The organism is Serratia sp. Res13-Sevr-LER1-36-b (assembly GCF_015673035.1).
Classification (GTDB): Bacteria; Pseudomonadota; Gammaproteobacteria; order Enterobacterales; family Enterobacteriaceae; genus Chania; species Chania fonticola_C.
Map to the genome: position 1 here is coordinate 173015 of NZ_JADACK010000044.1, position 57671 is coordinate 230685.

The 57671-nt window shown below is 54.9% G+C and carries 54 protein-coding genes and 1 other RNA gene (1 of these 55 cut by a window edge); 14 read left to right on the forward strand and 41 right to left on the reverse strand.

Features of this window, described 5'->3' with window-relative positions; genetic code table 11:
• A protein-coding gene (gene fldB, locus IMQ33_RS24625; RefSeq protein WP_021179810.1) for a flavodoxin FldB crosses the window boundary here: on the forward strand, nt 1-456 show its 3' portion. The gene continues 63 nt to the left of window position 1, outside the view; only the last 456 of its 519 coding nucleotides appear in the window; the start codon falls outside the window, past its left edge; the stop codon is at nt 454-456.
• 35 nt (nt 457-491) lie between these two features.
• On the opposite strand, the gene creD is transcribed toward fldB, so the two are convergent.
• The 5 genes from creD to sdhE form a co-directional block, all read right to left on the reverse strand.
• Entirely contained in the window at nt 492-1880 is a 1389-nt protein-coding gene (gene creD / locus IMQ33_RS24630; RefSeq protein WP_065684479.1) for a cell envelope integrity protein CreD, read from the reverse strand.
• 103 nt (nt 1881-1983) lie between these two features.
• Complete coding sequence (gene creC, locus IMQ33_RS24635; protein WP_065684480.1) at nt 1984-3402, reverse strand: two-component system sensor histidine kinase CreC; 1419 nt, start codon at nt 3400-3402, stop codon at nt 1984-1986.
• Nucleotides 3399-4094: a two-component system response regulator CreB gene (gene creB, locus IMQ33_RS24640; RefSeq protein WP_065684481.1), complete on the reverse strand. Its 696-nt coding sequence runs from the start codon at nt 4092-4094 to the stop codon at nt 3399-3401. The genes creC and creB overlap by 4 nt, the downstream gene beginning before the upstream one ends.
• Nucleotides 4094-4516, reverse strand: coding sequence for a protein YgfX (locus tag IMQ33_RS24645; RefSeq protein WP_065684482.1), 423 nt, complete (start codon nt 4514-4516; stop codon nt 4094-4096). Before IMQ33_RS24645 ends, creB begins: the two co-directional genes overlap by 1 nt.
• Nucleotides 4497-4763, reverse strand: coding sequence for an FAD assembly factor SdhE (sdhE, locus tag IMQ33_RS24650; RefSeq protein ID WP_021179805.1), 267 nt, complete (start codon nt 4761-4763; stop codon nt 4497-4499). Before sdhE ends, IMQ33_RS24645 begins: the two co-directional genes overlap by 20 nt.
• A gap of 300 nt (nt 4764-5063) precedes the next feature.
• Between sdhE and ygfZ the strand changes: the two genes are divergently transcribed.
• Nucleotides 5064-6056 carry a tRNA-modifying protein YgfZ gene (gene ygfZ / locus IMQ33_RS24655; protein WP_196062851.1) on the forward strand — a complete coding sequence of 331 codons (993 nt, stop codon included), beginning with the start codon at nt 5064-5066 and terminating at the stop codon, nt 6054-6056.
• Between the two features lie 39 nt (nt 6057-6095).
• Here ygfZ and IMQ33_RS24660 read toward each other — a convergent pair whose 3' ends face one another.
• Nucleotides 6096-6593, reverse strand: a complete 498-nt coding sequence (locus IMQ33_RS24660) for a DUF2165 family protein (protein ID WP_021179803.1) — start codon at nt 6591-6593, stop codon at nt 6096-6098.
• 230 nt (nt 6594-6823) lie between these two features.
• Nucleotides 6824-7498 (reverse strand): hemolysin III family protein, encoded by a 675-nt coding sequence (locus IMQ33_RS24665; protein ID WP_065684483.1) that lies wholly within the window; start codon nt 7496-7498, stop codon nt 6824-6826.
• A gap of 236 nt (nt 7499-7734) precedes the next feature.
• Here IMQ33_RS24665 and IMQ33_RS24670 point away from each other — a divergent pair, with 236 nt between their 5' ends.
• The gene (locus IMQ33_RS24670) at nt 7735-8343 is read left to right on the forward strand and encodes an HD family hydrolase (protein ID WP_065684484.1); all 609 of its coding nucleotides are present in this window, start codon (nt 7735-7737) and stop codon (nt 8341-8343) included.
• Between the two features lie 339 nt (nt 8344-8682).
• Here the strand turns inward: IMQ33_RS24670 and IMQ33_RS24675 are convergent, their stop codons facing one another.
• The 8 genes from IMQ33_RS24675 to IMQ33_RS24710 form a co-directional block, all read right to left on the reverse strand.
• A complete protein-coding gene (locus tag IMQ33_RS24675; RefSeq protein WP_196062839.1) occupies nt 8683-9429 on the reverse strand; it encodes an SDR family oxidoreductase in 747 nt (248 codons plus the stop codon).
• 172 nt (nt 9430-9601) lie between these two features.
• Nucleotides 9602-12481, reverse strand: a complete 2880-nt coding sequence (gene gcvP, locus IMQ33_RS24680; protein ID WP_196062840.1) for an aminomethyl-transferring glycine dehydrogenase — start codon at nt 12479-12481, stop codon at nt 9602-9604.
• An 85-nt stretch (nt 12482-12566) separates the two neighbouring features.
• Nucleotides 12567-12953 carry a glycine cleavage system protein GcvH gene (gcvH, locus tag IMQ33_RS24685; protein WP_098929864.1) on the reverse strand — a complete coding sequence of 129 codons (387 nt, stop codon included), beginning with the start codon at nt 12951-12953 and terminating at the stop codon, nt 12567-12569.
• 29 nt (nt 12954-12982) lie between these two features.
• The gene (gene gcvT / locus IMQ33_RS24690) at nt 12983-14080 is read right to left on the reverse strand and encodes a glycine cleavage system aminomethyltransferase GcvT (RefSeq protein WP_196062841.1); all 1098 of its coding nucleotides are present in this window, start codon (nt 14078-14080) and stop codon (nt 12983-12985) included.
• Nucleotides 14081-14589: 509 nt separating this feature from the next.
• On the reverse strand, nt 14590-15792 hold the full coding sequence (gene ubiI, locus IMQ33_RS24695; protein ID WP_098929862.1) for an FAD-dependent 2-octaprenylphenol hydroxylase: 1203 nt from the start codon (nt 15790-15792) through the stop codon (nt 14590-14592).
• 177 nt (nt 15793-15969) lie between these two features.
• On the reverse strand, nt 15970-17148 hold the full coding sequence (gene ubiH, locus IMQ33_RS24700; protein WP_173408783.1) for a 2-octaprenyl-6-methoxyphenyl hydroxylase: 1179 nt from the start codon (nt 17146-17148) through the stop codon (nt 15970-15972).
• Nucleotide 17149: 1 nt separating this feature from the next.
• The gene (gene pepP / locus IMQ33_RS24705) at nt 17150-18463 is read right to left on the reverse strand and encodes a Xaa-Pro aminopeptidase (RefSeq protein WP_021806207.1); all 1314 of its coding nucleotides are present in this window, start codon (nt 18461-18463) and stop codon (nt 17150-17152) included.
• Nucleotides 18464-18553: 90 nt separating this feature from the next.
• The gene (locus IMQ33_RS24710) at nt 18554-19132 is read right to left on the reverse strand and encodes a YecA family protein (RefSeq protein ID WP_196062842.1); all 579 of its coding nucleotides are present in this window, start codon (nt 19130-19132) and stop codon (nt 18554-18556) included.
• Nucleotides 19133-19427: 295 nt separating this feature from the next.
• On the opposite strand from IMQ33_RS24710, the gene zapA reads away from it, so the two are divergent.
• From zapA to IMQ33_RS24725, 3 genes are all read left to right on the forward strand, one after another.
• Nucleotides 19428-19757: a cell division protein ZapA gene (gene zapA, locus IMQ33_RS24715; RefSeq protein ID WP_021179791.1), complete on the forward strand. Its 330-nt coding sequence runs from the start codon at nt 19428-19430 to the stop codon at nt 19755-19757.
• Nucleotides 19758-19798: 41 nt separating this feature from the next.
• A non-coding RNA gene (ssrS, locus tag IMQ33_RS24720) (6S RNA) lies at nt 19799-19982 on the forward strand.
• A 52-nt stretch (nt 19983-20034) separates the two neighbouring features.
• A complete protein-coding gene (locus IMQ33_RS24725) occupies nt 20035-20643 on the forward strand; it encodes a 5-formyltetrahydrofolate cyclo-ligase (RefSeq protein ID WP_161712853.1) in 609 nt (202 codons plus the stop codon).
• 45 nt (nt 20644-20688) lie between these two features.
• Here IMQ33_RS24725 and serA read toward each other — a convergent pair whose 3' ends face one another.
• Both serA and rpiA read right to left on the reverse strand, forming a co-directional pair.
• The gene (gene serA / locus IMQ33_RS24730) at nt 20689-21927 is read right to left on the reverse strand and encodes a phosphoglycerate dehydrogenase (protein WP_196062843.1); all 1239 of its coding nucleotides are present in this window, start codon (nt 21925-21927) and stop codon (nt 20689-20691) included.
• 415 nt (nt 21928-22342) lie between these two features.
• A complete protein-coding gene (rpiA, locus tag IMQ33_RS24735; RefSeq protein WP_074029717.1) occupies nt 22343-23002 on the reverse strand; it encodes a ribose-5-phosphate isomerase RpiA in 660 nt (219 codons plus the stop codon).
• Between the two features lie 216 nt (nt 23003-23218).
• Between rpiA and IMQ33_RS24740 the strand changes: the two genes are divergently transcribed.
• Nucleotides 23219-24112, forward strand: coding sequence for a LysR family transcriptional regulator ArgP (locus tag IMQ33_RS24740; RefSeq protein WP_196062844.1), 894 nt, complete (start codon nt 23219-23221; stop codon nt 24110-24112).
• 37 nt (nt 24113-24149) lie between these two features.
• On the opposite strand, the gene IMQ33_RS24745 is transcribed toward IMQ33_RS24740, so the two are convergent.
• The 3 genes from IMQ33_RS24745 to IMQ33_RS24755 all read right to left on the reverse strand — a co-directional run bounded on the left by IMQ33_RS24745 (nt 24150) and on the right by IMQ33_RS24755 (nt 26280).
• Nucleotides 24150-24881, reverse strand: coding sequence for an oxidative stress defense protein (locus tag IMQ33_RS24745; RefSeq protein WP_021806211.1), 732 nt, complete (start codon nt 24879-24881; stop codon nt 24150-24152).
• A gap of 144 nt (nt 24882-25025) precedes the next feature.
• Complete coding sequence (gene argO / locus IMQ33_RS24750; protein ID WP_024530749.1) at nt 25026-25649, reverse strand: arginine exporter ArgO; 624 nt, start codon at nt 25647-25649, stop codon at nt 25026-25028.
• A 124-nt stretch (nt 25650-25773) separates the two neighbouring features.
• A complete protein-coding gene (locus IMQ33_RS24755; protein WP_074029715.1) occupies nt 25774-26280 on the reverse strand; it encodes an Rrf2 family transcriptional regulator in 507 nt (168 codons plus the stop codon).
• A gap of 230 nt (nt 26281-26510) precedes the next feature.
• On the opposite strand from IMQ33_RS24755, the gene IMQ33_RS24760 reads away from it, so the two are divergent.
• On the forward strand, nt 26511-27710 hold the full coding sequence (locus tag IMQ33_RS24760) for an NAD(P)/FAD-dependent oxidoreductase (protein ID WP_186529125.1): 1200 nt from the start codon (nt 26511-26513) through the stop codon (nt 27708-27710).
• 48 nt (nt 27711-27758) lie between these two features.
• Here the strand turns inward: IMQ33_RS24760 and mscS are convergent, their stop codons facing one another.
• Nucleotides 27759-28625: a small-conductance mechanosensitive channel MscS gene (gene mscS / locus IMQ33_RS24765; protein ID WP_021806216.1), complete on the reverse strand. Its 867-nt coding sequence runs from the start codon at nt 28623-28625 to the stop codon at nt 27759-27761.
• Nucleotides 28626-28855: 230 nt separating this feature from the next.
• On the opposite strand from mscS, the gene IMQ33_RS24770 reads away from it, so the two are divergent.
• Nucleotides 28856-29524, forward strand: coding sequence for a DUF1345 domain-containing protein (locus IMQ33_RS24770; RefSeq protein WP_196062852.1), 669 nt, complete (start codon nt 28856-28858; stop codon nt 29522-29524).
• An 84-nt stretch (nt 29525-29608) separates the two neighbouring features.
• On the opposite strand, the gene fbaA is transcribed toward IMQ33_RS24770, so the two are convergent.
• From fbaA to epd, 3 genes are all read right to left on the reverse strand, one after another.
• A complete protein-coding gene (fbaA, locus tag IMQ33_RS24775) occupies nt 29609-30688 on the reverse strand; it encodes a class II fructose-bisphosphate aldolase (RefSeq protein ID WP_021179781.1) in 1080 nt (359 codons plus the stop codon).
• A gap of 155 nt (nt 30689-30843) precedes the next feature.
• The gene (gene pgk / locus IMQ33_RS24780) at nt 30844-32007 is read right to left on the reverse strand and encodes a phosphoglycerate kinase (RefSeq protein WP_196062845.1); all 1164 of its coding nucleotides are present in this window, start codon (nt 32005-32007) and stop codon (nt 30844-30846) included.
• A 72-nt stretch (nt 32008-32079) separates the two neighbouring features.
• Nucleotides 32080-33096 (reverse strand): erythrose-4-phosphate dehydrogenase, encoded by a 1017-nt coding sequence (gene epd, locus IMQ33_RS24785; RefSeq protein ID WP_065684492.1) that lies wholly within the window; start codon nt 33094-33096, stop codon nt 32080-32082.
• A 459-nt stretch (nt 33097-33555) separates the two neighbouring features.
• On the opposite strand from epd, the gene IMQ33_RS24790 reads away from it, so the two are divergent.
• Nucleotides 33556-33843 carry a putative quinol monooxygenase gene (locus IMQ33_RS24790; RefSeq protein WP_021806219.1) on the forward strand — a complete coding sequence of 96 codons (288 nt, stop codon included), beginning with the start codon at nt 33556-33558 and terminating at the stop codon, nt 33841-33843.
• A gap of 86 nt (nt 33844-33929) precedes the next feature.
• Here the strand turns inward: IMQ33_RS24790 and IMQ33_RS24795 are convergent, their stop codons facing one another.
• From IMQ33_RS24795 to IMQ33_RS24820, 6 genes are all read right to left on the reverse strand, one after another.
• Nucleotides 33930-34889 carry a hypothetical protein gene (locus IMQ33_RS24795; RefSeq protein WP_196062846.1) on the reverse strand — a complete coding sequence of 320 codons (960 nt, stop codon included), beginning with the start codon at nt 34887-34889 and terminating at the stop codon, nt 33930-33932.
• A 42-nt stretch (nt 34890-34931) separates the two neighbouring features.
• Nucleotides 34932-35441, reverse strand: a complete 510-nt coding sequence (locus tag IMQ33_RS24800) for a fimbrial protein (protein WP_065684494.1) — start codon at nt 35439-35441, stop codon at nt 34932-34934.
• 8 nt (nt 35442-35449) lie between these two features.
• On the reverse strand, nt 35450-35977 hold the full coding sequence (locus IMQ33_RS24805) for a fimbrial protein (RefSeq protein ID WP_196062847.1): 528 nt from the start codon (nt 35975-35977) through the stop codon (nt 35450-35452).
• A gap of 17 nt (nt 35978-35994) precedes the next feature.
• Complete coding sequence (locus tag IMQ33_RS24810; RefSeq protein WP_196062848.1) at nt 35995-36720, reverse strand: fimbria/pilus periplasmic chaperone; 726 nt, start codon at nt 36718-36720, stop codon at nt 35995-35997.
• 16 nt (nt 36721-36736) lie between these two features.
• Nucleotides 36737-39253 (reverse strand): fimbria/pilus outer membrane usher protein, encoded by a 2517-nt coding sequence (locus IMQ33_RS24815; RefSeq protein ID WP_196067770.1) that lies wholly within the window; start codon nt 39251-39253, stop codon nt 36737-36739.
• Nucleotides 39254-39533: 280 nt separating this feature from the next.
• Nucleotides 39534-40043 (reverse strand): fimbrial protein, encoded by a 510-nt coding sequence (locus tag IMQ33_RS24820; RefSeq protein WP_065684498.1) that lies wholly within the window; start codon nt 40041-40043, stop codon nt 39534-39536.
• Nucleotides 40044-40475: 432 nt separating this feature from the next.
• Between IMQ33_RS24820 and IMQ33_RS24825 the strand changes: the two genes are divergently transcribed.
• From IMQ33_RS24825 to IMQ33_RS24835, 3 genes are all read left to right on the forward strand, one after another.
• Nucleotides 40476-41276: a transcriptional regulator gene (locus IMQ33_RS24825; RefSeq protein WP_065684499.1), complete on the forward strand. Its 801-nt coding sequence runs from the start codon at nt 40476-40478 to the stop codon at nt 41274-41276.
• A gap of 6 nt (nt 41277-41282) precedes the next feature.
• Nucleotides 41283-41762, forward strand: a complete 480-nt coding sequence (locus tag IMQ33_RS24830) for a hypothetical protein (RefSeq protein WP_196062693.1) — start codon at nt 41283-41285, stop codon at nt 41760-41762.
• A 304-nt stretch (nt 41763-42066) separates the two neighbouring features.
• Nucleotides 42067-42675: a LuxR C-terminal-related transcriptional regulator gene (locus IMQ33_RS24835; protein ID WP_196062694.1), complete on the forward strand. Its 609-nt coding sequence runs from the start codon at nt 42067-42069 to the stop codon at nt 42673-42675.
• A gap of 85 nt (nt 42676-42760) precedes the next feature.
• Here IMQ33_RS24835 and IMQ33_RS24840 read toward each other — a convergent pair whose 3' ends face one another.
• The 4 genes from IMQ33_RS24840 to tkt form a co-directional block, all read right to left on the reverse strand.
• Nucleotides 42761-43831 (reverse strand): ABC transporter ATP-binding protein, encoded by a 1071-nt coding sequence (locus IMQ33_RS24840; RefSeq protein ID WP_196062695.1) that lies wholly within the window; start codon nt 43829-43831, stop codon nt 42761-42763.
• Nucleotides 43824-45593, reverse strand: coding sequence for an iron ABC transporter permease (locus IMQ33_RS24845; RefSeq protein WP_065684503.1), 1770 nt, complete (start codon nt 45591-45593; stop codon nt 43824-43826). Before IMQ33_RS24845 ends, IMQ33_RS24840 begins: the two co-directional genes overlap by 8 nt.
• A gap of 308 nt (nt 45594-45901) precedes the next feature.
• Entirely contained in the window at nt 45902-46990 is a 1089-nt protein-coding gene (locus IMQ33_RS24850) for an ABC transporter substrate-binding protein (RefSeq protein ID WP_196062696.1), read from the reverse strand.
• 252 nt (nt 46991-47242) lie between these two features.
• Nucleotides 47243-49237 (reverse strand): transketolase, encoded by a 1995-nt coding sequence (gene tkt / locus IMQ33_RS24855; RefSeq protein WP_098929850.1) that lies wholly within the window; start codon nt 49235-49237, stop codon nt 47243-47245.
• A gap of 235 nt (nt 49238-49472) precedes the next feature.
• Between tkt and IMQ33_RS24860 the strand changes: the two genes are divergently transcribed.
• The gene (locus IMQ33_RS24860; RefSeq protein ID WP_065684505.1) at nt 49473-50225 is read left to right on the forward strand and encodes a M48 family metallopeptidase; all 753 of its coding nucleotides are present in this window, start codon (nt 49473-49475) and stop codon (nt 50223-50225) included.
• A 56-nt stretch (nt 50226-50281) separates the two neighbouring features.
• On the opposite strand, the gene IMQ33_RS24865 is transcribed toward IMQ33_RS24860, so the two are convergent.
• The 7 genes from IMQ33_RS24865 to IMQ33_RS24895 are packed head-to-tail and all read right to left on the reverse strand — an operon-like array spanning nt 50282 to nt 57666.
• The gene (locus IMQ33_RS24865; protein ID WP_173410111.1) at nt 50282-51919 is read right to left on the reverse strand and encodes a thiamine pyrophosphate-binding protein; all 1638 of its coding nucleotides are present in this window, start codon (nt 51917-51919) and stop codon (nt 50282-50284) included.
• 36 nt (nt 51920-51955) lie between these two features.
• The gene (locus tag IMQ33_RS24870) at nt 51956-53425 is read right to left on the reverse strand and encodes an aldehyde dehydrogenase (protein ID WP_196062697.1); all 1470 of its coding nucleotides are present in this window, start codon (nt 53423-53425) and stop codon (nt 51956-51958) included.
• Between the two features lie 16 nt (nt 53426-53441).
• Entirely contained in the window at nt 53442-54236 is a 795-nt protein-coding gene (locus tag IMQ33_RS24875; protein ID WP_024528295.1) for an aspartate dehydrogenase, read from the reverse strand.
• A 13-nt stretch (nt 54237-54249) separates the two neighbouring features.
• Entirely contained in the window at nt 54250-55044 is a 795-nt protein-coding gene (locus IMQ33_RS24880; protein WP_024528296.1) for an SDR family oxidoreductase, read from the reverse strand.
• Nucleotides 55041-55859, reverse strand: a complete 819-nt coding sequence (locus IMQ33_RS24885) for an alpha/beta fold hydrolase (protein WP_196062698.1) — start codon at nt 55857-55859, stop codon at nt 55041-55043. Before IMQ33_RS24885 ends, IMQ33_RS24880 begins: the two co-directional genes overlap by 4 nt.
• The gene (locus tag IMQ33_RS24890) at nt 55859-56383 is read right to left on the reverse strand and encodes a cupin domain-containing protein (protein ID WP_021179767.1); all 525 of its coding nucleotides are present in this window, start codon (nt 56381-56383) and stop codon (nt 55859-55861) included. Before IMQ33_RS24890 ends, IMQ33_RS24885 begins: the two co-directional genes overlap by 1 nt.
• 20 nt (nt 56384-56403) lie before the next feature.
• Nucleotides 56404-57666: an MFS transporter gene (locus IMQ33_RS24895; RefSeq protein ID WP_021806229.1), complete on the reverse strand. Its 1263-nt coding sequence runs from the start codon at nt 57664-57666 to the stop codon at nt 56404-56406.
• Between the last annotated feature and the right edge of the window lie 5 nt (nt 57667-57671).

The following is a 57671-nucleotide window of genomic DNA, read 5'->3' on the forward strand; positions in this document are numbered from 1 at the left end:
CGTGAGATTCTGGGTGAAGACCTGGTCGACCTGCACAACCTGAAAGACGTTTCTCCCAAGCTGATGGAAGACTATTCCATCCTGATCCTGGGTATTCCAACCTGGGATTTTGGTGAGCTGCAAGAGGATTGGGAAGCGATCTGGCCGCAACTGACTGAACTAGACCTGAAAGGCAAGATCGTCGCCATGTACGGGATGGGCGATCAGTTAGGTTATGGCGAATGGTTCCTGGATGCGCTGGGGATGTTGCACGACCAGCTTGCCCCGCAGGGCGTACAGTTTATCGGTTTCTGGCCGATTGACGGGTTTGAATTCACCAGCCCCAAACCGCTCAGCGCCGACGGCAAACACTTTGTTGGCCTGGCGCTGGATGAGGTGAACCAGTACGATCTGAGCGAAGAACGCCTGCAACAGTGGTGTGAACAGATCCTGCTGGAAATGGAACCGCTGCTGTAACGAAATTGGGCGCGATATCGCGCCCAACAAAGTCCTTATTTCCACAACCTGAAACGGCTCTCGCCATTACTGGCTGGCGTCTCAGCGGTTTCTGGCTCAGCAGCGTTGCCCTTCAAGCGAGCCGGGTCGGCCACCTGATACCAGTCCAGTTTACGCGTCAGCAGCATAATGCCTGCCAGCACCCCGAACAGCAGCACCGAACCTAAAACCAGCGCGTTATCTTCCGACTGCAACAGCATATACAGAATGCCATACAGCAGGAGCAGACTGGCGGCGAACAGCATGCCACGGCGCATCCCGCGCAGCACGGCGCTGAGGTAGAAGGCAATCAGTCCACTACAGGCCACGCTTGCCAGCAGGTAGGCCACGTCGAATCCCAGATGTTCCGAGAAAGCCAGCAGGATCAGGTAGAACAGCACCAGCGCCGCCCCCACCAGCAGATACTGGATCGGGTGTACCCGCAGCCCGGTCAGGGTTTCGAACAGGAAGAACGCCATAAACGTCAACCCCAGGAACAGCACCGCATACTTCACCGCTCGCTCGGTCAATTGATAGTGATCGACCGGTTCGATCAGGCTAGTCGTGAAGGTCGGCAGCTTTTCCTCTTCCATAATGCCGTTGTCATACATGAAGGCGCTATTAATGTTGTTGGCAAACCAGGTGCTGCGCCAGCGGGCAGAGAAGCCTTTATCGGTCACCTTGCGCTCATCCGGCAGGAAGTTGCCGAGGAAGTTCGGGTGCGGCCAGTTGCTTTGTAATAGCAACTCGGAACTGCGCCCTACCGGCACCAGGGACAAGCTGCTGGTCCCTGCCAGGTTCAGTGTGAAATCCGCCGTCAGCCCTTCTTTCTGCAACGAGGCCAGGGCCAGCGGTGCATGGATCCCCTGAGAAAGCCCGCTGACCAAAGTACCCGGTTCAAACTTGGCCTGCTGTTGAATGCCGTTGAGGGCAGAGATGCTTTTGATACCACGAGAATCGCTTAATGACAGCATCAGGAAGGGTTGGCCGACCGTAATGTTGCTATGCTGCAAATCCTCCAGATCGGGTTGGCCGAATTTCACCTGGAAATCCAGTGGCCCCTGATACACCTGAGTCTGGTAGATACCCAGCTTGCGGATCTCAACGTTGGGCCTGCCATTCACCACCAAGGATTCGGGCAAGACAAAGCGTTGATAGCGGCTGGTCTCTATCTTGATTTCACCTTTTTCGTTTTTCTTCTCTTCGCGCAAGGTGTACGGGATCACGATCACTGGCCCAAGAATACGCTGCGCCCGGCTGGTGCTTTCACTCACTTGCCCCACCACGCTCTGGCGATAGCCGCTGCGCTCCTGTACCACATCCATGAGCATGCCCACCGGGATCATCATTAGGATCATCAATCCCAGCAGGGTGGTTATTTTCCAAAACAGTACCGATTTAAACATCGTGGCAGACTCCTTGTAGGTAATGTCGCTACGATAAAGTCGGCAAGTGAAATCAGAATGTGGTTATGTGAAGAGAAGGTGAAGTGCGGAAAATAAGTTGTAATCAGAGAGGTAAAGTGAGAACGGCCTTCGCGCCGGTGGGTTGCAGGTTTTGCAAACGGATGGTGCCACGATGCAGGCGCGCCACTTCCTGCACGAAGTTCAGGCCCAGACCGCTGCTCTTGGGTTTATCTTCCCGCGCCAGGGAATAGAAGCGTTCAAACACTTTATCCAGCGCATAGTCGGGTATGCCGCTGCCAGTATCGCAAAGGGTGATTTGGTAATGATGCTCTAACCGCTCGCCATCAATGCTAACCGAGCCACCCACCGGGGTGAAATCCAGGGCATTATCCAGTAGGTTGCTCAGCGCCTGCCCAAGTAAAAACGCATCTCCAGTCAGCGATGCTTCCGCCAACGCCCCCAACTCAATCGTGACACCACGCTGCGCCGCCTGTGCTTCTTTACCCGCGACAATCTGCCGGATTAACGGCACCATCGCTACCGCAGCCAGTTCCAAACCGGGCCGGCTTTCTAACTGCGCCTGCACCAACAGCTTATCGACCAATTGCTGAATGCGGGCGCTCTGCTGTTCGATGTTGGTCAAAAAGCGTTTTGCCGTCGCCGGAGGCGGTGACTCCTGCAATAGTTCCGCCGCGCCACGGATCGCCGCCAGCGGGCTTTTCAGTTCATGAGTCAGGGTATGCACATACTGTTCAATGTAAGCCTTGCCTTCCAGCTTCATACGCATGCTTTCCAGCGCTTGCGCCAGTTGGGTAAGTTCAACGCTGCCCATGCGTGGTAACGGCACCGCCTCGCCGTGCGCCACTCCGTCGGCATAACTCACCAGGCGGTTGATCGAGCGATTAATCCACCAGACGAAGCCCAGCCCGATCGCCAGCGCAATCCCCAGCAACACAGCACCCGCCAGCAAAATACGCCGCTCACTGCGGCGGATCACCGGTGCCATGGTGCTGTTAGGCTTGCCGACGCTCAACACGCCGATAATCTGCCCTTGCTCCACTACCGGTGCGGCCACGTACATCACCGAACTGCTCTCATCATCGGCAATCGTCCGGGTACTACGCGCACCGTATTGGCCACGTAATGTCAGATAAACATCGTTCCAGCGGGAGTAATCCTGCCCCAGCGCCTGGCCTGATGAATCGAAAATCACCTTGCCGCGCCCATCGGTAAGATAGACGCGATATTCGTTACGATCTTTACGGATCCCGGCAATATTGGCCCCGATCGGCCGCTGATTTAGTTGGGCGATAGCCTGTGCCAACTGACCTTTTGCCGCATCCCCATGTCTCATATCCAGCCGCGCCACCTGTGCCAGCAAGTTGGCGGTATCCACCAGCGTGCCTTCAGTGGCACGCCGTACGCCAGGTTTGACCTCCTGCACGAAAATGCTCAGTACGAAATAGCCCGCCACCGCCACAATCAGGAAATAGCCCAACAGCAGGCGCAGGCCAATCCTCATGGCTGGCGGCTCACGCTATAGCCTAAGCCGCGATGGGTATGGATCGGGGGTTCTGCGGCGTCGATTGCCCGCAGTTTGGCCCGCAGCGTTTTGATATGGGTATCAACGGTACGATCCAGGCTCTCTTCCGCCTGTGCCCAAACGATGTCCATCAACTGCTGGCGGGAGAACACCCGGCCAGGCGCTTGCAACAGGGTTTTCAGCAACAAGAATTCATAGCGGGTCAGCGGCAACGGCTGTTGGTGGTAGCAGATCGTGGCCCCCTCTTCATCCAGGCTGAAGGCACCAAAATGATAAAGGGCAGGCTGTTGCAAGCGCTGCTGCTTGTGTAAACGCCGTAGGATCGTGCGCACGCGGGCGCTGACCTCACGCGGGGAAAAGGGCTTGGCGACATAGTCATCGGCACCGATTTCCAGCCCGATCAGGCGATCGAGCTCGCCGCTACGGGCAGTAAGAAACAGGATCGGTAAATCCGCCGCCTGCGCCAGCAGCCGACGGCAAAGCTCAAAACCGTTGATATCGGGCAGGCCGACGTCGAGGATCACCAACGCCGGTAAGCCCTGTTGCAAAGCCTGCAAAGCAGGCTCGCCACGTTCAAACCAACGCACCTGAAAGCCTTCGCTCTCCAGGGTATAAATCAGCGTATCCGCAATGCTGGGCTCGTCTTCTACCAGCCAAAGCAGCGGTTTCATTATACGTCCTCGTCGGTAGCGGATTGTTCAAACAACAACCGTTGACGCAGTTGGCGCCAATCCGCTTTGCTCATGGAATCCGAAGCCAACCACAGCCGATGGCGTTTCTTGCCATCGATCTGTTGAAGCGACAGCAAAATACCGAACCCAGGCATCCAGGGCTTGTTCACCATCAGCCATTCCTGGCCATGCCACTCAATCCGGCGTTCAGCCAGCAACCGCAGTTCTCCCTGCCTGGATGCAATGCGCTTTTGGCTGCGAATGCACTCAAACACCACCAACGTCAACAGCACTAACCAGATCGGGCCATAGCCTTCCGGCCACGGGGCGATCAGGATCAGCAAAATGAGCAGGCCGTGAGTCAGCAATGAGACTAACTGGGTACGCCAGGAAACGCGGACATCACATCGCCACTGGGCCACGGGCTTTATTTCGCATTTGGATCAGGGACACCATTCTCTGCAGATCTTGATCCTGCGGAGCGCCATGATTCATCAGCCAGTTGAACAAATCGGGGTCGTCACATTCGAGCAAGCGGATGAATACGGCCTTGTCTGCATCACTCAGCGTATCGTATTCATGTTCGAAAAACGGCATGATCGAGATATCCAACTCGCGCATGCCGCGGCGGCAGGCCCAGTGAATACGTGCTTTATTATTAATATCCATGTTGTTATGACTAACCTCTTTTCGGCATGGCTTGCCATGCTCTTGGGCAACCGACACTTGGTATGGCAACGCGCGCGCAATTTAATTCCGTCAGCCAACGATTTGGGTGCAATTGGGTCTCGTTGGCCGTAAGCGCCTAGAGTAACAATTTGACATACTCGCCGGGAAGGGCGTTCACCCAACAAAACGTAAAATGTCAAAAAAAGCGCTGCCTGGTAATAACTGTTTGCAAAGCCAGCCACCTCTTTTACCATGGTAGCAACCCCAACAGGTATGCTAAACATGCAGCAGGAACCGATTATGGCGTTCAATATTCCTTTTCCACCCCGTCAACCTTCCGCCTCTTCCTATTTGCCACTGACGCTGATCTCACTGGAAGATTGGGCCATGGTGCAGTTGAGCGGGCCAGACACGGTAAAATATCTTCAGGGCCAGGTAACGGCTGATATCGACAAACTGGCGGCCGATCAACACGTGCTGTGCGGCCATTGCGATGCCAAAGGCAAAATGTGGAGCAACCTGCGTTTATTCCACCGAGGTGAAGGCTTTGCCTATCTTGAGCGCCGCAGCGTGCTGGAAAGCCAACTGGCGGAAATAAAGAAATACGCGGTGTTCTCCAAAATCACCATCGCGGCAGACAGCAATGCGGTGCTGCTGGGCCTCGCTGGCCTTGAGGCGCGGGCCGCATTGGCGAAGGTGTTTAGCACCCTGCCGGATGCAGAACATCAAGTGGTGCAAGATGGCGATACCACCTTGCTGCACTTTGCGCTGCCAGCAGAACGTTTTGTGCTGATTACCACGGCAGAAACCGCCGCTCTGCTAGCTTCCAAGCTGGAAGGACAGGCTGAGCTGAACGACAGCCGCCAATGGCTGGCACTGGATATCGAGGCCGGTTATCCGGTGATTGATGCAGCAAACAGTGCGCAGTTGATCCCTCAGGCGACCAATCTTCAGGCGCTGGACGGGATCAGCTTCAGCAAAGGCTGCTACACCGGGCAGGAAATGGTGGCTCGCGCCAAGTTCCGAGGGGCCAACAAACGTGCCCTGTACTGGCTGGAAGGTAAAGGCAGCCAGGTTCCACAGGCGGGTGACGATCTGGAGTTGAAGCTGGGTGACAACTGGCGCCGCACCGGCAGCGTGCTGGCGGCAATCTCGCTGGCTGACGGAACGCTGTGGGTACAGGTGGTGATGAATAACGATCTGGAAGCGGACAGCGTGCTGCGCGTACGCGATGATGCCAGCAGTCAGCTCGCCATCAAGCCTCTGCCTTACTCACTGGCGGAAGAAAAGTAAGTGGTTTGGCCGCAGGCATCGCGCCTGCGGCCAGACGAGCTATTCGTCCAATTCCCCATCACGCGGCACCAGATAAATCAGCACCAGCAAAATAGTGACAAAGAAGCGGAAGGCATCGGGCACCCCGTTCCACTGTTTTGACATCCACATGCCAAACCACTCGCCCCCAACCGACATAAAGGCCACCTGCCAGGTGAGGAAGCCTAACGTCAACCCTGCGATGGCAAAAGTCTTGGCCCGGTTAAAGCTGGCCGCAGGCAATTTCAGGCCGCACAGCAGGCGGATCCCCCCAATCCAACACAAAATAGCGGTAAGGGTTTCCAACGCAATAATGCCGATATATCCCACCTGATGCAGCCATGGCGACTGAATGGAACGATAGGTGATAGTGGCATCAGGGAAGATCGTATCCATCATAAAAACATGGCGTACGAAAGCGAAGTTGGTGTCGTAATCGGTGATATTGCCAAAGGCCACCAGTGAGGCAAATAGCGCGATAGCGCAAACCAGCAGGGCTTTGGATAAACGAACGATCATAGTGAAGAGTCCTGGGTAATGATTAAAGGCACCGGAAGGTGCAAATACCCCATAGATCTCAAGATGCAGGTCAGCCAGCAGCAAGCGCAGCCAACCCCCTGCGACTTGAAAGCAAGAGGTTTGGCGGGCTCAGAAATAAAGCTAAGGCTTGCTGGATACCCGAAAGAAACAAGCGTCTCTTTTTAACCCAAAAGAAACGCTTTGGCAATATATCGACAACAGATGGGGGGTTATACGTAAAGGTAGATCGCCATGAAGTGGCACACACTGCCGCCGAGCACAAAACCGTGCCAGATCGCATGGCCAAAACGGAAGCGTTTCGAGGCGTAGAAAATCACCCCTAGCGTATACACCACGCCGCCCACCGCCAGTAAAGTGACTCCACCGACGTCCAGGCGCATTGCCAACTGGTAGATCACGATCAGCGACAACCAGCCCATGGTTAGATAGGTCACCAGCGACAGCACCTCGAAACGGTGTGCAAATGCCAGTTTGAAAATCACGCCGAACAGCGCCAGCCCCCAGATCACCACCATCAGCCCTCGTGCCAACGGTGAGTCCAGACCCACCAGCAGGAACGGCGTATAGGTTCCGGCGATCAGCAGGTAGATGGCGCAGTGGTCAAATTTTTTCAGCCAGTGCTTGGCTCCCTGATGTGGAATAGCATGATACAGCGTAGAAGCCAGGTACAGCAGGATCATACTGCCACCATACAGGCTATAACTGGTGATGGCCGTTACCCCAGCGCCGTCGTTTACCGCCTGAACCAACAGCAGCACCAGGCCGACAACCCCAAACACCAAACCGATACCGTGGCTGATGCTGTTGGCAATTTCCTCTGCCCATGGATAAGCCGTGGCGGGCAACTGGTCTGCCCCGACTTTCACTTCGTCCTTTTTCCCCATAACGCGCAACCCCTCAAAACAACGCATATTGTGCGAATTAACTGCAAATGAGATTAACTGAGAACGATTCCAGTGTACACGTGTACGCTAAAATAAAACTGTGTACGCTTGTAACACCACGCTAACATCGAAATCCTCAGCCCGCTGGGCTACAATCGATATGCTTTGCACCCTATGGATTTCAGTTACGGCTGGAAGACGGCGGGTACCCCATCATTCACCTCGAGGTTCGTACCATGTCATCCGCTGTACCCGCGTTAGACTTTGGCTCCATGACTCAAACCATCCAGTTTCTGATGGAAATCGACAAACTTAAAAGCGTGCAACGCCGTACCAAGGTGATGGGCACCCAACGTCAGGAAAATTCGGCCGAGCACAGTTGGCACTTTGCCATTGCGGCCTTGAGTCTGGCTCCTTATGCCAGCGATGAAGTGAATATTCAGCGCGTGATCCAGATGGCTCTGCTGCACGATATCGTCGAGATCGATGCCGGTGACGTCATGGTTTACGATCTGGCGGCACGGGCGGCGATCCACGATCAGGAAGTGGCGGCGGCAAAACGGCTGTTTGGGATATTGCCGGAACCTCAACGTGGCGTTTTCACCGCGCTGTGGCAGGAGTATGAAGCAGGCGAAAGCGCCGATGCCCGCTTTGCACTGGTGCTGGATCGCTGCATGCCAATGCTGATGAACCTGCACAACGGCGGTCAGAGCTGGGTAGAGAATGATATCAGCCTGCAACAGGTATTGGACCGAAATACGATGATTGCCGATATCCATCCCGAGCTGTGGCAATATTTGGAGCAGCATTTGCAGGATGCACAGCGTAAAGGCTGGCTGAAGTAATGCCCCTCACCCTAACCCTCTCCCACAGGGAGAGGGGACCGATCGAGTTGCTATCAGTTACAGAAACCTGCCCAACCAACCTCCTGAATCAGTTTCCTTTTGCACCGGGAAGCAGAGTGATCACGGCACCTGACCACCACACTTAACTGGCTCCCTCTCCCTGTGGGAGAGGGACCGATCGAGTTGCTATCAGTTACAGAAACCTGCCCAACCAACCTCCTGAATCAGTTTCCTTTGCACCGGGAAGCAGAGTGATCACGGCACCTGACTACCACACTGAACTGGCTCCCTCTCCCTGTGGGAGAGGGTCGGGGTGAGGGGACTCCGCGATTGCCGTACTTAACGTCCGCCAGCGGCTTCGATAAAACTGCCAGTGACATAGGACGCCGCATCGGAAAGCAGCCAGGCAACAGCTTGCGCCACTTCCTCTGGCTGACCACCTCGCTGCATTGGCAACGCAGACTTCACACGATCTACCCGCCCCGGCTCTCCTCCGCTGGCATGCATCTCGGTGTAAATACAACCTGGCCTAACACAGTTGACGCGTATCCCCTGTGCCGCCACTTCCAACGCCAGACCGGTAGTCAACGTATCCACCGCCCCTTTTGAGGCCGCATAGTCGATATATTCCCACGGAGCCCCAAGTCGCGACGCTGCGGAAGACACGTTGACGATCGATCCGCCCTGCCCACCATGCCGTAGCGCCATACGTTTTACCGCTTCGCGGCAGCAGAGAAAATACCCGGTGACGTTAGTCGTCAGCACCTTATTGATCCGCTCGGCGGTGAGTTGCTCAATGCTCGCCTGTTGGAACAAAATGCCTGCGTTATTGACCAGAGCACTGATTGGCCCCAACGTGGCTTCCAGTTCGGCAAACATCGCCACCACCTCTGCTTCCTCGGCGATATCTGCCTGCAGAGCCAGTGCCTTGCCACCCTGTTGGTGGATCTTCGCCACCACTAACTCAGCAGCAGCACTATCACGCAGATAATTGACACCCACCGCATAGCCCTGCTGAGCTAGCAATAACGCCGTCGCACGGCCTATGCCCCGGCTGGCACCGGTCACTAACACTACTTTTGTCATTACGGTTCCTTGCTGTTGAGATCAGAAATAATAGCGGGTACTCACGAGGGCAAGCCAGACAACTGCTGCTCAAAGATAGGTTAATCAGTGAACAGCAATCGCTGCGGTGCTGCAATAAAAAAGGGACACGGCATCATGCAGTGTCCCTCGATCATCGTTTTGGCAGATGGTGTTATTCGTAGTCGCTCATCGGTACGCAAGAGCAGAACAGGTTACGATCGCCGTAGACATCATCCAGGCGCTTCACGCTCGGCCAGTATTTGTTCTCACGCACACCCGCTATCGGGAACACTGCCAGCTCGCGGCTGTAAGCATGCTGCCAGTCGTTAACCAGTTCCGCCTGCACGTGCGGTGCGTTGACCAATGGGTTGTCTTCCAGTGGCCATTCGCCTTGCTGCACGCGGTCAATCTCGCTGCGGATTGCCAGCATCGCATCAATAAAGCGATCCAGCTCCACCTTGTTTTCCGACTCGGTTGGTTCAACCATCAGCGTGCCTGCCACCGGGAACGACATGGTCGGCGCATGGAAACCGTAGTCGATCAGGCGCTTGGCGATATCCATCTCGCTAATGCCAGTCTCTTCTTTCAGCGGGCGGATATCCAGAATACATTCGTGCGCCACGCGGTGATCGCGGCCGGTATACAGCACCGGATAAGCGTCTTTCAGGCGGGTTGCGATGTAGTTGGCATTAAGGATCGCCACCTGGCTGGCCTGCTTCAGCCCTTCCGCGCCCATCATGCGGATATACATCCAGCTGATCGGCAAGATAGAGGCGCTGCCAAACGGTGCGGCAGAAACCGCGCCCTGCTGGGTGGTGACGCCATCAATCTGTACTACGCTGTGGCCTGGAACGAACGGTGCCAGGTGAGACTTCACGCCGATAGGTCCCATGCCTGGGCCGCCACCGCCGTGAGGAATACAGAAGGTTTTATGCAGGTTGAGGTGCGATACGTCCGCGCCGATATAGCCCGGTGTGGTGATCCCCACCTGCGCATTCATGTTGGCGCCGTCAAGGTAAACCTGGCCGCCAAACTGATGCACGATCTGGCACACTTCGCGGATGGTTTCTTCATACACGCCATGGGTTGACGGGTAGGTCACCATGATGCAGGACAGGGCTTCCCCGGCCTGCTCGGCTTTCACCCGCAGATCGTGCAGATCGATGTTGCCGTTCTTGTCACAGGCCACGACCACCACGCCCATGCCCGCCATCTGGGCAGAAGCCGGGTTGGTACCGTGCGCCGAGCTTGGGATCAGGCAGATATTACGCCCTGCCTCATTGCGGCTTTCATGATAGCGGCGGATCGCCAGCAGACCGGCATATTCACCTTGAGCGCCCGAGTTAGGCTGCATGCACACCGCATCGTAACCGGTCAGTTGCACCAACCATTGAGAAAATTGCCCAATCATCACTTGATAACCTGCGGCCTGCTCTGGTGGGCAGAACGGGTGCAGTTCAGAGAATTCAGGCCAGGTGATCGGGATCATTTCCGCAGCGGCGTTCAGCTTCATGGTGCAGGAACCCAGCGGGATCATCGCCTGATTCAGCGCCAGATCTTTACGCTCCAAACGATGCATATAGCGCATCATCTCGGTTTCGCTGTGATAGCGGTTAAACACCGGATGCGTGAGGATCGGATCTTTACGCAGCATGGCCGCCGGGATCGACTGGCTGTGTTTGCTCACGGCTGCATCCAGCGCATCAATATCCAAACCGTGGTTATCGCCTGCCAACAGGGCAAACAGCGTCTGCACATCTTCACGGGAAGTGGCTTCATCCAGCGTGATGCCAACTGCCCCGTGGATATCGGTACGCAGGTTGATGCCAAAGCCCAGCGCGCGTTCCAGCACCGCCGCCTTGTCTTTCACTTCCACGGTCAGCGTGTCGAACCAGGTTTGATGGCGCAGTGTCAGACCCGCTTGTTGCAGGCCCGCGGCCAGAATATCGGTCAGGCGATGGATACGCCCGGCGATACGTTGCAGGCCTTGTGGACCATGGTACACCGCATACAGACTGGCGATATTGGCCAGCAGCACCTGCGAGGTACAGATATTCGAGTTGGCCTTTTCACGGCGGATATGTTGCTCACGGGTTTGCATCGCCATACGCAGCGCAGTATTGCCGGCAGCATCGCGGGACACCCCGATAATACGGCCAGGCATCGAGCGTTTGAATTCGTCACGGCAGGCGAAGAACGCCGCGTGTGGGCCACCGTAGCCCATTGGTACGCCAAAGCGTTGTGCAGAACCGAATACCACGTCGGCCCCTTGCTTGCCCGGTGCCGTCAGCAGCACCAGCGCCATAATATCGGCTGCCATGCTGGTGATGATTTTGCGCGTTTTCAGTTCTGCCAACAGGGCGCTGTAATCGTGCAGCTCACCGGTGGTGCCAACCTGTTGCAGCAGTACGCCAAACACGCCTTGCAGCTCCAACACCTTTGCCGGTTTGTCGACGATCACGTCAAAGCCAAAGGTTTCGGCACGGGTACGCACAACGTCCAGCGTTTGTGGGTGCACATCATCAGCCACAAAGAAGCGGTTGGCGTCTTTCAGTTTGCTGGCACGTTTGGCCAACGCCATCGCTTCTGCGGCAGCGGTAGCTTCATCCAGTAAGGAGGCAGAGGCCAGATCCAGCCCGGTCAGATCGAGAGTCAGCGTCTGGAAGTTGAGCAGCGCCTCAAGGCGGCCTTGCGACACTTCCGGCTGATAAGGGGTATAAGCGGTATACCAGCCTGGGTTTTCCAGCATGTTGCGCAGGATCACCGGCGGCGTCAGCACCGCGCTGTAACCCATACCGATATAGGATTTGTAGCGCTGATTCTGTGAGGCAATCGCCTTCAGTTCGGCCAGCGCCTGATGTTCCGTGGCCGCATCGCCTACCGGCGGAGGCCCTGGCAATTGGATATCGGCTGGCACAATCTGCTGGATCAGCGCGCTGAGCGAGCGAGCGCCCACGGCTTCCAGCATCTGCTGCTGTTGCTCTGCGGAAGAGCCGATGTGGCGCTCGATGAACGCTTCGCTGTGTTCAAGTTGGCTGAGTGTCTGAGTCATTGCTACAAATTCCTGAATGCTTGCGGGGTACGGGATATAGCCTGAACTGCAAAACGCCCCACAGGGTAGTGGGGCGTGATAGTAATTATTCGTCGATGGAGGCCTGGTAAGCACCCGCATCTAGCAGCTTGTCTAGCTCTGACGCATCGGATGCCTTGATGCGGAACAGCCAACCTTCACCGTATGGCTCGCTGTTGACCAGCTCCGGGGAGCTTTCCAGTTCGCCGTTAACCGCGATGATCTCACCGCTGATTGGCGCATAAATATCGGAAGCGGCCTTGACCGACTCTGCGACGGCACAGTCATCACCCGCGGAAACCGTGGTGCCGACTTCCGGCAGATCGACAAAGACCATATCGCCCAGCAGTTCCTGCGCGTGTTCGGTGATACCGACAACGTATTCGCCGTTGCCTGCATCACGCACCCACTCATGGGAGGTGGCGTATTTCAATTCTGTTGGCACATTGCTCATTGGCCTGCTACTCCTTCGAAGAATAAAAACTAATTGATCAGTGACTTACCGGCACGAACAAAACCTGGCTTACAGACTTTCACCGGCATTTCACGGTTACGGATCTGTACGATGGCCTGCTCACCGATACCGGCCGGAACCCTCGCCAGCGCAATGCTGAAGCCCAAGGTCGGTGAGAAAGAACCGCTGGTGATCACCCCAATCTGAGGTTGACCGTTAGCATCGGTGAAATGTACCGGCAGCTCATTACGTAATACGCCTTTTTCCGTCATGATCAAGCCGACCAGTTGTTCGGTGCCATTTTCGCGCTGCTGTTCCAACGCGTCACGGCCGATAAACTGACGATCCTGCGGTTCCCAGGCAACGGTCCAGCCCATATTGGCAGCCAGTGGTGAAACGCCTTCGTCCATTTCCTGGCCGTAGAGGTTCATACCGGCTTCCAGGCGCAGGGTGTCGCGAGCGCCCAGCCCGGCAGGTTTTACCCCAGCGGCCAGCAGTTTCTGCCAGAAATCCACCACCTGCTCTTTCGGCAGGGCAATTTCATAGCCCGCTTCTCCGGTATAGCCGGTGGTAGCAATAAACAGATCCCCCGCCTGCACGCCGAAGAAAGGCTTCATGCCTTCTACAGCCTGCTTCTGTTCTGGGGTAAATAAGGTGGCGACGCGCTCTTTGGCCTGTGGGCCTTGCACCGCAACCAGCGCCAGATCGTCACGCACCGTCAGCTCAACGTTGAACGGAGCCGCATGCTGTTCGATCCAGGCCAGATCCTTTTCACGGGTGGCGGAGTTCACCACCAGGCGGAAATAGTCTTCGGTAAAGAAATAGACGATCAGATCGTCGATCACGCCGCCGGACGCATTCAGCATGCCGGTATACAGCGCTTTACCCGATTGAGTGAGTTTGGCGACATCGTTCGCCAGCAGGTAACGCAGGAATTCACGGGTACGAGCACCGCGCAGATCCACGATGGTCATATGGGAGACATCGAACATGCCGGCATCCTGACGCACGGCGTGGTGTTCATCAATCTGGGAGCCATAGTGCAGCGGCATCATCCAGCCATGAAAATCAACCATGCGCGCACCGCACGCCACGTGCTGGTCGTACAGTGGGGTTTGCTTTGCCATCTTTTCCCTCTTTCCACTCAAGTAGCCGAAGACAGGGTGTTATTACGCAATAAGGCGGGTGTAGCTCGCGGGCCTGATTGCGCGAAACACGCTGGCTGCTCAACACAATTGCCTCGCCAATGGTTAACGACGCAAACGATACCTTTGCCCTGACGTTAACACCGAACGCCCCTATTAACCATAAGTTAAAATAGGTTCGACCGAGTTCAGGGTCAGTAAAATGCCGCGTTAGTTTGCAGAGTTTTTCACTGGAAAAATGCGCTTTGAGGCACAAAATTAACAATTAAAGCGGCAAAAATCCGAAGTTATATAACAAACAGGGGCTGGGATAGAGAATTTCGGTTTTTGATAACCGACCATGGAATTAGAAAAAGTAATGAGAAATTCTGCCTTAAATTAGAATTTCTCAAACGAAGGGAGATATAAGGGAAATCGATGACGGGTAAACATGCAGATTCGCGGGCGCAGTATGTGGCGCCCCATAGTGAGGTTTGTCAGCTCCAAGCTGACTAGGCGAGCCAGTCCGGCAAATCGTTAAGCCCCATGGCCTGGCGCACCAGTTTCGGCTTCACGCCCGGCAGACTGTCGGCCAGCCTTAAGCCCACGTCGCGCAGCAGCTTCTTCGCCGGGTTATGGCCTGCAAACAGTTCGCGGAACCCTTGCATACTCGCCAGCATCACTGCGGCACCGTGCTTGCGGCGGCGTTCATAACGGCGCAGATACAGATGCTGGCCGATATCCTTGCCCTGACGTTGCAGGCGTTTCAGCTCGGATATCAGCTCGGCGGCGTCCATAAAGCCCAGGTTCACCCCCTGTCCGGCCAGTGGATGCACGGTATGTGCCGCATCCCCCACCAGCGCCAGACGATGGGCGGCAAAGCTGCGAGCGTATCGCCCGGTAAGCGGGAAGGTCAGCCGCTCGCTTTCAAGCTTGCAGTTGCCCAGACGCATATCGAAGGTCATTGCCAGCTCGCGGTTAAAGGCTTCCGGTTCCAGCTGTTGCAGCCGTTCAGCTTCTTCTGGCGCAACCGACCAGACGATAGAACTCAAATGCGGATCGCTAAACGGCAGGAAAGCCAGGATCCCTTCGCCATGAAACACCTGGCGGGCCGTAGCCAAATGGGGCTCTTCGGTGCGAATAGTGGCCACCAGCGCGCTGTGGCGGTAGTCCCAGAAGGTCAACGGGATATCGGCGTGCTGACGCAGCCAGGAGTTGGCTCCGTCGGCACCGATCACCAGCCGGGCGGTTAACATACGGCCATCTTCCAGCGTGACGAAGGCGTCGTTTTCCCCCCATGCCACCTGTTTCAGCGCAGCCGGGGCGAGCAGCGTCACATCGGCCAAGGTGGCCGCCTTGTGCCACAGCGCCTGCTGGATCACCTCGTTTTCTATGATATGGCCAAGATGGCTGAAACCACATTCGTCGCCGCGAAACGCGATCTTGCCGAAGCTGTCACGATCCCAGACTTCCATCGCGTTATACGGGCTAGCGCGCAGGTTGCGGATCTCATCCCACACGCCAATGCTTTGCAGCAAGCGCTCGCTGGCGGCGTTAATGGCAGATACGCGCAACGCTGGCTGTTCTGGCAGCGGTGATAAATCTGGCTGCCGATGTTCCAGCACCGCTATGCGCAGGCCACTGCTCTGCAAACCGCAGGCCAGTGCCAATCCCACCATACCGCCACCGGCGATAATCACATCAAATGATTGCATGCTGCTTGAGTTCCTTAAATTTGCCCCTCACCCCACCCCTCTCCCACAGGGAGAGGGAGCTGATTCGGTGACTTTTATCAAAATATTGCCCTACTTCGGCAAGGCAGGTAGGGCAAAAATTAGTGTTCATCCCAACTTCGACCCAACCCTCTCCGACAAGGAATATGAGGGAATAAATCAGCGTTCAACCCAGCCTAACGTGCGTTTGGCAAAGGCATCGCGCATGGCCGGTAGCTGCTCCATTGCCATCAGCCCCAGATTACGCCCGGCGACCAGCGGCGCGTAGCTATTGGCAAACAGGCGGATCAAACCGTCGGTGACGCCGATGGTCGCCTGCTGATCCTGTTGCCGACGTCGCTGATATTGGCTCAATAGCGCATAGTCACCCAGATCGGTGCCAGCCTGCGCGGCTTCTGCCAGGGTTTCCGCCAGCGACATCACGTCTCGCAAACCCAGATTGAATCCTTGCCCGGCGATCGGATGTAGCGTTTGCGCCGCGTTGCCAACCAGCGCCAGACGATGGCTAACGTGCTGATTGGCCCTCAGCAGGCTAAGGGGGTAACTGTGGCGCTTACCCGCCTTCAGCATCTTGCCCAGCCGCCAGCCGAAGGCCTGTTGCAGCTCACTGAGAAAACGCTCATCACTCCAGCTATCGACCTGCTGACGAGCTTCCCGAGCGTGGCACCACACCAGCGAGCTACGCCCGCCAGACATCGGCAACAGCGCCAACGGCCCGTAGCGGGTGAAACGTTCGAACGCCCGCCCTTGTGGAGCCTCGGCCGTCGAAACGTTGGCAATGGTGGCAAACTGCGGGTAATCACTCTGCTGCCACTGGATATTGCAGGCCTGCGCCAGCGCCGAACGTGAACCATCCGCCGCTACCAGCAACTGGCCCGTCAGGCGCTGCCCGTTATCCAACTGCACTTCAGCGCGATCGACTGTACGCAGCACATCGACCACTTTAGCCGGGCAATGCAGGGTGATCCCAGGGGCCTTTGCCAGCAGGGCGAATAACCGCTGCCCAGCGTCGTGCAGTTCAATCACCTGCCCCAACGCCTCCACCTGATAGTCCTGCGCATGCAGGTTCACGAAACCGGCATGCCCGCGATCGCTGACGTGGACGTGAGTGATCGCCGTGGCACAGTCCCGCAACGCAGCCCAAACGCCGATACGCATCAGCTGTTGGCAGGTTCCCTGCGCCAGAGCAATAGCCCGTGCATCAAAGCCAGGATGCGCACGATCGTCTGGCAGGGTTGCCTCCACCAGATCGACGGCCACCTTGCCCTGAGTCAAAGATGAAATCGCCAGCGCCAACGTAGCGCCCGCCATCCCACCGCCCACAATGATTACGCTCATGTTATCTGGCCGCCGCCATCAGGGCTTCAATCGCGTCGGCATCCTTCACCACGCTGGCGGTCAAATTCTCATTACCGTCCTGGGTGATCAGGATGTCATCTTCGATACGGATACCGATACCGCGATACTCCTGCGGCACATCAGCATCCGGTGCGATATACAAGCCAGGTTCTACCGTCAACACCATGCCTGGCTCCAGCACGCGATCGCGGCTCGCTGAGCCATAGTGGCCCACGTCATGCACATCCAGCCCCAACCAATGGCTCAGGCCGTGCATAAAGAACTGGCGGTGTGCCTGCTCGGCAAACAGCTGTTCCACGTCGCCCTTCATCACGCCCAGCTCAACCAATCCGGCGATCATGATGCGAACGACCTGATCGTTCACTTCGCGAATGCTGATACCCGGTTTAAACATTTCCAGCGCCTTGTTGATCGACGCCAGCACGATGTCATATACCTCACGCTGCGGCTTGCTGAACTTGCCGTTAACCGGGAAGGTACGGGTAATATCGCCAGCATAACCACGATATTCACAACCGGCATCAATCAGCACCAAATCACCGTCACGCATTTCACATTCGTTTTCGGTGTAATGCAGGATGCAGCCATTTTCTCCGCTGCCGACGATGGTGTTATAAGACGGGAAGCGGGCGCCCAAGCGGTTAAACTCGTGCAGGATCTCCCCTTCGAGCTGATATTCGAACATGCCCGGGCGGCACTTTTCCATCGCACGGGTATGCGCCATGGCGCTGATTTCACCGGCGCGGCGCATAACGGCAACTTCTTCTGCCGATTTGAACAGGCGCATGTCATGTAGCCACGGACGGTAATCCGTCAGGGTTGCGGGGGCTTCCAGATTCTGGCGGAAGCCTTTACGCAGTTTATCCAGCGCGCCGAACAGGATTTCATCGGCATAGGCATATTGCCCCTGCGCGTGATACACCACGTCCAGGCCGTTGAGCAGCAGGTGCAGTTGATCGTTGATTTCGTCGAAGGCCAGCGCGCGGTCTACCCCCAGCTTGGCCGGAGCCGCGTCTTGACCCAAACGGCGGCCAAACCAGATTTCTGCCGTCAGATCGCGTACACGGTTGAACAGCACGCTGTGGTTATGAGTTTCATCACTCTTCACCAGGATCAACACCGCTTCCGGCTCGTTGAAACCGGTCAGATACCAGAAATCACTGTTCTGACGGTAAGGATATTCAGAGTCTGCACTACGCGTCGCTTCCGGTGCGGCGAAAATCACTGCCGCGCTGGCCGGAGCCATCTGTGCCAACAAAGCCTGACGGCGTTTATGGAATTCCTGCTGGGTCATCACATCTCCTGAAATCGGTTTATGCCACCTGCTGAACGCAGTCAGTAGGGGTTATCAGCGCTCTCGGCCAACGGACGTGGGATCCGCCGGTCAGTGCAACGTTGGCCTTTTAATTTCCGGGGCCGTCGGTTTCTGGCGGGTAAATTCAGTATGGCAAAGCAGCGCAGCAACGCGCACGTACTCCACCACTTCTTCCAGCGACTGTTCCAGTTCTTCCTGGTCTTCGCCTTCGTCATAACCCAGTTGAGCGATATTACGCAGATCGTCGATTGCCTCGCCCACTTCATCTTTCACCTGCGCCAGCTTCGGCTGCATCATGCCCAGCCCCAACAGGAAGTGGTTTACCCAACCCGCCAAGGCATCCGCACGGTCAAACACGCTGACGGTTTCGCCTTCCGGCATCATCAGTTGGAACATGAATTCGTCATCTTCCAGCGTATCACGGGTGATTTCATGCAGTTGCTGTAACGGTTGGCTCAACGCCTGCGGGAAGGCAATGCCTTCGTTGGTCAGATCAAACACCAGCGTCTGCCAGCTGGCATCACGGTTGCCACCGCACAGCAGGCCACTGATCAAACCGTGCATCTCGGCTGCGGTCAAAGCAACCGCCTGCTGGTTAAGAGCCACGGTCAAAGATTGGTAACTTGGAAATGTATTCTGTATAGACATGCGCATTCGTCATCGTTGGCAGGATAAGTTCGTGTTATGCTACCACCAAGGTCCGTTGGTATACCAGTTGAGGCAACACCTCAGTGGCTAGTTATAATCAGCGCAGTCCGGGCAAACGTACGGTAAATACGCATTTTGCAACCGTTTTTTGTTTGGTAATGTTAGGCGCGGTAGATTACAACCAGGTACTGAAAAAGTGTTGAATCTTGGTACCCAGGTATATATAGTGGCGCCCGCTTCGGTGGCCCGGCAATGGCTGACCGGTGCTGGCGCGAAATTTAGGCAGGAAGGTGGCATGTCTGCACAACCGGTAGATATTCAAATTTTTGGCCGCTCGTTAAGAGTCAATTGCCCGCCAGAACAACAAGATGCGTTGAACATGGCAGCAGAAGATCTTAACCAACGGTTGCAAGATCTTAAAGTTCGCACTAGAGTCACAAATACAGAGCAACTCGTATTTATCGCAGCATTGAACGTCTGTCACGAACTTGCTCAAGAACGCTTGAAAACGCGTGACTATGCGGCCAATATGGAACAACGAATTCGTATGCTGCAACAGACCATTGAACAAGCGCTGCTTGAACAGGGTCGCATCTCTGAACGTCAGGATGCACAATTCGAATAACTTAAGTTGCTGGAGTTGAAGGCTCCGGCAATGAGTGAAAAATTTCTCTGAGATGTTTGCCAGCGGGCCAGTCCCCTGAGCCGATATTTAGTACCAACAGAATGTGATGATCCACGATCGGTGTGCATGCTCGGCCCGTCCGAGAAGCCTTAAGATTGTGACAGCACGTTCACCTTGAACCATGGGTTCAAGGGTTACAGCCTGCGACGGCATCTCGGAGATCCCTTCACCTGCGTTTTCAGTGTGTTAACTCACCACTACTGGCGAACCTAACACTATGTCTTTGCAACCTCAGTTCGCTCAGCAACGCCAACTTATCCGTAACGAAATACGCCAACGACGCCGTGCCTTAACGCCCGCTCAACAGCATGATTTCGCCCAGCAAATGGCCAGCAATATTGCGCAACATCCACGCATTCAGGCAGCCAGACACATTGCGGCGTTTCTCTCTTTTGATGGCGAACTAGATACAGGCCCGCTGATCGAGCGGCTGTGGCAGCTGGGTAAACGGGTTTATCTGCCCGTTTTGCATCCATTCAGCCCTGGTAACCTGTTGTTCCTGCATTACACTGCGCAAACGCCGCTGGTGAGTAACCGCTTCAAAATCCTTGAGCCAGCGCTCGATGTCCGCCACGTCTTACCTGTGTCACTGTTGGATGTGGTATTGACGCCGATGGTCGCCTTCGATTCGGCAGGGCAACGTCTGGGGATGGGCGGCGGGTTTTACGATCGCACCTTACAAAACTGGCAACACGCAGGCCCCTATCCGCTGGGGATTGCGCACGATTGCCAACAAGTTAGCGCCCTGCCGGTGGAGCAATGGGATATCCCTCTGCCAGAGATTATCACCCCATCACAAACCTGGGCCTGGCCAATCTCCGCATAGCAAAAGGCCGGATTGCTCCGGCCTTGGTGTTCCGTCGGTTACCGATTACAGCAGTAAGCGGGCGCGGATGGTCCCTTCGATCGCTTTCATACGTTGCAACGCTGCATCAGCACGTTCAGTTTCCGCCTCGATATCGATAACCACGTAGCCGATTTCCGAGCTGGTCTGCAGATACTGGGCCGCGATGTTCACCCCTTCTTCAGCGAAGATCTGGTTAATCTGCGTCAGGATGCCTGGGCGGTTTTCATGAATATGCAGCAAACGGCTGGCGTTCGGGCCATGTGCTGGCAGCGACACCTCTGGGAAGTTGACCGCAGACAGCGTTGAGCCGTTATCGGAATACTTCGCCAGCTTGCCAGCTACTTCATCACCGATGTTCTCCTGCGCTTCCTGGGTTGAACCGCCGATATGCGGCGTCAACAACACGTTATCGAACTCGCACAGTGGAGAATTGAACGGATCGCTGTTGGTTGCAGGCTCTTCCGGGAACACGTCGATTGCCGCACCGGCCAGATGGTCGCTCGCCAAGGCGTTACAGAGTGCCGGGATATCCACCACGGTGCCGCGTGAGGCGTTGATCAGGATCGCACCTGGCTTCATCAGCGCCAGCTCTTCGGGGCCGATCATGTTCTTGGTCGACAGCGTTTCCGGCACGTGCAGCGTGACCACGTCGCTCATATTGAGCAGATCGGACAGATGGCGCACCTGTTGGGCATTACCCAGCGGCAGCTTGTTCTCGATGTCGTAGAAGAACACTTTCATCCCCAGGCCTTCCGCCAGGATGCCGAGCTGAGTACCGATATGGCCATAGCCGATGATCCCCAGCTTCTTGCCCCGCGCTTCATACGAGCCCACGGCCAGTTTCTGCCACTGGCCACGGTGTGCCTTGGCGTTGGCCGTTGGGATCCCGCGCAGCATCAACAGCAGCTCACCCAGCACCATTTCGGCCACGGATCGAGTATTGGAGAAAGGCGCGTTAAACACCGGAATGCCGCGTTTGGTCGCCGCTTTCAAATCAACCTGGTTGGTGCCGATACAGAAACAGCCCACCGCAACCAGCTTCTCTGCGGCCGCGAAGACTTCCTCGGACAAATGCGTGCGCGATCGGATACCCACGAAGTGTGCATCACGGATCGATGCCTTCAGCGCTTCGGTGTCTAACGCACCTTTGTGATATTCGATGTTGCTATATCCGGCAGCACGCAGGTTATCCACGGTGCTCTGATGAACCCCTTCTACCAACAGGAACTTAATCCTGTCTTTCTCCAATGATACTTTTGCCATTTACCCGACCCTATGTTCAGACTTCAGAAGCGGCTGTTTTCCCCTTTATACCCGTCATCCTTTAAACCACACGACGGGGATAGCTTTCAAATTGCCACCACACTGGCAGCAACCCAAAATCAACAGCACGTCCCTCCAACATAACAAAAATAACGCGCCCGGCAATACAAACGATTGCCTGCCCGTTAGCACAAGGCTCAGTGATGTCGATGGTTTCTGGTGGAAAATGCCATTGGGAAAGATTTAGGCAGAAGCTTAACGGAGGTTATTAACGGAATGTGACATATGTCACCAAATTCGCCCGTTTTAAGAAAAGATATTTTAAGACAAGAATTATGCGTGGCGGACCGTAAGCCAGTAAAAAGCGGCGAACCGGCTGAGACTTTGTCAGCAGGCTCACCGCTTTACGGCCAGATTATCTGACCACTTTTTTTACGCCATCCGGCGTGCCAACCAACGCGACGTCCGCGCCACGGTTGGCAAACAGGCCAACGGTAACCACGCCAGCAATGCCGTTGATTTTGTTTTCCAACGCGATGGCATCGAGGATTTCCAGGTTGTACACATCCAGGATCACGTTGCCGTTATCGGTTACGACGTTCTGGCGGTATTCCGGCAGGCCGCCCAGCTTGACCAGTTCACGAGCCACGTAGGAGCGAGCCATCGGGATCACTTCTACCGGCAGCGGGAATTTACCCAGCACATCAACCTGCTTGGTGGAATCGACAATGCAGATAAACTGACGGGCAATGGCAGCAATGATCTTTTCGCGGGTCAGCGCTGCGCCACCGCCTTTAATCATCTGCATGTGGCCGTTGATTTCATCGGCACCGTCAACGTAGATATCCAACGAATCCACTTCATTGCTATCGAAAACGTGGATCCCCAGGCTTTTCAGCTTGGCGGTCGACGCGTCTGAGCTGGATACCGCACCTTCGATCTGGTGTTTGATCGAACCCAGCGCATCGATAAAGTGAGCCGCAGTCGAGCCGGTGCCCACGCCCACGATAGTGCCAGGCTTCACGAATTCCAATGCTGCCCAGCCTACCGCTTTTTTCAGTTCATCCTGAGTCATGATGTGTTCATTGCCTATGTACGAAAACGTGTGCGTATTATAGGGTAAATCACTGACGGCAACTTAGGCTAAAACACACTTATTTAACCTGACGCACATTTCTGCTCCTCCCTACGACGCCCGCTCTGAAAAGAGCGGCGGGATTTTTTCACCTGAGAAAGTGCAAAAATGTGGCATAGTGCCTGAATCAACTTACTAAAAGGGATCTTCTCTCCGATGAAACGCCCAGACTATAGAACGCTGCAAGCGCTGGACGCGGTGATCCGTGAGCGTGGCTTTGAGCGCGCGGCACAAAAACTTTGCATCACCCAATCGGCGGTATCCCAGCGCATCAAACAGTTGGAAAACCTGTTCGGCCAACCGCTACTGGTACGCACCGTGCCACCGCGCCCAACCGAGCAGGGTCAAAAACTGCTGGCCTTGCTGCATCAGGTCGAACTGCTGGAAGAGGAGTGGTTAGGGAATGACAATGGGGTCGATACGCCGCTGTTGCTGTCACTGGCGGTCAACGCCGACAGCCTGGCAACCTGGCTGTTACCGGCGCTAAAGCCGGTGCTGGCCGATTCTCCGGTACGCCTGAATTTGCAGGTGGAAGACGAAACCCGCACGCAGGAACGTCTGCGCCGGGGCGAAGTGGTGGGTGCGGTGAGTATCCAGCCGCAGCCGCTGCCGAGCTGCCTGGTCGATCGGTTGGGCGCGCTGGATTATCTCTTTGTCGCCTCGAAAGCCTTTGCCGAACGCTATTTCCCTAATGGCGTGACCCGTTCTGCCCTGCTGAAGGCACCAGCGGTGGCATTCGATCATCTCGATGATATGCATCAGGCGTTTTTACAGCAGAACTTCGATCTCTCGCCGGGCAGCGTTCCCTGCCATATCGTTAACTCGTCAGAGGCGTTTGTTCAGTTGGCACGGCAAGGCACCACCTGCTGTATGATCCCGCATTTGCAGATTGAGAGAGAGCTGGCCAGCGGAGAACTGATCGACCTGACACCGGGCCTGTTCCAGCGCCGTATGCTGTTCTGGCACCGCTTTGCACCGGAAAGCCGCATGATGCGTAAGGTCACCGATGCGCTGCTGTCGCATGGGCATCAGGTGTTAAGGCAGGATTAAAGGCGCAGCATGACGCCGCGCCCAGGCAAGAGATTGCTTACTGCGCGGCGTTGGTTTTCAGCTCGAACACCACGTCCACCTGATCGTCGAAGTGAATGCTTTGCTGCTCGTAAGTCTGAGCGGCATCGCTTTCCGGTGCCGCAGAAGCGGCTTTAAACATGCGAGCTACCGGCATCGGCTGGTAGTTGGCAACGTGATAGCGAATGCTGTACACCGGCCCCAGCTTGGCCTTAAAGCCCTGCGCCAACGAAGCGGCTTGCTGAGTGGCATTTTCAATCGCTTTCTGACGAGCCTGCTCGCGATAAACCTCTGGCTTGGCTACCCCAAGCTCAACCGCACGAATTTCGTTCAAACCCGATTTCAGCGCACCGTCCAACAGCTCGTTGAGTTTATCCAACTGGCGCAAGGTTACCTGCACCTGGCGCACGGCCTGGTAGCCTTTCAGCTGCGATTCACCGGTTTTCAGATAGTCATATTCTGGCTGAGTACGCAGGTTGGCCGCATTGATATCTTTCTTTTCAATGCCGTTTTTCTGCAGGAAGTCAAAATACTGCGCTACGCGTTCATCAACCTGTTTTTTCGCCTGGGCGGCATCTTTGGCAGAGACGCTGACTTCGATCGCCAGCGTAGCAATATCCGGGGTGGCGTCCACGCTGGCCGTACCGGAAGTGACCACATGCGGCCCTTCAGGTACTTCTGCTGCCTGCAGCGCCAGAGGTAACGTGCCTAATCCAATCATTGCGGCCATGGCCAATGCTTTAAGCTTCACAGTGTCTCCTTGAATGACTAAATGCTTGCCTTCAAAGCTAACACATCCTGCCGCCCTTGGAATTCGGATTAGTGACAAATATAAGGGCTAATCGGGCTGTAGGGGCGCCGCATGCTGCGCCCGGCTCGCTCCTACGGCCGATTATTACCAATTAGCGGTTAGCCCATGCCAGGCCAATTGCAGTGCAATGACCCACATCACCAGCCCGACCAGAACGTTGATAATCCGTTGTGCCGTCAGGGTTTTCAGCCACGGAGCCAGCCATGAGGCCAGCAATGCCAAGGCAAAGAACCAGACGACCGAAGCACTGACCGCGCCAAGGGCAAACCAGGATCGAATGTCTGGCGTCAGTTGCCCTCCCAGGCTGCCGAGCACCACAAAGGTATCGAGGTACACGTGCGGGTTCAGCCAGGTGACAGCCAACATGGTCACCACAATGCGCCAGCGGTTTTGCTTCATCTCTTGCGCCGCTGTCAGCTCCAGATGTTGGCTAAACGCGGTACGGAAAGCCCCCCAGCCGTACCACAGCAGGAAAGCAACGCCGCCCCAGGTCACCAACGCCAATAGCATCGGTGAACTGCTGAGCAAGGCGCTACCGCCAAAGATACCGGCGCAAATCAGAATGATATCGCTCAACGCGCACAGCGAGGCGGTCATCAGATGATAATGGCGGCGGATCCCCTGGTTCATCACAAACACGTTTTGTGGGCCAAGCGGCAGGATCATCGCGGCGCTCAAGGCAAAGCCTTGCAGATAGATGGCTAACATGGTGTTCCTTCTGGCAATATCAGCGCCGGGAAAGCGGCGTGTGCTGTTCAACACGCGCATCATACGAAGAGAAAATTATTAGGGGAAATGGATATTTCTAATCAGGCATCAGTAATGCTAATGCTCAATCGTTACGGCGATGATCGATCCACTCTTCAATCTGAATCGGGAAGACATCTGGCGCCTTTCTCAACATCCGCCGCACCAGATCCAGCACGGTATGTTGTGATAGCGCCTCTTCCATACGTTGCTGGGCAATATTCATCACCTGGCGTACGCCGCAAATGCCTTCACAGGCCCAGTCGGGCGCAGCTGCATCAAATACGGCCAAGCGTTGGCGTATCTCTTTGCAGTCGAAGATTGCCTTTTCACCGTCGATAGCCGCCACGATATCCAGCACGGTGATCTGATCGGCCGGTTTGGCCAGCCGGAAGCCACCGCCTTTACCCTCGGTGCTTTCAACCAGTTTAGCCTTGGAAAACTTGGTGAATATCTTGGCCAGGTAGTCATAAGGCACACCCTGCAATTCGGCGATTTCACGCACGCTCATCTCGCGCCCTTCGCCTTTGCTATCGACCATACACATCAGGCTATGGATGCCATACTCCACCCCGGAACTGTAGAACGCCATGTGTTCTCCGCACGATTAATTCTGAGTTAAATAGTAATTTCTTCCCTTCGACGATGCAATGCCAGCATACCTCCACGCCATAAATAATTAAAAGATAATAAAATTCAATTAATTAAACAAACCACATCCGGAATGGCGTGTAAAAGGCTTGATGATCTTAACTACGATCAATATAGTCGCAGTTAAGCAATTGAACCAATGTGCAGATGAAACAACAGCGGAGTGACAGTATGAAACAACAAATTCTTATTCTGGGTGCCGGTTTTGCAGGGATGTGGGCGGCATTGAGCGCGGCACGATTAGCCGATCTCCACGGTCGTCACGATATCGAGATTACCGTACTGGCCCCCCAGCCTGAGCTGCGCATCCGCCCACGTTTCTATGAGTCCGAGGTGGAAAACTACGCCGCTCCGCTGCTGCCATTATTCGCAGTAACCGGGGTAAAATTCCTCGCCGGGGTTGCCAGTGAGATTGATAGCGCTGGCCAGCAGGTTTGGTACCGCAACGAGCAGGACCAACTGACTGCCGTACGTTACGATCGTCTGATCATGGCGACCGGTAGCCACATCACTCATGCCCTACCAGGAGCACAGCAGTACGCCTTCGACGTCGATAAAATGGAGAGCGCAGCCCGCCTGGAGCGGCATCTTGCTGCGTTGGCCGAGCAACCTGAGACCGCCGCACGTAATACCGTCATCGTTTGTGGCGGCGGCTTTACCGGTATTGAGGTGGCCACCGAAATGCCTGCACGCTTACGGGCGATCCTCGGTGACTCAGCTGCAATTCGTGTGATTGTCGTCGATCGCAGCCCAGTAGCGGGAGGCCGTTACAGCGAGCAACTGCGCGACGTGATTAGCCAAGCCTCGGTAGAGTTGGGGGTCGAGTGGCGGCTGAATTGCGAGATTAAGGCCATTGACGAGAGCGGGCTGACGCTGAAAAACGGCGAACATATCGCCTCCAGCACGGTGATTCTAACCGTGGGCGTACAGGCCAGCCCGTTAACCCGGCAAATCCCAGGTGAGCGCGATCCGCAAGGCAGGCTGCATGTCGACCAGCAGTTAAGAGTGATTGGGCAAAACGCGGTTTATGCGACCGGCGATGTCGCCTTTGCCCGTACTGACGATCAAGGCAATCACGCTCTGATGACCTGCCAGCACGCCATTATGTTAGGGCGCTTTGTCGGCCATAACGTCGCTGCCGATCTGATCGGTATTGAACCCTTGCCCTACCGCCAGGTGAATTACGTTACCTGTCTGGATCTGGGGGCCTGGGGCGCGGTCTATAGCGAAGGTTGGGATCAGGTGGTGAAATTCACCAAAGAAGAGGGAAAGAAAATCAAAGTCTCCATTACCAACGAGTTGATCTATCCCCCGCAGGCGGAACGTGAAGTGGCCTTTGCCGCCGCCGATCCGTTAGCACCGTTTGTTTGATTGATTGAAATCCGTTCCCTCACTAGAAAGTGAGGGAACGTCAGATCATTACTCCGGCTGCTCTGCCGCTTTCGCTACATGGCGGACATGCACGTCCATCTGTGGGAATGGAATACCGATCTGGTGAGCATCCAACTGACGCTTGAAGTTTTCCATCAGATCAAAGTACACGTTCCAGTACTCGGCATTGGTGGTCCAAGAGCGGGTCACAAAGTTCAGTGAAGAAGGGGCCATTTCATTGAGGCGAACCGTCACGCCTTTATCGTGCATGATGCGCTTATCTGCCGCGATCACGTCACCCAATACTTTCTTCACCAGATCGATATCAGCGTCGTAAGCTACACCCACCACGATATCCACGCGGCGGTTTGGCTCACGGGAATAGTTGATGATATTGCCCGCGATGATTTTACCGTTCGGCACCACAATGGTTTTGTTATCTGAAGTACGCAGCGTAGTGGAGAAGATCTGCACCTGATCTACCGTGCCGGAAACGCCACCCAGATCGACAAACTCCCCGGCCCGCAGCGGACGGAAGGCCACCAGCAGCACACCGGCTGCAAAGTTGGAAAGTGAACCTTGTAGTGCCAGACCCACAGCCAGGCCAGCGGCACCCAGCACGGCAATCACTGAGGTGGTCTGAACACCAATACGCCCCAGCACCGCAATAAAGGTAAACGCCAGGATGCTGTAACGCGCCATCGCAGCCAGGAAATCCGCCACGGTGGCATCGATGCCACGCAGCTTCATCACGCGGCTGAGCGCATTACTCACTACGCGAGCCACCACTGAACCAATAATGAAAATCACGATCGCGGCAACAATATTCACCGCATACTGGATCAGCATATCCTGATGGTTGACTAGCCAACTGCTGGCATTGTTAATGCCTTCTACTACGTTAAGTTCTTCCATTCTGACGTCCTACTTGACATCCCCATGCGGGGAAAATGAGCAAAATATACTGGCGAAACAGGGCCAATAAACAAACCACAGCTAAGGGTAACCAACATTTTGCCGCAGTGCCAACCGCAACGGGTAAAATTTTCCACCAGTTTTACCAGGTATAACCTGAATAAATCTCGGGTTAACCTGGTATCAGCTATGATTGAAATGATTTTACGGTACAAGGAGAGCTTATCGTGATCGCTATTTTTCCCTCGCTGAAACACTATTGGCAAGTGCGCCCCAGATTATTGATTTCGGTAGGCGTAGGGCTTCTGTGTGTCGGGCTGCTTCCTGCTCATCTCCCATGGTTGCAACGGTTGATCGTTGGTTGGAACGTGATGGCCTGGATCTATTTATTATGCCTTTGGCATCTGATGCTGGGCTGCACGCCACAACGTACCCGGCAATTGGCACGCAAGCAGGACGAGAGTGCAAGCCAGGTATTGGCGTTGGTCAGTTTGGGCTGCGTAGTGAGCATTCTGGCCATCCTGTTTGAATTGAGCACTGCCAAACAGGTCAGCGATGCGTTGAAAACGCTGCATCTCGCCCTGACCGGCTCCACACTGGTGGTTTCCTGGCTGCTATTACCCACGGCATTCACCATGCACTACGCCCACCTGTTTTACCGCCAGCGGGCCAATACAGAAGTGTTACCGCTATTGTTCCCCGGCAAACTGGCCGAGCCAAACTACTGGGACTTCGCTTATTTCTCCTTCACCCTTGCCGTGGCTTCACAAACCGCCGACGTGGCCGTGGGCACCGCAGACGTGCGTAAAATCACCCTGTTGCAATCGGTGATCTCTTTTGTCTTCAATATCTTGATCCTGGGGCTGTCGATTAACGTTGGGGCGGGGTTATTGGGGTAGCTACTTAGGTGACGGATGCCTGGGTAAAAAAAGAAAAGGCTCCCAAGGGAGCCTTTTAGCGTCAATCTGAACGGAGGGACGATATTACAGCACGTCTACCGCGTTCAGTTCTTTGAATGCCAGTTCCAGACGGGTGATCATGGAAGTCTGAGCAGCACGAGTCCATACGCGTGGATCGTAGTATTTCTTGTTCGGCTTGTCGGCACCTTCTGGGTTACCCAGTTGGCCCTGCAGATAGCCTTCGTTCTTTTTGTAGTAGTTCAGGATACCTTCCCAAGTTGCCCACTGGGTGTCGGTATCGATGTTCATTTTCACTACGCCGTAGCTGACCGCTTCTTTGATTTCTGCTGCGGTAGAACCTGAACCACCGTGGAACACGAAGTTCAACGCATTGTGCGGCAGGTTGTGTTTCTTGGAAACATAGTCCTGAGAATCGCGCAGAATGGTTGGAGTCAGTTTCACGTTGCCTGGCTTGTAAACACCGTGTACGTTGCCGAAAGAGGCAGCGATGGTGAAGCGCGGGCTGATAGCGTTCAGTTTTTCGTACGCGTAATCAACGTCTTGTGGCTGAGTGTACAGGGAAGAAGCGTCCATGTGGCTGTTGTCTACGCCATCTTCTTCACCACCGGTGCAACCCAGTTCGATTTCCAGGGTCATACCGATCTTCGCCATGCGAGTCAGGTACTTGCTGCAAATTTCGATGTTTTCTTCCAGTGACTCTTCAGACAGGTCGATCATGTGTGAAGAGAACAGTGGCTTACCGGTCGCCGCGAAGTGCTTCTCACCCGCGTCCAACAGGCCGTCTAACCATGGCAGCAGTTTCTTAGCGCAGTGGTCGGTGTGCAGGATCACTGGCACGCCGTAATGTTCAGCCATCTGGTGCACGTGGTGCGCGCCAGAGATTGCGCCCAGGATCGCAGCACCTTGTGGTACGTCAGTTTTGATGCCTTTACCCGCGATAAAGCCAGCACCGCCGTTAGAGAACTGCACGATCACTGGAGCACGTACCTTGGCTGCTGTTTCCAGCACTGCGTTGATGGAGTCGGTACCCACGCAGTTTACCGCTGGCAGTGCAAAGTTGTTCTCTTTGGCAACTGCGAAGACTTTCTGCACGTCATCACCTGTGATGACACCTGGTTTTACGAAATCAAAAATTTTAGACATTAGACGTTGTCCTGTTTCGTTGGCCGTATACCCGTCGTCTTGCAAGCTACAACCTGCAAGCTAGTGGTAGCGATGGATAAATAGCGATTTTTTACCCCCACAGCTCAGCTGGGGAGCATAAACAAACGGGCGGCTTGCGCCCCCCGTTATCTGAATTACTGCTTAGCGCGCTCTTCCAGCATCACTACTGCAGGCAGAGGTTTCCCTTCAACGAATTCCAGGAAGGCGCCGCCGCCGGTAGAGATGTAAGAAATTTTGTCAGCGATACCGAACAGATCGATAGCTGCCAGAGTGTCGCCGCCGCCTGCAATGGAGAAGGCTTCGCTATCTGCGATAGCGCGTGCAACAATTTCGGTGCCCCGACGGAAGTTAGGGAACTCGAAGACGCCAACCGGGCCATTCCACAGAATGGTTTTGGCGTTCTTCAGGATAACGGCCAGACGCTCGGCAGAGACGTCGCCCATATCCAGAATTTGCTCGTTGTCTTGGATCTCGTTGACCTGCTTCACCGTGGCCACAGCGGTTTCAGAGAACTCGGTCGCAACGCGTACGTCGGTTGGCACCGGAATATCGCAGGTTTCCAACAGTTTTTGCGCGTTCGGGATCAGATCGGGTTCGTACAGGGACTGCCCCACGTTATTCCCTTGTGCCGCCACGAAGGTGTTAGCGATGCCGCCACCAACGATCAGCTGATCGGCGATCTTGGACAGAGAATCCAGCACGGTCAGTTTGGTAGAAACTTTAGAACCACCAACGATAGCCACCATTGGGCGAGCCGGGTTACCCAGCGCTTTGCCCAGGGCTTCCAGTTCCGCAGACAGCAGCGGGCCTGCACAGGCAACCGGAGCAAACTTGCCCACGCCATGTGTAGAAGCCTGCGCACGGTGTGCAGTACCAAAGGCGTCCATCACATATACGTCGCACAGCGCAGCATATTTCTTGGACAGCACTTCGTCGTCTTTCTCCTCGCCTTTGTTAAAGCGAACGTTTTCCAGAACAACCAGTTCACCTTCTGCAACGTCAACGCCTTCCAGATAATCCTTCGCCAGACGGACTGGGGATTTCAGATGCTCTTTCAGATAGTTGACCACTGGCAGCAGGGAGAATTCTTCGTTGTACTCGCCTTCGGTAGGACGACCCAGGTGGGAAGTTACCATCACGCGGGCGCCTTGTTTCAGCGCAGCTTCGATAGTCGGCAGGGAGGCACGGATACGCGCATCGGAAGTCACTTTACCGTCTTTCACTGGTACGTTCAGATCGGAACGGATCAGAACGCGTTTACCCGCCAGATCCAGATCGGACATCTTAATTACAGACATGGTGAACCCTCTTTGTTGATTCTCTATAAAGTTGCCTGAGCGACGCATCAACACCACGTTGATAGCGCCTTACTAGAAACCGCTTGCGGCCATTGCCCGTGTTGTATCCAACATCCGGTTGGCAAAGCCCCATTCGTTATCACACCAGACCAAGGTCTTGATCAGGTGCTGTCCGCTGACCCGGGTTTGCGTCCCATCAACGATGGCGCTGTGCGGGTCATGGTTAAAATCAATCGAGACTAATGGTAGTTCTGTATAGTCAACTATACCACGAAATGATCCCTGTGCCGCCTTTTGCAACAGCTGGTTTACCTCTGTGACCAACACCTTCGAGCTTACGCTGACGCTAAGATCGATGGCCGTTACGTTGATCGTCGGCACCCGCACGGAGATCGCTTCAAAACGATCGCAAAACTGCGGGAAGATGCGCGTAATGCCCGCTGCCAGCTTGGTGTCGACCGGAATAATCGACTGGCTCGCCGCGCGGGTACGCCGCAAATCCTGATGATAGGCGTCTATCACCGGCTGATCGTTCATCGAGGAGTGGATGGTAGTTACCGTGCCTGACTCAATGCTGTAGGCATCGTCCAGCAGCTTGATAATCGGAATAATGCAGTTGGTGGTACAGGAGGCGTTGGACACGATGCGATGCTCGCCACGCAGCGTTTGGTGGTTAACCCCAAACACGATGGTCGCATCCAGATCGTTACCGCCCGGATGGGCAAACAGTACCTTTTTTGCCCCTGCCGTCAGATGAGCTTCGCCATCTGCCCTGCTGCCGTATACACCGCTGCAATCCAGCACTACATCTACGCCCAGTTCGCCCCAGGGCAACTGGTCCAACTCGGGTTGATGTAACAGCCGAATGCTGTCATCCCCCACGCTCAACACGTCACATTCCTGGCGCACATCCCAGGCAAAGCGGCCGTGGCTGGAGTCATATTTCAGCAGGTGGGCCATCCCCTCGGCATGTGCCAGTTCGTTGATGGCGACGACGGAAATTTCGGCGCGTCTCCCCGATTCGTACAGTGCGCGTAAAACGCTACGGCCAATACGGCCAAAGCCGTTTATCGCTATGCGGATGGTCATGCTACTCCCTGAAAAAGGGCGATCTCTGGCGGTAATGTTCAACGTCAAGGATCGCGCAGACTGATTATCTCGCCTAGAGTACTTTAGCGAACCGCCTGCTGTGAATCGCTGCTTTGCATTATTCGTCAAACCCCATTGCTCATCGCAACCGCTCACTCTGGCGTTTCCACTGACAACAGTGATAACTGAAACGCTTCAGCCGAGCATAAACCAAAGTTTTGCCAAAAGGAACAGGTGCAACGCACTGCCTGTCATGTCGAAGAGACTTTGCGAAAATAAAATGATCTAGCGCACATTTTTACCCTCAGTCCCCGCTAGCCGAATTGAGTCCGAATGCGCAAATGACTTGCCGGTAACGCCAAGTTCTCCATAATGAACCCAGCGTTTGTTGGGTGAAGCAAATGCTGATGGGTCTAACTCTCTTTCTTTTGTGGTTAATGTTATTTACAAGGAACCAAAATGAGTGAAATCAAAGTAGTCGCCCTGATTAAAGCCATGCCAGAACACCGTGCTGCGGTAGATAAAGCGGTACGCGCCATGGTCGCCCCGAGCCGTTCCGAGCCGGGTTGCATCCAATATGATTTGCATGAAGAGCAGGGCCATCCGGGCGCGTTCGTCTTTATCGAGCGCTGGACTTCTGAGCAGGCGCTGAAAGAGCATATGGCAATGTCTTACCACGATGCCTTCCTGGCTGAATTGGAAGGGAAGCTAGTGAGTCTGGAAGTGAAAAAACTGACTCAACTGTAATTGTGCTTCTTAGGGGGCCGATCGGCGCCCCCTTTCCGCTCACTCAACGGTGAACGTTTCACAGCTCACATTCGCAGCACATTGAGTTAATCCTGTATGGCAATGAGCCAGGCGCTGCCACTCAATTGCCCACTCCCCGTGATGTTAGAAAGCTCGCTGCTGACCGTAAAGGTTTTCGATGTCCCAATAGCCGCCTCAATGCTTCTGCCTGAAGCCCCAGTATCTGGATCGGTAATCGTCAGCTTAGAGACCGCGCCGGTTTTTCCTGCCGTGTCTTTCAACGGCAATGCACCATTCCCATCAGCCTCATAGCTCAGTGAGAAAGTCGCCCTCACCGGCGAGTCACAGGTATAAGTAATGGGTGCAGAAGTGCGATGCGAGACGCTATCTGCTGACAGCGTACCGTGGTCCAACGTCAGAGCAGTGGGATTCACCTGGCACGTGTTAGGTAATTGTATCGTTCCCCCTTGCAGATAAAACGGAATAGTATAAATCCTTTCATTTAACCCCCTTGGATTGCCAAAACTGCGAATATATCCCCCCAATGGCATTGAAGGAAAAGTAATCAGATTATCAATAGGACGCCGTTTTATATAAAATGAAAGCGTAATAGGAAAAGCCGCAGTAAACCCCGATGCATTTTCATTTAAAATACCATCTGAAGCACAATACTGCGCATTCTTATTTACCCACTTACCATGGGAATTATTATCCGCCGTGGCAGAAATAGATAAATTTTCATTAATCCGATGACGTTCAGCATTTTCAGGCTCTTTCGGCAAATCAATCAGCGTATAGTGCCATGCTTGTGCTGAAGGCAAATTTGCAGCACCACAAGATACCGTGCCAGAAACAGTGCTACCGTCGATAACATACTTGCTTACCAGCCCAGTACTCACCTCTGTCTTGCCGCTAATCGTCACCCTGGAGATGGCACTTACGGCGACGACATTGTAGTCAGCAAAAGCGGGAACCATGCCCATCAAGCCGATTAATAGCCCGCCTCCCCACGCCTTGAGGTATTTTATGCTGCCCGTTTCACTCATTTGTATATTCCCCGCACTCTTTATCTCAGATATATTCATAATCTAGATATAACTGGCAAACAGTGACGCCGTGGCGCTAAACGCTCCGCCCTCTTCACCCATTCCATCCTGGATAACTACCCGCCCGGTGAGCGTAAACATCCCAGCCTGTATCGGCAGCCATTGACCAATAGTAAACGCCATGTTGTTGCGGGATAACGCTATCCCGACCCCAGATTGCGAGGTTCCCAGCACGTTGGCTCCCATAGTGTTCATCACCCCGTAGGCGGTAGGCGACAAGTACATTTTCAAACTCTTGCCCACCGGTGCCCCGCCGCTACACGAAACGTTGATGCGGACCGACTTTTCCGCTTTGGCGCTGCCGACATCCTGCAAGTTAACCGCTCCAAACGGTACTTCCAGCCGTGACTCACCGCTCTCGCTGGTGACATTGCACGCCGGGATCACTATCGTCGCCTTGACGGTGACAGGGACATCCGCCTGCACCGTTGCCCCCCCCAGCATCAGGCTCAATAGGCCATATCGCCAATATCGTCTGCCATTTTGTCGCATATTTTCTCCTACTGATAGCTGGCCTCAACCGTCACCGTCGCGCTGTAATCGCCCGCTTTTACCGCCCCCGGAGCCAACGCATAGGCACCAAACTGAAACTGGTTAATGCCCCCGGAGCCGATTTGGCTAATGGTACCGACCTTCACCTCACGCCCCAGGATAATCGCCTGACCGAGACTGTCTTCCAGACCAATCACCAGCCCGGTATCGCCGGTGGTGGCCAGCATGGCGACCCCGTTGACCTGTTGGGTCTGCGTACTGTTAAACGTCAGTTTCACCATCTTCCCCAGCGTGGCAGGCGTACAGTCTTTCAGACCAAGGGTAAATGGCGTGGTTTGAGTCCGTGAGTTGTGTTCGAAAAAGCGTAATCTTTGGCTGGGCAAGGAGACCTTCTGACTGCTTCCCTCCTGATCAAACTGGCAATTTGCCACCAGGATCACCCCATTAAATACCAGCTCCAGATGATCGGCCGCCTGGCTCGCCAGCGATAGCACCAGCAACAGGCAGGCACTTCCCCCCATCAATCGTCTGTTCATAAGTCCCTTTACCCTGTTTAGCGAGCAACGCACTGGCTACCGCTACAGCGAAACGCCAGCGTGGGGCGGCCACCATAATCATTGATATAAGTTAAATAAGGTTTGGCATATATGCCGCTTTTCACGCGGGCACTGCTTTTCGGGGCCAGCATCACGCTGTCAAAATCCCCTACCAGCGACTGCTGCTCACTCCCCCCCAGCCCGATCACCGTGACGTAATACGGCGTGGGATTTTCTATCCGATAACCGCCGGTTTCAGTATGTAAGACCAACCGATCTTGCCATACCGCTCCTGGTTCACGCTTCAATGCCTTCGGCCGGTAAAACAGTTTGATTTTGGTCTGTAGCGCAATCTGCAGCACATTTGGCTTTTCACTTTCCGGTGGGATTTCCCGCAGGTTAAAATAAAACAGCGACTCCCGATCTTGGGGAAGTTGGCTCACCGACCCCGTGGCCTTCACCCGAATGATCCCTTTAGCCCCCGGCTCCAAACGCTGCACCGGCGGCGTAATGATCAAGGGACCCGTTAACATCTTGTTCTGCTGTTCATCTTCCAGCCAGGACTGCGCCAGATAGGGCTGCTGCTGGTTATCGTTGCTGATATTCAGGCTGATGGACTTGCTGGCGCCGTCAAATACCGCCCGGGTTCGGTCTAGCGTGACCGCCGCCTGAACCGTTAAAGGGAATACCAACAACGTCACTACACTCCAAACGGTGCGGGTTGCCATCTTGCGAACTCTCATAAGTATGTACTCTTTATTAATTAATCTGATCCGACGCGGTTGGCCGGCAAGGTAATAACAGATTAGACTCGCCAATCTGCGCTGGTAACTGCACCTGGCACTGTACTTCCCCTGCCCACGCCACATTCAAGGCACTCTTAGGGGCAATACCACTGAGCCATGCCATCCCCTGTTCCCCCACCAACCCCACCTCTCGTCCTCGCTGGTCTCTCACGCTCGCGCCAAAGGGAGGGAAACGGCTATCCGCCAATCGCAACACCGCAAACGCTGTAGCCCCCTGCAATACGGAAAATCGGCGGTAACCAATCGCGCCTTCCGTCAACGAGGCCTCTACCACCCCCTGAACCGCCTCAACATCATCCGGCAAGGTGTTAACATCAATACGTGCAGTCGTACGGTAATAACTGTTTACATCGCCCAACACGCCGATCCCCCAGCGGTTGCTCTTGACGCCCGACGTGTTTAGCGGCACCCCGGCAATGCCATCCGTGCTCAACATCAGCCGGGTTCCGCCGTTGTAACCCGCCGGGTGCAGTGCCGCGCCGAGCCCGGTGACCGTCAGACCACCGCTGGCATTAAACCCGAAAGAGGAGGTACCACGGTCTTCAAAAGCCGCATTCGCGCTAACCTTGGCCATATTGCCATTATGGGTGTACATGCCATTGAACTGACTATTGGCCGATGCCTGAGCGCCACTGATCAACCCAGCATTCACGCTGTAACTATCATTCCCCGCCACGCCGTAATACCCGACCTGCTGGTTATAGCGCCCTCGGCTTTGACTGGCGTTATAGCTCACCGAACCTAGCCCCAGCGGCACAGAAATCATCACGTTAACCAGATTATCCTCACGCCCCTGATACTGGCTGCGGGTGACCGTGCCAGTGACAGACAGGTTTCTCAACCCCAACGACGGCAGGTCAAAATAGGTACCGACAGTTCCGCCAAACTGCTCAGTATCCCCTTGATCCCAATACGTCTGGCTCTCATAGTTCAGCCCCAGAGAAAACCCCTCAAAACGCTTGTTGATGTTTATCTGATAGCGTTCTTTCTGACGCCCACGAGCATCATCCCGGTAACGTACATCCAGATACTCTTGCATACTGAGAAAATCCTTCTCCGAGAAACGGTATCCGGCAAAGGTCACATCGGTATCCATCTCATCAAAGAACTTGGAGTAACTTAGACGCCAGGATTTACCCTGCCGATCATCGTGCTGGGGAAATCTCGCCACAGTCTGGGTAACGTCCAGTGCCATGGTTCCCAACACAAACAAATCACGCCCCACCCCCAGTGCCACAGCTTGATAGTCCCCAGATAACGTCCCGCCGCCGTAGACTGACCAGGCGTTACTGATGCCCCAGGTCATTTCACCGGCAACAAACGGCGGGCCCTCCAGATTATGCTGCCATGTGCTGGGCCGCCCGGTGATCAGTTGATAACGCATCTGCCCTGGTCGGGTCAGATAAGGCACCGACGCGGTGGAAACGCTGAACTTGCGCTGCTCGCCATTTTGTTCGGTAATGGTCACATCCAACGTGCCGCGAATGGCGCTGTCCAGGCTCTGAATACGGAAAGGGCCCGCCGGTACGGTACTGTCATACACTTTGCGCCCCTGCTGGGTCACAGTAACTCGTGCATTACTATTAGCCACCCCGATGATTTCCGGGGCGTAGTCTCTTAAACGCGGCGGTAACATCCGTTCATCGCTGGCCAGCTTCCCACCGGTATAACGCCAGGAGTCAAACAGGGCAGAGTTAACATAATCCTCCCCCAGGGTCAGCGTTGACTGCAGGCTGGGTAAAGGGCGATAAAGATAGACCCGGGTCAGGTCAAAGTTGCGCCTGGAGGACGGGTTAAGCCCGGAGGTCTGGCTATCACTACCCTGATAGTCCGCCCGCAAGCGCCAGGCCCCTGCATTCACCCCAGCGGTGCCATTAACGCTGATATTGCGCTGTCGGCCGCCGTTCCCTTGCGGAAGCGTTACCGAGGCATTCAGGTTGTAATCCAGCAGTATCCCGGGAATACCGTGATCCCAACGGGAGGGCGGCAGCCAGTTATCATCGCTGTACTCCAGCCAAGCTTGAGGCACATTGATCTTCAACACGCTGGCCCCGAGGTCAGGAGTCAGCGTGACCCCTGGCAGGCTGCTAAAATCGGCGCACTGCCCGTTATGCCAAGCAGTGACCTTGTTACGGGCAGAATCCGTCAACCCTAATGAATCAGCCATTTCCAGTGACAAACAGGCTTGAGGCAAATTAACGGTACCTGGCTCTGCAGCCGCCATGCCCTCAGGCAGATAAAATGGGATAACTCGTTCATTGCCCAGTCCCTGGCCATTAACGGTGACCCGCAATTGATACTCATCCGGCATCACATAATCTGACTGAGAAAATTGAGAGAAATCGATATTCGTTTTATCTTGCGCATCAAGCATATCGATATTGAATTTGACAGCCTGTGCATTCCCTGCCGTTAGCATCATTAATATCGACAGCGTGATGCGATTTTTTATAAACCGTGACTGAATCATAGGTTATTATCCGGAGTCCTTTTCACAAGCAATCCATCACATCATTTACACCAGACACTGCCGCCCCCTCCACAATAAGGATCCCAAGAGGGGTTTGAACATAACTACAGAGGCATAGGAAAAGTCTATCCAGACAATGCATAAAAAGAGTTTTGCGCTAACTCCGCACAGCGAATAGTGTTTGGTGGTGACAATAGCAATGGCAGAACGGTGACTCTGTTCTGCCATGCATAAGAAACGTTCTGACGCGAGAGCACATCTCCTGCGTCAGAAAAATTCTTTATTTATAGGCAATCACAAAGTTGGTGCTAGAGGTGAAATCACCCCCGGTGACCGCAGTGGCATCATCGGCTTTCTGCACCATCGCCGTATACGTCAGGGTATTATTGTCGTCTCCCAGACCCGTCAGTTCCAACGCCGTACCAAAGGTGATATCGTTGATCTTGATACCCAAACCGGTCGCACTGCCATTGGTTTTCAGCAGGTTTTTACCCGCAATCTGGTTGGTGCTGTTGAAGGTGATTTCCGCCGTTTTCTTATCCATCACACAGTTCTCCAATTTGATTTTGAAGTCCTTGGTGACGCTTCTGCCTGAGTTCAACCCAGACATGGAAAGCTGACTAAAATCTACCTTGACATCCGCACCATCCTGACCCGCAGCCAGGTCGCATGGCGAATCCCTGACTTCTCCGGTGAACGTCACGGTACCGCTGTTTCCGGTAGCAGCCTGAGCGCCGAATGAGATACCGCTCGCCAGTAAGGTGGCCATAGCAATTTGCGAAAATTTCATCGTTTTTTCCTTTTTTCTAACTAAAAACAGCACAGGTCGAGCCTGCACCTCCATATTATTGGTCGTCACCGTTCTTACCTGTCGTAATACGTTACGCTGAGGACATATACACATAGCTTTCGGCGACCCGACAAATATTATGTACGATCGCAATAAACAGCAAATTAATCTGCACTTATGCAAAATATTAGGTTTTTAATCTAAAAAATCACATTAATTAACATTAAATACCGCAAATGAATGAAAAGTCATCAATGCCCAGCATTTCTAACTCATTAGAAACCAACGTAAATGTTGATGAAAAATAAATTCAAAAGTCACACTTGACTATCTACACACACTTAACTTAGATTTCTCCTAAATTTATAAAGAAAGATTAATCTTAGTCAGAAAAATCATCTCATCAACAACACCTAGGAAGTTGATTATAAAATGAAATACACCATAAACTTAATCATTGTGTTTGATCCGGAGCATCGAACACTCGCATTAAACAATAATAATCAAACGGCTCTTGAACTCTCAAAACCCTCTTGCCGAGTACTTAATGAGTTTATCAAAAGCAATGGGGTTAACTTATCCCGTGATTCGTTACTGAAAAATGCGTGGGAGGATTATGGTTTTCCTGCTTCCAACGCAGGCTTGAACAACTGCATCAGTGAGTTGAGAAAATCATTTGTTAGCCTGGGGATAGAAAAACCCATCATTATAACCCTACCTAAGATAGGGTTTAGAATGGAAGCAGATATTCACCCCACACCAAAACAAAAAACCGATGCCAAGATAAAGAAAGTGGAACAAGTGGTGACGAAACCAGAGAAGGAGGGAGCTCCTAAAGAGGAAAAGTCCATCGGTACTCTTCCATTGGCCATGCCAGATAAATTGACCATAAAAACCATGATGATACCTACCCTGGCACTGCTGGCTGTATTGGGTTTCATCGGCCTGGCTTTGCTGCTCAGGGCACCATCAACTCAGCTAAAATTAATTAGCACCTATAAACAATGTGATATTTACTCTCTCAGAAAAGATCCCGTCCCCGGCTCAGAGTTCAGGGCAAAAAAGATACTGGAGTCAGAAAAACTGGATTGTGACCTGGTCAGGCAAGACATTTTTTATACCGAAGAGCGCCCCGATAACGAACTATTGAAGATAACTTTTCTGGCTGCCTGTCAAAAAGACCAGACTGAAGGCGATTATCAGCATTGCAAAGTATTTAAAACCATTGAGTAAAATGAAATGAAAAAAATTATTGGCGCAGCGTTACTCCTTACCGTCTTACTGATGTGCCTGTGGTACTTCAATGTTCATCATCAGGATAGAAAACCCTTCCGCTGCGATACTCAGCAAGTGTCGCTGCAGGTGAAAGCAAAAAGTAATATTATACTTAAGGCAAGTGCTACCATTATATTTTCCTCATCAAAATCCGGCATGCTCTACATCTCCGGCTCGATCAAAGAAAATGACACTCGCTATCTGCTGGATCGCAACACCGCCTTCTCCATCACGCCATCAGAAATAAAAGGGGGTAACAATGTCCAATTCACTCATGAACAAGTCCACCCCGCCGACACCACGCCGGACTACATCTGGCGAAAATATGTCATGCCGGAAATTGAACTCGTTGATATTTATACGGAAGTAGTACCCTTATTCCACAACGCAGTATTAATTCGAGGGTTTAGCAATCCGTTCCTGGTCTGCATAAAGCAGGACTAACATCGCATATTAACCCCGCCACTAATCTGCTGCCATGCTTTAGTGGCAAATGGCATAGTATAAAAGCTTAATGCTATGCCATGAAAAACCACCCCCCCCCAACAATCGGCCAGTAAAGATTAAATCCTCAAGATTAAAAGCCAATATAATGAGGTTAAGTGAGTTAGTTTGGTACATTAAAAATGTTTGTATAACATGTTATGCAGATAAGTATCCTCTATGGCTAACGCATTGCTTTTATAGCACCCCAAATGATCTTCGCGGTTGTTGCTGAAATAGACACAACACTAAATGGAACTTGACCATGAAGAAAAAAATATCCATCTCATTAAACGATCACGATAGCTATTTCTTAGCCGGCCTGAAGTACGGACTGGCTGAGTATTTTACCGATCTGAATACTCAGGTTAATTTTTTAAGCGGTTACTCCGTAGATAAACCTGACATTATTTTTCAGGCGCTGTATAAGGGAGAAAGAGCTAACTTCTGCCGGAACTTTCCTGCAGACGAGCCTCAACCGCTCTATTTTGTGATACGTGATAAAGCTCAAAGGCGCTTTACTGCCCCCATCCACTGTGTCGCCAAAAGTAGTACGCTATACCGCAACCAAAGCCTCTGCGACATGCTGGAGATGGTAAAAGTAGCCATGCAAGTGCCTTCCAGGCCCCCAGAAAGGGCGCACCATTATTGCCCTGCCTGCCATCGCCAGAGCCTGACCGAACGTGAACGCCAGGTTCTGCACTATCTGAGGCAAGGGATCAGCCAGTCGCAGACGGCAAATATTCTGCAACTGAAAGTTAAAACAGTGCACTCGCATAAACGGTCTGCGATGAAGAAACTGAACTTTACTCGCACCAGTGAATTGTTTCACTGGCTGCTGCGAGGGGGATTAACTTTAAATCTGAAATGGTAATTACCGCCGGCTCACGCAACTGCGCCGCTATGTGCATCCCATTGTCCGCAGGGCGATCTCTGCGCCCTGCGTTATCACCCCCTCGCTATACCTTGGGGAAAATCCACAGATGCTCGGCGGGCAGAGACAGCGTGCACATTTCTTGGCCACGAACTTCACTACCATAGGCACGAACCGCAAAGTCCTCTGCCACCGTGCGGAACAGATATTCCCATCGGTCGCCCAGATACATACTGGTCAGCAGGGGTAGCGAGATCTGATTGCCTTGCGGATCTTCCCCCAAGCGTACTCGCTCAACGCGGATCACCGCAGTTGCTTCCTGCCCAGTGATTAACCCAGCCCCAGCCTTACCCCACAGCCCCCAGTCTTTACCTTCGATCCGCGCGTTGCCTTCTCGGATCTCCGTCACCTTGCCAAACAGACGGTTGTTGCTGCCCATAAATTCGGCGGTGAACAGGGTGGCAGGCGAGCCGTACATTTCCTGTGGCGTACCCTGTTGCTCGATCTTGCCGTTATTGAGCAGCAGGATCCGATCGGAGATCGCCATCGCCTCGTTCTGATCGTGGGTTACCATCAGCGCAGAAAGGCCCAGTTTGATGATCAGCTCACGCAGGAACACCCGCGCTTCCTCTCGCAACTTGGCGTCCAGGTTAGATAACGGTTCATCCAGCAAGATCACCGGTGGGTTATAGACCAACGCACGGCCAATCGCCACGCGCTGCTGCTGACCACCGGAGAGCTGATGAGGATGGCGCTTACCTAACTGCCCCAGACCGAGCTGTTCGAGTACCGCCTGTACACGCTGGGTAATTTCCGCTGCAGGCGTTTTGCGTAATTTCAGCGGATAGGCCACGTTATCAAACACGGTTTTGTGGGGCCATAACGCATAGGATTGAAACACCAGGCCCAGATTGCGTTCTTCCGCCGGGATCTCGCTGCGCGCCGTGCCGTTATAGACGGTATTGTTGCCAATGACGATTTTCCCCTGGGTGGGTTTTTCCAACCCGGCTACCGCTCGCAGCAAAGTGGTTTTACCACTGCCTGACGGCCCAAGTAGTGAAACTACCTCTCCCCGTTTGAGCTGCATCGAAACGCCCTTCAATACCGGGTTATCGCCGTAGGTCAGGTGCAGGTTATCTACCGAAAGCTCAATCATGTATTTTCACTCCAAATCGCAGGGCAATCCCTAGTCCTAACACGACCAGAAGGATGTTAATAAAAGAGAGCGCGGCGACAATATCAATCGCCCCCGCCGCCCACAGGGAAACCAGCATGGAACCTATGGTTTCCGTACCCGGTGACAGCAGATAGACCCCGGTGGAATATTCGCGTTCGAAGATCAGGAACATCAGCAGCCAGGATCCAATCAGGCCATAGCGGGAGAGCGGGATCGTCACATGGCGCGTGATCTGGCCGCGAGAGGCTCCGGTGCTGCGTGCAGCCTCCTCTAACTCGGGAGCAACCTGCAACAGCGTCGATGAGATCAACCGTAGGCCATAAGCCATCCACACCACGGTATAAGCCAGCCAGACGCTGAAGATGGTGCTGCGCAGAGAGCGTAACCACACCACCAGGTTTTCACGCAGCCATTCGGCGATCGGCAGCACGGAGAGCCAACCGGCTTTTAGCGATTTATCCAGCCACATCGGCAGGAACAAGAATACCCACAGGAAAGCCAAGCCTGCCAGTAAGCCAGGCACCGCACGCGGCACCAGTACGCTGTAATCCAGAAAACGGGTCACGCCGTCAGGTTTACGGTGCATCGCAATGCCGATAAACAGATAACACACCACCGCCAGCGCACCACCAAACACGCCGATCGCCATCGAGTTAACAATCGCCCGCAGCAGGTTGGGTTGCTGCCAAATGGTGCGGAAGGTGTTGAGCGACAGTTCATCCCAAATGGAAACCCCGACGCCCCAGTTGGAAATAAAGGCGCGCAGCACCACACCCACCAGCGGAACACCGATGGTAACGGTAAGCCACAAGACCACTACGCCACCGGCGACCCAGCGCCATTTACCCAACGGCAATGCACGGGCCTGAGAGGCTTTTCCCTTGACCGTGACAAAGCGGTTGGCGGTTCGCATCAGACGCCGTTGCAGCATCACCAGTGGAATGGTAATGCAGATCAACACCACCGCCACCGCCGCCATCAGATGGTAAGACGGCGTACCCAGCTTGTTGGTCAGTTGATACAGGTAAGTCGCCAGCACCAGGTTGCCTTCCGGGTCGCCCAGCACCAGCATCAGCCCAAACACTTCCAGCCCCAGGAAGAACAGCAACACGCTGGCATACAGGATCGACGGCCGCACCATGGGCAAGCTGACGGCGGTCATGACCTGCAACGGAGAAGCCCCGGCGGTGCGGGCGGCCTCTTCAACATCTGAACCGACGCTGCGCAGCGCCGATGAAATATAGAGATAAGCGTGGGGAACATGCGTCAGCCCGGCGATCACTACGATGCTACCCATCGCATAGATATTCCAGGGCACAAAACCCAGCAAGGATTCTGCCCACAGCGAGAAGAAACCGACCGGCCCGGCTGCCACTACGTAGCCAAAGCCCAACACCATCGGCGAAACGAAGATCGGCACCAGGATCAGCGGTTCAATAAAGCGGCGGCCCGGCAAATCGGTTCTCACCATTAAAAATGCCAGTACGCCACCTAACGGAATGGAGATGACAACCAGGCCAAATGCCAGAATAAATCCGCTTTTCAGCGCCTTGTAGAAATCGGGGTCGGTAAAGATAAACCGGAAGGCCTCAAGGCTGAACACCTTGGAAGGCGAGAAAAACGGCGCGGAAAGGAAGCTTTGGATCACGATAAACGACAGTGGTACGTAGATAACCAGCGCGGTTATCAGCACCACCAAGCCGCGCGGCAGGCTCTGCCACTTGTTGCGCAATGCTTTCATAGACTGTCCCGATGGTGATATCCCCTGCATCCCGAGATGCACCGGGGTAGAGTTCCCTGTTTAAGCAATACAGGCTTCATGCTGAAGGAGAACGCAGGAAAGATTCTGTGCAGTTCCCCTCACCCTAACCCTCTCCCACAGGGAGAGGGGACTGAATGTGCCACAACTTAATCACGACACCCGCCCCAAGCATTAATCCTGTTACAGATTAACTTCTGCACCTGCCCCCAACCCCGTACCAGCTCCCTCTCCCTGTGGGAGAGGGTTGGTGTGAGGGGTAACAATGATTGGCGTGCCCTATTCCGTCATCACTTCGCAGCGGCAGTACGCCACTGTTTGATGTACTCCAGGCGTTTGGCAGGTTCCAGATATTCCAGCAGGCTCTCGTCCACCGGGATTGGTTTCAACGCCTTACCCAGCATCTGCGTCATGCCATCGATGTCGTTCTTGCCTTCGATATCGTTGCGGATGGAGGGGATATCCGCCTTGTTGGCCAGGATATTCTGCCCTTGCTCAGACAGCACGTAGTTCACCCACAGTTTGGCCGCATTGCTGTTGGCCGCTTCCTGGCTGATAAAGGTCACACGTGACAACACCAGCGTGTAGTCTTTGGGATACGAGATACCGAGTGAAGGGTCGGTTTTGGCTCGCGCCTCGGCATAGGACCCCAGGATATTAAAACCAATCAGGTTTTCGCCTGAGGAAACCCTTTCCATCATGGTGCCGGTGGAAGACTGCACGGCCAACCCGCCCTTGGCGATATCGGCCAAGGTAGCGAAGTAGTTTGGATCGGCCTTGAAGTCTTGCACCGAGAGCATGAAGCCCAGGCCCGACTTCTCGATGTCATAGGTGGTGACTTTCTTTTTGAATTTATCCGGCTGGCTGGCAATCAGCTTAGCCAGCGCAGCATGGGAGTCCGGCACCTCACTCTGCGGGATCAGGCGCTTGTTGTAGATAAACACCACCGGCTCATAAGTCGTGCCATAGGCCTTATCTTTCCACACGGCCCATTTAGGCAGTTGCCCCAGCTCTGGCGAGGCATATTCCAACGCATAGTCGGTGGCCAGCTTCAGCGCGGTATCCATAGAAGAACTCCACACCACGTCACCGCTAGTGCCCCCAGCCGCCTGCTCGCTGATATAACGGTTATACAGCTCGGTGCTGTTCATATCGTTGTATTCTACTTTGATGCCAGGATACAGCGCTTCAAACCCCTGGATCAGTGGCCCTGCGGCTTTGGTATCCGTAGTGGAATACACCACCACCTTGCCTTCTTTTTTCGCCGCATCGACAATCTTTTGATAATCGGCCGGGTAGCCTTCCGGGAACTGGGCAAAGGCCGGAGCAGAGATTAAGACGGCCGCCGCCGCCATAGATACGCCAATCTTAAAAAACATACCATTAACTCCTGGTTACATTTATAAAACCAAAAATTAACATATAGCGAATGGCGGTGGTTAAGCAACGCCGTTAATTCGCTATGTTGCTGTTTTGTGATGGTGGGCGATTTTTGGACAGCAACAGCCATGATTATCCAATCATTAAGGATTTCTTAATGTTGTCTAGGCTGAGGAGAGAGAAAGGAGAGTGGCCGGGGAGCAAAAAATAAGGGGCGAATATTCGCCCCTCGCACAGTTAAAGCTCAGTCGTTATTTCACCAGCGCGTTAGCCTTGGCTACCACGTTGTCGACGGTGAAGCCGAACTCTTTGAACAATTGCTCTGCCGGAGCAGATTCACCGAAGGTGGTCATGCCCACGATCGCGCCGTTCAGGCCAACATACTTGTACCAGTAATCCGCGATACCCGCTTCCACCGCTACGCGAGCAGAAACTGCCGCTGGCAGCACGGATTCACGGTAGGCCGCGTCCTGCTTGTCGAAGGCGTCGGTAGACGGCATGGATACCACACGCACTTTACGCCCTTCGGCGGTCAGTTTGTCGGCGGCTTCAACGGTGATGCCCACTTCAGAACCGGTGGCAATCAGGATCACGTCCGGCGTACCTGCACAGTCTTTCAGCACATAACCACCGCGATACACGTTCGCCAACTGCTCGGCGGTACGTGGCTGCTGGGTCAGGTTCTGACGGGAGAACACCAGCGTGGTCGGGCCATCATTGCGCTCGATGCCGTACTGCCAGGCGATAGCCGATTCAACCTGGTCACAAGGACGCCAGGTGCTCATGTTCGGAGTCACGCGCAGGCTGGCCAACTGCTCAACCGGCTGGTGCGTCGGGCCATCTTCGCCCAGACCGATAGAGTCGTGGGTGTAGACGAACACGTTGCGGATTTTCATCAGCGCAGCCATACGCACCGCGTTACGGGCGTATTCCACGAACATCAGGAAGGTCGCAGAGTACGGCAGGAAACCACCGTGCAGCGCGATACCGTTGGTGATAGCGGTCATGCCGAATTCGCGCACGCCGTAATGGATGTAGTTACCCGCCAGATCGTCACCCAGAGACTTGGAGCCGGACCACATGGTCAGGTTGCTTGGTGCCAGATCCGCAGAACCACCGAGGAATTCAGGCAGCAGTTTACCGAAGGCTTCCAGTGAGTTCTGTGATGCCTTACGGCTGGCGATGTTGGCCGGGTTAGCCTGCAACTGCTCAACGAATTTCTTCGCTTCCGCTTTCCAGTTGGCTGGCAGCTCACCGCTGGTGCGGCGTTTGAACTCTGCGGCCAGTTCTGGGAAGGCTTTGGCGTAAGCGGCGAGTTTCTCGTTCCAGGCGGCTTCTTTAGCCTTACCAGCTTCTTTGGCATCCCACTGGGCATAGATATCCTGCGGGATTTCGAAGGCGGCATATTTCCAGCCCAGAGCTTCACGGGTAGCCGCAACTTCAGCTGCGCCCAGTGGAGCACCGTGGGAATCATGGGTGCCCGCTTTGTGTGGTGAACCGAAGCCAATCACGGTTTTGCACATCAGCAGGGAAGGTTTGTCGGTGACCTTATGGGCCTCTTCGATCGCCGCTTTGATAGAGTCGCTGTTGTGGCCGTCAACGCCACGTACCACGTGCCAGCCATAGGCTTCGAAACGCTTGGCGGTATCGTCGGTGAACCAGCCTTCTACGTGGCCGTCGATGGAGATGCCGTTGTCATCATAGAACGCAGTCAGTTTGCCCAGCTTCATGGTACCAGCCAGGGAACAGACTTCGTGAGAGATGCCTTCCATCATGCAGCCATCGCCCATAAAGGCATAGGTGTGGTGGTCAACAATCTCGTGGCCTGGGCGGTTGAACTGCGCGGCCAGCGTACGTTCGGCAATGGCGAAACCGATCGCGTTAGCGATCCCCTGGCCCAGCGGACCAGTAGTGGTTTCTACGCCTGGGGTATAACCATATTCTGGGTGACCCGGAGTTTTGGAATGCAGCTGGCGGAAGTTTTCCAGCTCGCTCATCGGCAGATCGTAACCAGTGAGGTGCAGCAGGCTATAGATCAGCATTGAACCATGGCCGTTAGACAGCACGAAGCGGTCACGGTCAGCCCAGTGCGGGTTGGTAGGGTTGTGGTTCAGGTAGTCACGCCACAGGACTTCGGCGATATCTGCCATGCCCATAGGGGCGCCCGGGTGGCCGGAATTTGCTTTTTGAACGGCGTCCATACTGAGTGCGCGGATGGCGTTGGCAAGCTCTTTACGAGAGGACATGTTTTACTCCAGGTCGGATTAAAAAAGCGATCAAGATTTCTATTTTCTCAGACTCGGCATTGAAACAGCAATCCCTAATACCGAATGAGAGCGAGTTCATCACTAATGCGCACGTTCGGGACATATTTCGGAATATCGCTATTTCGGCCAAGCCTGTCGTACACTAGGCTATGCGCAGAATAATGGCAGCAAAACACAGTACCACCCCCCTTTACTATCACAGGACGATAGAACGATGAAAATCCGTACTTCTTTGATTGCACTGAGCATTACTGCTTTATTGAGCGGCTGTCAAAACCTTAATACCGATACCCTACTACAATCCGGTGCCCAGGCCTACCAGGCGGCGACGCTGAGCGATAGCGACGTCAAGGCACTCAGTGATAAATCCTGCGCAGAGATGGATAGCCAGGAGCAAATCGCGCCAGCAAGCAGCGAATATACCAAGCGCCTGAACAAGATCGCCGCAGCGTTGGGGGATAATATCAACGGTACCCCTGCAAACTACAAGGTTTACGTGACCAAAGACGTCAATGCCTGGGCGATGGCTAACGGCTGTATCCGCGTCTACAGCGGCCTGATGGACATGATGGATGATAACGAAGTTGAAGGCGTACTGGGCCATGAAATGGGCCACGTTGCGCTGGGCCACACTCGTAAAGCCATGCAGGTCGCTTATGGGACAGTTGCATTACGTACCGCAGCATCTTCAGCGGGCGGCGTAGCAGCCTCATTGTCTCAGTCGCAGTTGGCCGATCTGGGCGAAAAACTGGTCAATGCCCAGTTCTCGCAGAAACAGGAAAGCGATGCGGATGATTACTCGTTCGATCTGCTGAAAAAACGCGGCATCAATCCTGCTGGCCTGGCTACCAGTTTCGATAAACTGGCGAAATTAGACGGTGGTCATGAAAGCAGCATGTTTGACAGCCACCCAACTTCCGAAGCCCGTGCCAAGCACATTCGCGATCGCATCGCTGCCGGTAAGTAACTCTATGTTCCCTCTCTTGGGAGTACGCCTCTGGAGAGAGGGAACTGAGTAAGCGGTCAGTACAGCTTCTGCGGTGGGCCAGCGAAGGTCAACGGCCCAACGCTTTTCATATCAACCTCTACCACCGATGGCCCTGGGTAATTAATCGCCTCCGCCAGCACGCCACCAAACTGCGCAGCATCGCTCACTTTCCAGGCTTTCAGCCCCATCGCCTCTGCCACCTGGCAGAACGCCGGAGTATGCAGTTCGTTATAATACTGGCGTCCAGAGAAATACTTGTCCTGAATGCCACGCATCACGCCATAGCCGCCGTCGTTCATGATCAGCAAGGTGATATTGGCCTGTTCCTGCGCCATGGTTGCCAGTTCCCCCAGGCCCAGCGCCAGACCGCCGTCCCCAACCAAGCCAACCACTTTACGCTGCGGATTGGCAATGGCCGTGCCGATCGCCATCGGTAACCCCATGCCGATCGCTCCTGCCAGCGAGTGAATATTGCATAAAGGCGAGATGGCCCGGAACAGGCGGCTACCCCATACGCTGCCAGAAACGGTGATATCACGTACCAGCAGGCCATCCTGCGGCAGCGCGGCGGCGATAGCATCGTTCAGTTTGGCGTATTCACCAGACTGCTGGCGCAGTGCCGTTTCGGCCAACTCAACCGCACGGCCAATCTCGGCATCCCACTCGGCATTCACTTTCTCGCCGGGTGCCAGGCGTGCTGCCAGCGCACTCAGCAAAGCGGAACAATCGCCATAAACCTGCTCATCCGCCAGATAATTACGGTTGGCCGCCGCCGGATCGATATCAATCTGTACCAACGGGCGCGGCAGTGGGAGTGACCAGGTACGAGTTTCGTTACTCCGCAGGCGGGAACCGGCCACCAGCGTCAAATCACACTGCGTCAGGATAGACTCAACGCTTGGCGAGTTGTGGAAGGCACGCAGGCTGCGCGGATGGCTATCCGGTAAAATCCCACGCCCATGGGTGCTGGAGATCACTACCACACCGGCATCCGCCAACTGTTTCACCGCCTCACGACAGGCCAGCGCACCACCACCAACCCACAGCAATGGACGTTTGGCACGCTTCACCTGCTGGTAAAGACGTTCAACCGCAGCTTCATCCGCAGCAGGCAGCGCAGGAGGCTGTACCACCTTCCCTACCAGGCTGGCGGGAACCAGGCTGTTCTGAATATCGATCGGGATCTCTACCGCCACCGGGCCACAAGGCACGGTCTGAGCATCCAGAATGGCGCGCTGGATCACCGCGACCGCCTGCTCTGGCGAGTTCACCCGGTAAGCCTGTTTCGAACAGGCACGCAGGAAGCCCAGTTGATCCTTGGTTTCGTGGATAAACCCGGCATCGGCGTCCAGATAGGCTTTCTCTACCTGACCGGTGATATGCAACAGTGGCGTATTGGCATTCAGCGCTTCAATCATCGCACCGACGGCGTTACCGGCTCCGGCACCGGTACTGGTCAGTGCCACCCCCAAGCCAGAAAAGCGCCCGTGGGCATCAGCCATGGTTACAGCACCAGCCTCACCGCGTGCCGGAACAAAACGGATCGCGCCACGCTGCCCAACGGCATCGGCAATCGGCAGATTGTGGATCGAGATGATGCCGTACATTGCCGCCACCTCGTACTGTTCCAACGTTCGGGCTATCGCCTCACCAACCGTAATTTTTTCGCTCATCATCTGCCTTCTTATTGTCTTTGATCGTAGGGTACGTCAGTCGCTCCAGCGGTTAGGCTGATTGCTGAGGGAGAGATACAAACTCTTTTGCTGCATATAGGCCTGGATGCCATGTAAGCCCTTTTCGCGCCCCAGGCCGCTTTGTTTAAAGCCGCCAAACGGTGTGGAAATCGAGAATGTCTTGTAGGTATTGATCCAGACGGTACCGGTTTCCAACTGTTCCGCCAGCGCCATCGTGCGGGCAAAATCACGGCTCCAGATCCCGGCCGCCAAGCCATAGATCGAGTCGTTGGCCTGTTCGATCAGTTGCTGTTCATCATCAAACGGCAACACTACCAGCACAGGGCCAAAGATCTCTTCCTGGCAGGTGCGAGCACTGTTGCTCAGCCCTTCAATAATGGTCGGCAGGTAGTAGCAGCCCTGAGCCAACTGCGGATCGGCAGGAGCTTCACCGCCAATGAGCACCCGGCCCCCTTCCTGCTGAGCCAAGGCCACGTAGTCCGCCACGCTCTGACGATGCTTGTGGCTGATCAGCGGGCCGAGGTGGACACCGGCTTGCAGCGGGTTACCAATACGCAGCCCGGCGGTCAGCTCGCATAAACGGGCCAACAGCGGCTGATACAGCGAACGGTGCACAAACAACCGTGATCCAGCGATACATGCCTGCCCGGCCGAGCTGAAAATGCCGTAGCAGATGCCACGTGCCGCCTGTTCCAGATCCGCATCTTCCAGCACGATAGTGGGCGACTTGCCTCCCAACTCTAGCGATGTAGGGATCAGTTTTTCTGCGGCAATATGTGCCAAATGACGGCCAGTGGAAGTCCCGCCGGTGAAGGAGATCTTTTTCACCAACGGATGGCGAGCCAAGGCTTCACCAATCACCGACCCCTTGCCCGGCAATACGCTGAGTAATCCTGCAGGCAAGCCTGCCTGTTCAAACAGTTCGGCCAGCTTCAGCGCCATTAACGGCGTGGCTTCTGCCGGTTTCAGTACCACCGCATTCCCTGCCGCCAGCGCCGGAGCCACCTTCTGCATTTCACTGGCAATCGGTGAGTTCCACGGCGTGATCGCCGCTATTACGCCCAGCGGCTGATACTGGCTCAGCGTCATCGCATCACGGTTACGCTGGGTAGGAAGCTCCCCCTCCAGCACCTCGCAGGCGGCAGCAAAATAGCGAGCCGTAGCCGCCGCACTCATGACCAGACCACGGGTTTCCGCCAGTGGTTTGCCATTGTCACGGGTTTGCAACTGCGCCAGGGTTTCCACTTGTTCAGTAATCAAATCGCTAACGCGATGCAGGATCGCTGCACGCTGATGCGGCACCAATCCACGCCAGCTCGGCTCGCGCCAGGCTTTTTCTGCCGCCGCAACCGCCTCATTCACATCCTCGACGTTCGCCGCTCGCAGGCGAGCATTCACGCTGCCATCAGCCGGGAAAACCGAACTCATCTCTTCGCCGCGCCCTTCGCACCAGCGGCCGGCAAGAAAAATCTTTAACGTTTCCATGCTTTGCTCCTGCCATTCAGGCAATAAAACCGCCGTCCACCAAACTGCGGCAGGCTTGTACCGCACTCAGCGCCGCCAGCGTTGATGTTTTCGGGTTGCTGGCCAGCGGGTTGCCGCACAGCTCAATCTGGAACTCGCCAAACTGACCACACACCTGTAGGCGGTGAGTATTACGTTGAGTATGCGGATCTACCTGCAAGCGTACCCGCGTGGCATCCATCCCCAAGCCATGGAGCGCAATGGTGGCCGCTACGTTGGCGTTGGCTGGGAACATGCTTGCGGCTTCCCGCGCCGACCCCTCAAAGAACACCTGGGCTTCGCTGACGGCATCCAGATTAATCATTTTTTCCGCCGGGCTGCCGCGCCAACTGGCCGGGCTTTTGCTGGACTGATAGGTCACGCTGTCCAACCCGCCTTCCCGCGCCGAAGCCAGGCCATCCATACCCGCCACCGCACCAGACAGCACGATCAGCCGCCCGTGGTAACGTGCGCAGGACTGCTGCAAACGCTGCTGCAATGCGGCATCTGCCAGGGCGCCAGTAGAGATCACGGCCAGCCGCCAGCCACGTTTAACGATGGCCTCACCAAACTCAGCGACCGCCTGCTGGCTAGCACACTCCAGCACCAAATCAGGTTGCCCGGTACACTGGTCAGGATGGGTCAACGCCTGCACCTGCCCGGCAAATGCGGCGTCGATCTCGGCATGATGCGCTTCCCGTGCCACGATCCAACCGACTGCCACGCCCTCCGGCAGGCGCGCCAGCACCTCTTTTGCCATCGCGCCATAGCCAATCATCATGATCTTCTTCATCTTTTCAGTCCCGTCAGAGATGGCGATTAAAGCCGCCGGAAACGTCCAGCGCCGCGCCGGTGGTAAAGGAGGACATGGGGGAGGCTAAAAACAGCAGCGCCCGTGCCGGTTCCTGCGGTTTACCCAAACGCCCCATCGGGATGCCACGCCGCTCGGCAATCGCCGCCGTCCACTGTTCCCAGCTTTGTTGTTGATCCTGGCGCTCGGCGAAACGCCGACGCCATTGGCCCGATTCCACCATCCCCAGCAGGATGGAATTGACGCGGACTCCTTTACTCACCAGCTCTTTGGATAAGGTCAGCGTCATATTGAGCAACGCGGCACGGGCTGCCGAGGTGGCAATCATGTGCTCTTCCGGCTGCAGGGCCAGCAGTGAGTTAACGCAGGTAATGGAGGCGATATCCGAGCGCTCCAACGCCGGTAAAAAGGCCTGCACCGGGTTGATCACCCCGAACAGCTTCAGCTCTGCCTCATGTAACCAGGCCTCGCGCGGCGTCTGATCGAAATGCGCCACAAACCCCTGCCCGGCGTTGTTGATCAACATATCCACTGCGCCAAAATGCGTGCTGACCTGCTCGGCAAACTTGGCAACCTGCTCGGCGTCGAGCACGTCGCAGCGTAACGCCAGGATCTCCGCCTGCGGGAACTCTTCACGCAGGCTGGCCTCGGCGCTGGCCAGTTTGTCCTGATTGCGGCCACAGAAGGCCACCTTCGCCCCTTCGGCCAGCAGTAAACGCAGCGTCTCAAAACCGATCCCCGAGGATCCTCCGGTGACCACCGCCACTCGCCGCTCAATCTGAAAATTCATGGTTGGATTGCCCCCGTAAAGTCCTGCAAATAGCGGTTAAACAGCGCTGGCGCATCGAGATAGCTGGCATGCCCCGCCGCATCAATCAGACGCATTGTCGCATCCTGCTGTTGTGCCAACGTTGCGGCCCCCTGTGGTGGCGTGATGCGATCGACACTGCCACACCACACCTGTAACGGGCCGCGATAGCGCACCAGGTAACGGTTGATATCGTCATTGGCCAACATCCAGGCGGCGCTGAGAAAACCGGCCGGATTAAGTTGCTTCATGCCGCTGCGTACCCAGGCAATGTCCTGCGGATCCGCCTCTTCACGTAACAATGCAGCCGCACGCTGTTCGCCGTAGCCCTGTGGGCCAAGCGTTTCGATCATCTTTTTGCGTTGGCCATATACCTGCTGGCGTTTTTCCAGCGGCGCAGTGGCATAGCCCTGAGCCGGATCGGCCAGCACCAGTCCACTCAGCCCATCTGGGTTGGCAGCGGCAAAGGCACTGCCGATCAACGCACCGAGCGAATGCCCCACAATCAACGGCTGTTGTAACTGCAACTCGGCGATCAACGCCGCCAGCGCGTTGGCATAAGCAGCAGCATCTGGCTCTGTCTGTGCCAATGCTGCACTACCGCCATAACCTGGAGCATCCCAGGCAATCAGGCGGTGCCCGTCCGTCAGGGCGCGATCGCTGAACTGCTTCATCCACGAAGCAGAACCGGAACTGATGCCATGCAGCAGCACAACTGCCCGGCCATGCCCGGCTTCGCGCCAACTTAGCCGCTGGCCTCCACAATCCGCCTGCTGGCGTTCCGGTAAGCTGTTCATCAGTTACGCTTCACTTTCGACAACGGGTGATCGGCCGGGTAAGTCGGGGTTTCCGGCTTGGCAGTACCGAGCATCACGCACATCAGAGCTTCTTCTTCACCGTGATTGAACAGGCCGCGATAAACCCCCGCCGGAACAGAAATCAGATCGCGCTCTTTCAGGATGGTTTCGTAATACTCTTCACCGTCCTGGATCATCAGTGTGATCTTGCCTTTGAGCATAAAGAACACTTCTTCAACGTCGTCATGCAGGTGTAATGGCCCCTCACATTTTGACGGCAGCACCATGGTGGAGAAGGTAAAGTTCCCCGCTGGAATGGTGTTGGTGTCGCTGACTACGCCGGTGGCACCGGTGCCGATATAGCGCATCTGCGCCCGGCGGTATTTCGGATCGTAATCGGCCTGGAACTTCAGTGCGTTCCAGTCATATTTACGGCCTTCAAAACGGGCGATACGCGATTCCACCCACTTTTCCATTGTCAGATCCTGCGGCTTGATGCCGGCTTTATTCTCAACCTGGGACATGTTGTCTCTCCTTCGTTGCATCAATACTTATTCAGTAACGGCAGCAGAATGGCGCAGCCGACAAAGGCCATCACCACCAGGAACAGCAAACCGTTATCCATATTGCCGGTGGCGGCGATCAGAGCCCCCATCAGCACCGGTGCCAATGCGCCGGCAAAATTACCCAATCCGTTAAATACCCCACCAGCGGTAGCGCTCACCCGGCTGCTGGTGGCCTTGGCCAATAGCGCGAAGATGTTTGGCGCGCCGGCTCCCCACATAAAGGTGCTGAAGGACATGGCGGCGATCACGCTGTAGGTGCCCTGCATATACAGAACGACACCCAAACCGATCCCTGCACCGCACAGCGAGATGAAACAGGCCAACGCTCGGCGATCCATCTTGTCCGACAGCCAGGCCCCCACCACCTCGCCAAGCAACATGGCAATAAACGGCAGTGACGACAGGTATCCGGCGTGCTCCAGATGAATGCCTTTGCCTTCGATCAGATAGCTCGGCAGCCAGCCATTCATACCCCACAGGTAGGTGAGAAATGCGATGTTAAACAGGCAAATCATCCAGAAATGTGGCGTGCTGAACAGTTCGCGGCGCAGTTGCTTGCGTTCGGCAACGGCCGGTTTACTGGTGGTGCTGGCCGCCGGGCGTGCCACGTTCAGGTGACGCATGCCAAACAGCACCAGCAACATCACCGGCACGGTCAGAAACGCCATAAAGAAGAAGGTGGTTTCCCAGTTAAAGCGGCTGAGAATAAACAGTGTGACCGGGAAGCCCAGTGCCGCGCCAATCGGAGTCCCCAGCAGCCACAGCATGGTGGCACGTGCCTGGAGGCGCTGCGGAAAAGCCTGGCGCACGATGGCATAGGCCATTGGCAACAACGGCCCTTCGGCGATGCCCAGCAGGATACGCAGCGTCATCATGGTGTGATAAGAGCGCGTCATCCCCATCAGCACCATCAGTACGCCCCAGGTCACCATCATGCCAATCAGCACTTTGACCGGATTGAGCCGATCGCCAATGCCGCTCAACAACATCGAAGAGAAGCCGTAGGAGAACAAAAAGGCACTCATCAGCAGCCCGAGCCGGGTGGGATCAAAGCCGATGCCCATCGCCTGCTGAAACTCGTGGTCAGAAAACAGCGCGGCAATGCTGATCTTGTCGAAAAACGCCAGTAACACGCAGGCAAACAGGGCTGCCGGCACCGACCAACGCACGCTGGTTGGCGAATTTTCGGCAACAGCATCCCCCACCCGACCGCTGCGGGCGTCGATATCTTGCGTAGTCATAAAAC

Bases quoted from the DNA above. Each gene is read 5' to 3' on its own strand.
- IMQ33_RS24890 (WP_021179767.1), bottom strand. From the start codon at position 56,383: ATGTCCCAGGTTGAGAATAAAGCCGGCATCAAGCCGCAGGATCTGACA.
- IMQ33_RS24790 (WP_021806219.1), top strand. From the start codon at position 33,556: ATGAGTGAAATCAAAGTAGTCGCCCTGATTAAAGCCATGCCAGAACAC.
- mscS (WP_021806216.1), bottom strand. From the start codon at position 28,625: ATGGAAGAACTTAACGTAGTAGAAGGCATTAACAATGCCAGCAGTTGG.
- IMQ33_RS24805 (WP_196062847.1), bottom strand. From the start codon at position 35,977: ATGAACAGACGATTGATGGGGGGAAGTGCCTGCCTGTTGCTGGTGCTA.
- tkt (WP_098929850.1), bottom strand. From the start codon at position 49,237: ATGTCCTCTCGTAAAGAGCTTGCCAACGCCATCCGCGCACTCAGTATG.
- IMQ33_RS24755 (WP_074029715.1), bottom strand. From the start codon at position 26,280: ATGGCGTTCTACAGTTCCGGGGTGGAGTATGGCATCCATAGCCTGATG.
- IMQ33_RS24885 (WP_196062698.1), bottom strand. From the start codon at position 55,859: ATGAACAGCTTACCGGAACGCCAGCAGGCGGATTGTGGAGGCCAGCGG.
- fbaA (WP_021179781.1), bottom strand. From the start codon at position 30,688: ATGTCTAAAATTTTTGATTTCGTAAAACCAGGTGTCATCACAGGTGAT.
- IMQ33_RS24660 (WP_021179803.1), bottom strand. From the start codon at position 6,593: ATGATCGTTCGTTTATCCAAAGCCCTGCTGGTTTGCGCTATCGCGCTA.
- IMQ33_RS24760 (WP_186529125.1), top strand. From the start codon at position 26,511: ATGAAACAACAAATTCTTATTCTGGGTGCCGGTTTTGCAGGGATGTGG.
- IMQ33_RS24795 (WP_196062846.1), bottom strand. From the start codon at position 34,889: ATGAGTGAAACGGGCAGCATAAAATACCTCAAGGCGTGGGGAGGCGGG.
- argO (WP_024530749.1), bottom strand. From the start codon at position 25,649: ATGTTAGCCATCTATCTGCAAGGCTTTGCCTTGAGCGCCGCGATGATC.
- IMQ33_RS24850 (WP_196062696.1), bottom strand. From the start codon at position 46,990: ATGTTTTTTAAGATTGGCGTATCTATGGCGGCGGCGGCCGTCTTAATC.
- IMQ33_RS24800 (WP_065684494.1), bottom strand. From the start codon at position 35,441: ATGCGACAAAATGGCAGACGATATTGGCGATATGGCCTATTGAGCCTG.
- IMQ33_RS24810 (WP_196062848.1), bottom strand. From the start codon at position 36,720: ATGAGAGTTCGCAAGATGGCAACCCGCACCGTTTGGAGTGTAGTGACG.
- IMQ33_RS24670 (WP_065684484.1), top strand. From the start codon at position 7,735: ATGTCATCCGCTGTACCCGCGTTAGACTTTGGCTCCATGACTCAAACC.
- IMQ33_RS24845 (WP_065684503.1), bottom strand. From the start codon at position 45,593: ATGAAAGCATTGCGCAACAAGTGGCAGAGCCTGCCGCGCGGCTTGGTG.
- IMQ33_RS24840 (WP_196062695.1), bottom strand. From the start codon at position 43,831: ATGATTGAGCTTTCGGTAGATAACCTGCACCTGACCTACGGCGATAAC.
- IMQ33_RS24665 (WP_065684483.1), bottom strand. From the start codon at position 7,498: ATGGGGAAAAAGGACGAAGTGAAAGTCGGGGCAGACCAGTTGCCCGCC.
- IMQ33_RS24825 (WP_065684499.1), top strand. From the start codon at position 40,476: ATGAAATACACCATAAACTTAATCATTGTGTTTGATCCGGAGCATCGA.
- creB (WP_065684481.1), bottom strand. From the start codon at position 4,094: ATGAAACCGCTGCTTTGGCTGGTAGAAGACGAGCCCAGCATTGCGGAT.
- IMQ33_RS24865 (WP_173410111.1), bottom strand. From the start codon at position 51,919: ATGAGCGAAAAAATTACGGTTGGTGAGGCGATAGCCCGAACGTTGGAA.
- epd (WP_065684492.1), bottom strand. From the start codon at position 33,096: ATGACCATCCGCATAGCGATAAACGGCTTTGGCCGTATTGGCCGTAGC.
- IMQ33_RS24875 (WP_024528295.1), bottom strand. From the start codon at position 54,236: ATGAAGAAGATCATGATGATTGGCTATGGCGCGATGGCAAAAGAGGTG.
- IMQ33_RS24835 (WP_196062694.1), top strand. From the start codon at position 42,067: ATGAAGAAAAAAATATCCATCTCATTAAACGATCACGATAGCTATTTC.
- creD (WP_065684479.1), bottom strand. From the start codon at position 1,880: ATGTTTAAATCGGTACTGTTTTGGAAAATAACCACCCTGCTGGGATTG.
- zapA (WP_021179791.1), top strand. From the start codon at position 19,428: ATGTCTGCACAACCGGTAGATATTCAAATTTTTGGCCGCTCGTTAAGA.
- ubiH (WP_173408783.1), bottom strand. From the start codon at position 17,148: ATGAGCGTAATCATTGTGGGCGGTGGGATGGCGGGCGCTACGTTGGCG.
- gcvP (WP_196062840.1), bottom strand. From the start codon at position 12,481: ATGACTCAGACACTCAGCCAACTTGAACACAGCGAAGCGTTCATCGAG.
- IMQ33_RS24815 (WP_196067770.1), bottom strand. From the start codon at position 39,253: ATGATTCAGTCACGGTTTATAAAAAATCGCATCACGCTGTCGATATTA.
- IMQ33_RS24895 (WP_021806229.1), bottom strand. From the start codon at position 57,666: ATGACTACGCAAGATATCGACGCCCGCAGCGGTCGGGTGGGGGATGCT.
- ygfZ (WP_196062851.1), top strand. From the start codon at position 5,064: ATGGCGTTCAATATTCCTTTTCCACCCCGTCAACCTTCCGCCTCTTCC.
- IMQ33_RS24860 (WP_065684505.1), top strand. From the start codon at position 49,473: ATGAAAATCCGTACTTCTTTGATTGCACTGAGCATTACTGCTTTATTG.
- pepP (WP_021806207.1), bottom strand. From the start codon at position 18,463: ATGACCCAGCAGGAATTCCATAAACGCCGTCAGGCTTTGTTGGCACAG.
- pgk (WP_196062845.1), bottom strand. From the start codon at position 32,007: ATGTCTGTAATTAAGATGTCCGATCTGGATCTGGCGGGTAAACGCGTT.
- sdhE (WP_021179805.1), bottom strand. From the start codon at position 4,763: ATGGATATTAATAATAAAGCACGTATTCACTGGGCCTGCCGCCGCGGC.
- IMQ33_RS24870 (WP_196062697.1), bottom strand. From the start codon at position 53,425: ATGGAAACGTTAAAGATTTTTCTTGCCGGCCGCTGGTGCGAAGGGCGC.
- IMQ33_RS24830 (WP_196062693.1), top strand. From the start codon at position 41,283: ATGAAAAAAATTATTGGCGCAGCGTTACTCCTTACCGTCTTACTGATG.
- IMQ33_RS24880 (WP_024528296.1), bottom strand. From the start codon at position 55,044: ATGAATTTTCAGATTGAGCGGCGAGTGGCGGTGGTCACCGGAGGATCC.
- IMQ33_RS24820 (WP_065684498.1), bottom strand. From the start codon at position 40,043: ATGAAATTTTCGCAAATTGCTATGGCCACCTTACTGGCGAGCGGTATC.
- serA (WP_196062843.1), bottom strand. From the start codon at position 21,927: ATGGCAAAAGTATCATTGGAGAAAGACAGGATTAAGTTCCTGTTGGTA.
- IMQ33_RS24740 (WP_196062844.1), top strand. From the start codon at position 23,219: ATGAAACGCCCAGACTATAGAACGCTGCAAGCGCTGGACGCGGTGATC.
- gcvH (WP_098929864.1), bottom strand. From the start codon at position 12,953: ATGAGCAATGTGCCAACAGAATTGAAATACGCCACCTCCCATGAGTGG.
- IMQ33_RS24710 (WP_196062842.1), bottom strand. From the start codon at position 19,132: ATGTCTATACAGAATACATTTCCAAGTTACCAATCTTTGACCGTGGCT.
- creC (WP_065684480.1), bottom strand. From the start codon at position 3,402: ATGAGGATTGGCCTGCGCCTGCTGTTGGGCTATTTCCTGATTGTGGCG.
- IMQ33_RS24675 (WP_196062839.1), bottom strand. From the start codon at position 9,429: ATGACAAAAGTAGTGTTAGTGACCGGTGCCAGCCGGGGCATAGGCCGT.
- rpiA (WP_074029717.1), bottom strand. From the start codon at position 23,002: ATGACTCAGGATGAACTGAAAAAAGCGGTAGGCTGGGCAGCATTGGAA.
- IMQ33_RS24725 (WP_161712853.1), top strand. From the start codon at position 20,035: ATGTCTTTGCAACCTCAGTTCGCTCAGCAACGCCAACTTATCCGTAAC.
- gcvT (WP_196062841.1), bottom strand. From the start codon at position 14,080: ATGGCAAAGCAAACCCCACTGTACGACCAGCACGTGGCGTGCGGTGCG.
- ubiI (WP_098929862.1), bottom strand. From the start codon at position 15,792: ATGCAATCATTTGATGTGATTATCGCCGGTGGCGGTATGGTGGGATTG.